The organism is Deltaproteobacteria bacterium (assembly GCA_016875395.1).
GTDB lineage: Bacteria > Myxococcota_A > UBA9160 > UBA9160 > UBA6930 > VGRF01.
Map to the genome: position 1 here is coordinate 1 of VGRF01000026.1, position 56,132 is coordinate 56,132.

57 protein-coding genes and 1 tRNA gene (1 of these 58 running past the window's edge) are annotated in these 56,132 nt (G+C 70.0%); 38 read left to right on the forward strand and 20 right to left on the reverse strand.

What is annotated here, in order from left to right; all coding sequences use genetic code 11:
• Positions 1-96: 96 nt before the first annotated feature.
• From FJ091_17135 to FJ091_17145, 3 genes are all read left to right on the forward strand, one after another.
• A complete protein-coding gene (locus tag FJ091_17135) occupies positions 97-2,385 on the forward strand; it encodes an EAL domain-containing protein (GenBank protein MBM4385079.1) in 2,289 nt (762 codons plus the stop codon).
• A gap of 444 nt (positions 2,386-2,829) precedes the next feature.
• On the forward strand, positions 2,830-4,011 hold the full coding sequence (gene nagA, locus FJ091_17140; GenBank protein MBM4385080.1) for an N-acetylglucosamine-6-phosphate deacetylase: 1,182 nt from the start codon (positions 2,830-2,832) through the stop codon (positions 4,009-4,011).
• Complete coding sequence (locus FJ091_17145) at positions 4,008-4,793, forward strand: MBL fold metallo-hydrolase (protein MBM4385081.1); 786 nt, start codon at positions 4,008-4,010, stop codon at positions 4,791-4,793. Before nagA ends, FJ091_17145 begins: the two co-directional genes overlap by 4 nt.
• Positions 4,794-4,804: 11 nt before the next feature.
• Here the strand turns inward: FJ091_17145 and FJ091_17150 are convergent, their stop codons facing one another.
• Entirely contained in the window at positions 4,805-5,428 is a 624-nt protein-coding gene (locus tag FJ091_17150) for a class I SAM-dependent methyltransferase (protein MBM4385082.1), read from the reverse strand.
• A gap of 161 nt (positions 5,429-5,589) precedes the next feature.
• Here FJ091_17150 and radA point away from each other — a divergent pair, with 161 nt between their 5' ends.
• The 10 genes from radA to FJ091_17200 all read left to right on the forward strand — a co-directional run bounded on the left by radA (position 5,590) and on the right by FJ091_17200 (position 16,111).
• Complete coding sequence (radA, locus tag FJ091_17155; protein ID MBM4385083.1) at positions 5,590-7,023, forward strand: DNA repair protein RadA; 1,434 nt, start codon at positions 5,590-5,592, stop codon at positions 7,021-7,023.
• Positions 7,024-7,103: 80 nt separating this feature from the next.
• Positions 7,104-8,153: a polyprenyl synthetase family protein gene (locus FJ091_17160; GenBank protein ID MBM4385084.1), complete on the forward strand. Its 1,050-nt coding sequence runs from the start codon at positions 7,104-7,106 to the stop codon at positions 8,151-8,153.
• Between the two features lie 86 nt (positions 8,154-8,239).
• Complete coding sequence (locus FJ091_17165) at positions 8,240-8,542, forward strand: helix-hairpin-helix domain-containing protein (protein ID MBM4385085.1); 303 nt, start codon at positions 8,240-8,242, stop codon at positions 8,540-8,542.
• 61 nt (positions 8,543-8,603) lie between these two features.
• Positions 8,604-9,428: an ABC transporter substrate-binding protein gene (locus FJ091_17170; GenBank protein MBM4385086.1), complete on the forward strand. Its 825-nt coding sequence runs from the start codon at positions 8,604-8,606 to the stop codon at positions 9,426-9,428.
• Positions 9,425-10,441, forward strand: a complete 1,017-nt coding sequence (locus FJ091_17175; GenBank protein MBM4385087.1) for an iron ABC transporter permease — start codon at positions 9,425-9,427, stop codon at positions 10,439-10,441. Before FJ091_17170 ends, FJ091_17175 begins: the two co-directional genes overlap by 4 nt.
• The gene (locus FJ091_17180) at positions 10,438-11,214 is read left to right on the forward strand and encodes an ABC transporter ATP-binding protein (GenBank protein MBM4385088.1); all 777 of its coding nucleotides are present in this window, start codon (positions 10,438-10,440) and stop codon (positions 11,212-11,214) included. The genes FJ091_17175 and FJ091_17180 overlap by 4 nt, the downstream gene beginning before the upstream one ends.
• 30 nt (positions 11,215-11,244) lie before the next feature.
• Complete coding sequence (gene eno / locus FJ091_17185; protein MBM4385089.1) at positions 11,245-12,612, forward strand: phosphopyruvate hydratase; 1,368 nt, start codon at positions 11,245-11,247, stop codon at positions 12,610-12,612.
• Positions 12,609-13,304: a hypothetical protein gene (locus FJ091_17190; protein ID MBM4385090.1), complete on the forward strand. Its 696-nt coding sequence runs from the start codon at positions 12,609-12,611 to the stop codon at positions 13,302-13,304. The genes eno and FJ091_17190 overlap by 4 nt, the downstream gene beginning before the upstream one ends.
• Before the next feature lie 109 nt (positions 13,305-13,413).
• Entirely contained in the window at positions 13,414-14,502 is a 1,089-nt protein-coding gene (locus FJ091_17195; protein ID MBM4385091.1) for a dihydrodipicolinate synthase family protein, read from the forward strand.
• Positions 14,486-16,111 (forward strand): SIS domain-containing protein, encoded by a 1,626-nt coding sequence (locus tag FJ091_17200; protein MBM4385092.1) that lies wholly within the window; start codon positions 14,486-14,488, stop codon positions 16,109-16,111. The genes FJ091_17195 and FJ091_17200 overlap by 17 nt, the downstream gene beginning before the upstream one ends.
• A 26-nt stretch (positions 16,112-16,137) precedes the next feature.
• On the opposite strand, the gene FJ091_17205 is transcribed toward FJ091_17200, so the two are convergent.
• Entirely contained in the window at positions 16,138-16,872 is a 735-nt protein-coding gene (locus FJ091_17205) for a sulfite exporter TauE/SafE family protein (protein ID MBM4385093.1), read from the reverse strand.
• A gap of 300 nt (positions 16,873-17,172) precedes the next feature.
• A complete protein-coding gene (locus tag FJ091_17210; GenBank protein ID MBM4385094.1) occupies positions 17,173-17,628 on the reverse strand; it encodes a universal stress protein in 456 nt (151 codons plus the stop codon).
• Positions 17,629-17,742: 114 nt separating this feature from the next.
• Between FJ091_17210 and FJ091_17215 the strand changes: the two genes are divergently transcribed.
• A tRNA-Ala gene (locus FJ091_17215) sits at positions 17,743-17,818 on the forward strand.
• Between the two features lie 89 nt (positions 17,819-17,907).
• Here FJ091_17215 and FJ091_17220 read toward each other — a convergent pair.
• The 3 genes from FJ091_17220 to FJ091_17230 are packed head-to-tail and all read right to left on the reverse strand — an operon-like array spanning position 17,908 to position 19,730.
• Positions 17,908-18,396: a hypothetical protein gene (locus FJ091_17220; protein ID MBM4385095.1), complete on the reverse strand. Its 489-nt coding sequence runs from the start codon at positions 18,394-18,396 to the stop codon at positions 17,908-17,910.
• Positions 18,393-18,653 (reverse strand): hypothetical protein, encoded by a 261-nt coding sequence (locus FJ091_17225; GenBank protein ID MBM4385096.1) that lies wholly within the window; start codon positions 18,651-18,653, stop codon positions 18,393-18,395. The genes FJ091_17220 and FJ091_17225 overlap by 4 nt, the downstream gene beginning before the upstream one ends.
• Before the next feature lie 57 nt (positions 18,654-18,710).
• The gene (locus FJ091_17230; protein ID MBM4385097.1) at positions 18,711-19,730 is read right to left on the reverse strand and encodes an LLM class flavin-dependent oxidoreductase; all 1,020 of its coding nucleotides are present in this window, start codon (positions 19,728-19,730) and stop codon (positions 18,711-18,713) included.
• A 64-nt stretch (positions 19,731-19,794) separates the two neighbouring features.
• On the opposite strand from FJ091_17230, the gene FJ091_17235 reads away from it, so the two are divergent.
• The 9 genes from FJ091_17235 (at position 19,795) to FJ091_17275 (ending at position 26,491) form a co-directional block, all read left to right on the forward strand.
• Positions 19,795-20,439 carry a fumarylacetoacetate hydrolase family protein gene (locus FJ091_17235; protein ID MBM4385098.1) on the forward strand — a complete coding sequence of 215 codons (645 nt, stop codon included), beginning with the start codon at positions 19,795-19,797 and terminating at the stop codon, positions 20,437-20,439.
• A complete protein-coding gene (locus FJ091_17240; GenBank protein ID MBM4385099.1) occupies positions 20,436-20,885 on the forward strand; it encodes a fumarylacetoacetate hydrolase family protein in 450 nt (149 codons plus the stop codon). The genes FJ091_17235 and FJ091_17240 overlap by 4 nt, the downstream gene beginning before the upstream one ends.
• Positions 20,886-20,941: 56 nt before the next feature.
• A complete protein-coding gene (locus FJ091_17245) occupies positions 20,942-21,988 on the forward strand; it encodes an MBL fold metallo-hydrolase (protein ID MBM4385100.1) in 1,047 nt (348 codons plus the stop codon).
• The gene (locus FJ091_17250) at positions 21,966-22,187 is read left to right on the forward strand and encodes a dodecin domain-containing protein (protein MBM4385101.1); all 222 of its coding nucleotides are present in this window, start codon (positions 21,966-21,968) and stop codon (positions 22,185-22,187) included. Before FJ091_17245 ends, FJ091_17250 begins: the two co-directional genes overlap by 23 nt.
• Before the next feature lie 21 nt (positions 22,188-22,208).
• A complete protein-coding gene (locus FJ091_17255; protein ID MBM4385102.1) occupies positions 22,209-22,415 on the forward strand; it encodes a dodecin domain-containing protein in 207 nt (68 codons plus the stop codon).
• A gap of 4 nt (positions 22,416-22,419) precedes the next feature.
• Entirely contained in the window at positions 22,420-23,451 is a 1,032-nt protein-coding gene (locus FJ091_17260; GenBank protein MBM4385103.1) for an NTP transferase domain-containing protein, read from the forward strand.
• On the forward strand, positions 23,448-24,398 hold the full coding sequence (locus tag FJ091_17265) for a folate-binding protein YgfZ (protein ID MBM4385104.1): 951 nt from the start codon (positions 23,448-23,450) through the stop codon (positions 24,396-24,398). Before FJ091_17260 ends, FJ091_17265 begins: the two co-directional genes overlap by 4 nt.
• A 28-nt stretch (positions 24,399-24,426) precedes the next feature.
• Positions 24,427-25,101: a TIGR04282 family arsenosugar biosynthesis glycosyltransferase gene (locus FJ091_17270; GenBank protein ID MBM4385105.1), complete on the forward strand. Its 675-nt coding sequence runs from the start codon at positions 24,427-24,429 to the stop codon at positions 25,099-25,101.
• 139 nt (positions 25,102-25,240) lie between these two features.
• Positions 25,241-26,491, forward strand: a complete 1,251-nt coding sequence (locus tag FJ091_17275; GenBank protein MBM4385106.1) for a porin — start codon at positions 25,241-25,243, stop codon at positions 26,489-26,491.
• 165 nt (positions 26,492-26,656) lie between these two features.
• Here the strand turns inward: FJ091_17275 and FJ091_17280 are convergent, their stop codons facing one another.
• Positions 26,657-27,013, reverse strand: a complete 357-nt coding sequence (locus FJ091_17280; protein MBM4385107.1) for a hypothetical protein — start codon at positions 27,011-27,013, stop codon at positions 26,657-26,659.
• A 202-nt stretch (positions 27,014-27,215) separates the two neighbouring features.
• On the opposite strand from FJ091_17280, the gene FJ091_17285 reads away from it, so the two are divergent.
• Positions 27,216-27,554 carry a P-II family nitrogen regulator gene (locus FJ091_17285; protein ID MBM4385108.1) on the forward strand — a complete coding sequence of 113 codons (339 nt, stop codon included), beginning with the start codon at positions 27,216-27,218 and terminating at the stop codon, positions 27,552-27,554.
• 81 nt (positions 27,555-27,635) lie between these two features.
• Positions 27,636-29,051: a type I glutamate--ammonia ligase gene (gene glnA / locus FJ091_17290; GenBank protein MBM4385109.1), complete on the forward strand. Its 1,416-nt coding sequence runs from the start codon at positions 27,636-27,638 to the stop codon at positions 29,049-29,051.
• 263 nt (positions 29,052-29,314) lie between these two features.
• On the opposite strand, the gene FJ091_17295 is transcribed toward glnA, so the two are convergent.
• The 5 genes from FJ091_17295 to argH form a co-directional block, all read right to left on the reverse strand.
• Positions 29,315-29,488: a hypothetical protein gene (locus FJ091_17295; GenBank protein ID MBM4385110.1), complete on the reverse strand. Its 174-nt coding sequence runs from the start codon at positions 29,486-29,488 to the stop codon at positions 29,315-29,317.
• Positions 29,489-29,593: 105 nt separating this feature from the next.
• On the reverse strand, positions 29,594-30,343 hold the full coding sequence (locus FJ091_17300) for a 4-hydroxy-tetrahydrodipicolinate reductase (protein MBM4385111.1): 750 nt from the start codon (positions 30,341-30,343) through the stop codon (positions 29,594-29,596).
• Positions 30,344-30,375: 32 nt separating this feature from the next.
• The gene (locus FJ091_17305; protein ID MBM4385112.1) at positions 30,376-31,251 is read right to left on the reverse strand and encodes a 4-hydroxy-tetrahydrodipicolinate synthase; all 876 of its coding nucleotides are present in this window, start codon (positions 31,249-31,251) and stop codon (positions 30,376-30,378) included.
• Positions 31,252-31,260: 9 nt separating this feature from the next.
• Entirely contained in the window at positions 31,261-32,097 is an 837-nt protein-coding gene (locus tag FJ091_17310) for a diaminopimelate epimerase (protein ID MBM4385113.1), read from the reverse strand.
• A 121-nt stretch (positions 32,098-32,218) separates the two neighbouring features.
• Complete coding sequence (gene argH, locus FJ091_17315; GenBank protein MBM4385114.1) at positions 32,219-33,622, reverse strand: argininosuccinate lyase; 1,404 nt, start codon at positions 33,620-33,622, stop codon at positions 32,219-32,221.
• A 188-nt stretch (positions 33,623-33,810) separates the two neighbouring features.
• Between argH and FJ091_17320 the strand changes: the two genes are divergently transcribed.
• The 9 genes from FJ091_17320 to FJ091_17360 all read left to right on the forward strand — a co-directional run bounded on the left by FJ091_17320 (position 33,811) and on the right by FJ091_17360 (position 46,884).
• On the forward strand, positions 33,811-36,249 hold the full coding sequence (locus FJ091_17320; GenBank protein ID MBM4385115.1) for a PBP1A family penicillin-binding protein: 2,439 nt from the start codon (positions 33,811-33,813) through the stop codon (positions 36,247-36,249).
• A gap of 36 nt (positions 36,250-36,285) precedes the next feature.
• Entirely contained in the window at positions 36,286-36,801 is a 516-nt protein-coding gene (gene lspA, locus FJ091_17325) for a signal peptidase II (GenBank protein ID MBM4385116.1), read from the forward strand.
• Between the two features lie 314 nt (positions 36,802-37,115).
• Positions 37,116-37,766 carry a fructose-6-phosphate aldolase gene (fsa, locus tag FJ091_17330; protein MBM4385117.1) on the forward strand — a complete coding sequence of 217 codons (651 nt, stop codon included), beginning with the start codon at positions 37,116-37,118 and terminating at the stop codon, positions 37,764-37,766.
• 58 nt (positions 37,767-37,824) lie between these two features.
• Complete coding sequence (locus FJ091_17335) at positions 37,825-38,625, forward strand: IclR family transcriptional regulator (GenBank protein MBM4385118.1); 801 nt, start codon at positions 37,825-37,827, stop codon at positions 38,623-38,625.
• A 110-nt stretch (positions 38,626-38,735) separates the two neighbouring features.
• Positions 38,736-39,875: an acyl-CoA dehydrogenase family protein gene (locus FJ091_17340; GenBank protein MBM4385119.1), complete on the forward strand. Its 1,140-nt coding sequence runs from the start codon at positions 38,736-38,738 to the stop codon at positions 39,873-39,875.
• 136 nt (positions 39,876-40,011) lie between these two features.
• The gene (locus FJ091_17345) at positions 40,012-41,301 is read left to right on the forward strand and encodes a hypothetical protein (protein MBM4385120.1); all 1,290 of its coding nucleotides are present in this window, start codon (positions 40,012-40,014) and stop codon (positions 41,299-41,301) included.
• A gap of 87 nt (positions 41,302-41,388) precedes the next feature.
• Positions 41,389-43,065: an acetyl-CoA carboxylase carboxyltransferase subunit gene (locus tag FJ091_17350; GenBank protein ID MBM4385121.1), complete on the forward strand. Its 1,677-nt coding sequence runs from the start codon at positions 41,389-41,391 to the stop codon at positions 43,063-43,065.
• Positions 43,065-45,803, forward strand: a complete 2,739-nt coding sequence (locus FJ091_17355; GenBank protein MBM4385122.1) for a biotin carboxylase — start codon at positions 43,065-43,067, stop codon at positions 45,801-45,803. The genes FJ091_17350 and FJ091_17355 overlap by 1 nt, the downstream gene beginning before the upstream one ends.
• 139 nt (positions 45,804-45,942) lie before the next feature.
• Positions 45,943-46,884, forward strand: coding sequence for a nucleoside hydrolase (locus FJ091_17360; GenBank protein MBM4385123.1), 942 nt, complete (start codon positions 45,943-45,945; stop codon positions 46,882-46,884).
• Between the two features lie 56 nt (positions 46,885-46,940).
• On the opposite strand, the gene FJ091_17365 is transcribed toward FJ091_17360, so the two are convergent.
• Positions 46,941-47,414 carry a hypothetical protein gene (locus FJ091_17365; GenBank protein ID MBM4385124.1) on the reverse strand — a complete coding sequence of 158 codons (474 nt, stop codon included), beginning with the start codon at positions 47,412-47,414 and terminating at the stop codon, positions 46,941-46,943.
• 52 nt (positions 47,415-47,466) lie between these two features.
• Entirely contained in the window at positions 47,467-48,279 is an 813-nt protein-coding gene (locus FJ091_17370) for a hypothetical protein (GenBank protein ID MBM4385125.1), read from the reverse strand.
• 144 nt (positions 48,280-48,423) lie between these two features.
• Between FJ091_17370 and FJ091_17375 the strand changes: the two genes are divergently transcribed.
• Positions 48,424-50,307 carry a helix-turn-helix domain-containing protein gene (locus tag FJ091_17375; protein MBM4385126.1) on the forward strand — a complete coding sequence of 628 codons (1,884 nt, stop codon included), beginning with the start codon at positions 48,424-48,426 and terminating at the stop codon, positions 50,305-50,307.
• Here FJ091_17375 and tatC read toward each other — a convergent pair.
• Together tatC and FJ091_17385 are read right to left on the reverse strand one after the other, a co-directional pair.
• Positions 50,304-51,062, reverse strand: a complete 759-nt coding sequence (gene tatC, locus FJ091_17380; protein ID MBM4385127.1) for a twin-arginine translocase subunit TatC — start codon at positions 51,060-51,062, stop codon at positions 50,304-50,306. The genes FJ091_17375 and tatC overlap by 4 nt on opposite strands.
• Positions 51,063-51,065: 3 nt before the next feature.
• Positions 51,066-51,371 (reverse strand): twin-arginine translocase TatA/TatE family subunit, encoded by a 306-nt coding sequence (locus FJ091_17385; GenBank protein MBM4385128.1) that lies wholly within the window; start codon positions 51,369-51,371, stop codon positions 51,066-51,068.
• A gap of 120 nt (positions 51,372-51,491) precedes the next feature.
• On the opposite strand from FJ091_17385, the gene FJ091_17390 reads away from it, so the two are divergent.
• Complete coding sequence (locus FJ091_17390) at positions 51,492-52,337, forward strand: TIGR02281 family clan AA aspartic protease (protein ID MBM4385129.1); 846 nt, start codon at positions 51,492-51,494, stop codon at positions 52,335-52,337.
• Positions 52,338-52,342: 5 nt separating this feature from the next.
• Positions 52,343-52,894, forward strand: coding sequence for a hypothetical protein (locus FJ091_17395; protein ID MBM4385130.1), 552 nt, complete (start codon positions 52,343-52,345; stop codon positions 52,892-52,894).
• Between the two features lie 222 nt (positions 52,895-53,116).
• Here the strand turns inward: FJ091_17395 and FJ091_17400 are convergent, their stop codons facing one another.
• The gene (locus tag FJ091_17400) at positions 53,117-53,863 is read right to left on the reverse strand and encodes an SDR family oxidoreductase (GenBank protein MBM4385131.1); all 747 of its coding nucleotides are present in this window, start codon (positions 53,861-53,863) and stop codon (positions 53,117-53,119) included.
• Between the two features lie 68 nt (positions 53,864-53,931).
• Here FJ091_17400 and FJ091_17405 point away from each other — a divergent pair, with 68 nt between their 5' ends.
• A complete protein-coding gene (locus FJ091_17405) occupies positions 53,932-54,624 on the forward strand; it encodes a CPBP family intramembrane metalloprotease (GenBank protein MBM4385132.1) in 693 nt (230 codons plus the stop codon).
• Positions 54,625-54,645: 21 nt separating this feature from the next.
• Here the strand turns inward: FJ091_17405 and FJ091_17410 are convergent, their stop codons facing one another.
• The 3 genes in view from FJ091_17410 to FJ091_17420 are tightly spaced (each overlapping or abutting the next) and all read right to left on the reverse strand, a layout consistent with a single transcriptional unit that may run on beyond the window.
• Positions 54,646-55,257, reverse strand: coding sequence for a hypothetical protein (locus FJ091_17410; protein MBM4385133.1), 612 nt, complete (start codon positions 55,255-55,257; stop codon positions 54,646-54,648).
• On the reverse strand, positions 55,254-55,643 hold the full coding sequence (locus FJ091_17415) for a VOC family protein (GenBank protein ID MBM4385134.1): 390 nt from the start codon (positions 55,641-55,643) through the stop codon (positions 55,254-55,256). Before FJ091_17415 ends, FJ091_17410 begins: the two co-directional genes overlap by 4 nt.
• Positions 55,644-56,132, reverse strand: partial view of an alpha/beta fold hydrolase gene (locus FJ091_17420; protein MBM4385135.1) — the 3' portion only. The gene runs 429 nt beyond the window's last position; the window shows 489 of its 918 coding nt (coding positions 430-918); its start codon lies beyond the right edge, outside the window — the gene reads right to left on this strand; it ends in the stop codon at positions 55,644-55,646. It abuts the gene before it with no gap.

Consider the following 56,132-nt stretch of genomic DNA (forward strand, 5'->3'; position numbering starts at 1 on the left):
GGGGGGGGGGGGGGGGGGGGGGGAGGAGGGGGGGGGGGGGGGGGGGGGGGGGGGACAGCCCTCCTGATCGTGCCCGACCCGGCGCTCGTCCGAGCGTTGTCGCGCATCGCGGAGGGCGTCGGGCTGACTGCGTTCGGGACCCTGTCCCACGAAGCGCCCGAGATGGCGGCGCTCGAAAAGCCCCGCGTCGTGCTGATCGACCTCGCTTTGCCCGGCGACGCGCTGGGGCTCTGTCGCGAGGTGAGGGCGACCGCGCCCGACACGCCGATCATCGCGATCACAGCGGACGCACTGCTCCCGCGCGGCGCGCGCGAAGCCGGCATCACGGACTTCGTGAGCAAGCCGGTCGACCGGGAGCTACTCGCCACGCGCATCGCCTTCCATCTCGAAGCGCCGCCATCGCCGCCGCGTGCGCCGAGCTACGAGATCGAGAGCCGGCTGCGCCGCATCGAGGCTTCGCAGGCGCTCGCGGGCATTGGCTACTGGGAGTGGGACGTCGACACCGACATGGTGCGCGTCAGCCCCGCTGCAGCGGCGGTGCTCGAGCTGCGCGACCCGCTTCCCGAGCGCCTCGAAGACATGATCGCGGAGTGCGTGCCCGCGCCCGATCGCCAGAAGTTCTTCCTCGGTCTGCGCGATGCAGTCGAGGGCCACCTCGCATCCGACGGGCTTCTCGCGAGCCTGCCGGGAGAGCGCAGCACACGCTTCTTGAAGCACTTCGTCTCGGTCACGGCGCGCGGCAACGCACCGCTCGTCACGATCACGGTGCGCGACGTCACGCAGGAGCGCCGCGCCGAGGAGAGCGCGCGCCGCATTGCCTTCTACGACGGCCTCACCGGGCTTCCGAACCGCCGCCTGTTCGAGAAGCGTCTCTCCGCCGCGATGCGCCGCTTCTCCGACAGCCCCGACGCCGTCGCACTCTTGTTCCTAGATCTCGACGGCTTCAAGCAGATCAACGACCGCCTCGGTCACGCCGCCGGTGATGAGTTGTTACGGGTGATCGGGCAGCGCCTGATCGAGTGCGTGCGCAGTAGCGACGAAGTGGCGCGCCCGCAGGCGAGCGCATCGCGCTTCGGCGGCGACGAGTTCGCCGTGCTGCTCACGGGGCTGCGCAGCGCGGACGACGCCGCCGACTGCGCGCGGCGCATCCACGAACGACTCAGCCAGCCGATCGACCTCGATGGCAACGAGGCGCGAGTCGGCGTGAGCGTCGGCATTGCGCTGCATCCGCGCGACGGCGCGACCACCGACGCGCTGCTCACCGCCGCCGATGCAGCGATGTACGGCGCGAAGTCCGATCGCAGCAGCATCTACTGCTTCTTCCGCGCGGACCTTCACGCCGCGACGACGCGCAGCAAGATCGTGCTCGAGCAGCTCAATACGGCCGACCAGCGCGGCGAGCTTTCGCTGGCGTTCCAGCCGAAGTTCGATCTCGCGACGGGTCACATCGCGGGCGCGGAAGTGCTCACGCGCTGGACCAACGCGCTGCTTGGGCAAGTGCATCCGATGGAGTTCATCCCCGTCGCGGAAGAGTCGGGAATCATCCACAAGCTCGGGCGCTGGGTGCTCGACAGCGCCTGCGAGGAAGCCGCGCGCTGGGCGCAGAGCCTGCTCGATCCGCCGTCGATCGCGGTGAACGTCTCGCGCGTGCAGCTCGTGCACGGCGACATCGAGCGCGTGGTGTACGACGCCCTGATGCGCAGCTCCCTCGATCCGCGCCGCCTCGAGCTCGAGATCACGGAGAGCCTGATGATCGAGGGCGAGAACGCGATCGCGCCGCTGCGCGACCTCGGCGCGATCGGACTCACGCTCTCACTCGACGACTTCGGGAGCGGCTACTCGACGCTGGCTTCGCTGGTCCGCTTCCCCGTCAACATCGTGAAGCTCGACCGCGCGCTGGTGAAGGACATCGACTCGAACCCCGACGCCGCGCGCGTGCTGCGCGCCCTGATCCGCATGGCGCACGAGCTCGGCAAACGCGTCGTCGCGGAGGGCGTGGACCGCCCCGGTGTGCTGAGCGTGCTGCGCGAGGTCGAGTGCGACGAAGCAAAGGGCTTCCTGCTCGCGAAGCTGATGACGCCGAGGAGTTCCGAGCGCTGCTGGAGGCGTGGCGCCCGGCTGACGCTTTCGCGAAGTGGCGCTGAGCGCGCGCGGAACTACTTCACCGGCGTGGCCTTGAGCTTGGCGCGGCCTTCTTCCACCACGACGCGGAAGCTCACCTTCGCGGCGCCGAACTTCGCGCGGATCGTTTCTTCCTGCTGGCGGAGCAGTGCGGAGAACTTGTCCCTGGTCAGGCCCGCTGCGCCTTGGCCGGTGCTGCTGCGCGCCTTCGCGTACTCGGTGAAGAGCGCGTCCTCACCGCTCTCCGCGCCGGTCGCGAGCTGAGCGCCAGCCGCCGCCTTGCCGGGCTTCTTGTGTTGCTTCTCCGCGCGCTCGCGCTCGTGGAGGTCGGCCTTGAACAGGTGCCGCTCGTACGTGCCCTCTTCGATCTTGCGGCACGTCTCGTCCCAGAGGCGCTTATGCGTGAAGTAGCGGGCGCGCAGGTTGTTGAAGAGAAAGCGCAGCGCGGTGTTGCGGATCGGCGCGTTGGCATAATAAGCGACGATCTTGTTGACCTCGCCGCGCAGAAGGCTCGGCTCGCGCTTGCGCGCGCCGAGGAAGTACTGCTCGTACTCCATGCGCAGCGTCTTCAGCTTCACGTCGAGCTGATGAAGGTCGGTTTCGGTGTCGGCGCCGAGCTCGGCCATCCCGGATGAATCGGCCTCGCTGCGCGGGGGCTTGATGCGCCGCCCGTTGCGCGCGGTCTGCCGGTGAACCGAGACTCGGGCGATGCTCGCGCTCGAACCCGACGTGCTGCTGGATCCCGAGGCCGCCGCCCCGAGCGGCGGCGTGCTGCTCGTCGAGAACGGGCGCATCGCCGCGCGGCTCGCGGCGGGTGTGCGGACGCCGGAGTCGGCGCGCCGCGTCGCGCTCCCCGGCCTCGCGCTCGCCCCGGGGTTTCTCGACGTGCACTACCACGGTGCGCTCATCTTCACGCTGCCACGCGCAGCACGCGCCGCGCTCGAAGCCGCGGGCCGCGAGCTCCTGGCGACCGGCGTCACCGGCTTTCTCGCAACGACGGTCACTTGGCCCGCGCGCGAGCTGAGCGCGTACGTCGAGGCGTGGGCGGCCGCGGCAGCGCAGCTCGCGAACGCAGCGGAAGCGGCCTCGGTGCTCGGGCTCCACCTCGAAGGTCCGTGGATTCGCCCCGAGGCAGCGGGCGCGCAGCCGCGTTCGGGCATCCGCCCCTATCGCGCCGAGGATGCCGCGCTGTTCGACCGCGCCGCGGGCCTCGTACCCCTCGTCACGCTGGCACCTGAAGCCGAGGGCGCGGACCTCCTCCTCGCCGAGCTCGCGCGGCGCGGCATCGCGGCGTCGCTCGGCCACACGCTGGCGAGCGCCGAGCAGTGCGAGCGCGCGATCGCACAGGGCGCGCGCCACGCGACCCACCTGTTCAACGCGATGGGCGCGTTCCACCAGCGCGCGCCCGGCCTGATCGGCACCGCGCTCGCGAGCGACGCGCTCAGCTGCGACCTCATTTGCGACGGCGTGCACGTGCACCCGAGCGCCGTGCGAGCGGCGGCACGCGCAAAGCGGGATCGGCTCGCGCTGATCACGGACAATGTGGCCGTGCCGGCCGCAGATCAGAATGCGAACGCGCTTGCGTCATTCGATGCGGGCGCCGTTCACGACGACGGCGTCGCGCTGCGCCTCGCCGACGGCACGCTCGCGGGCTCGCGCCTCAGCCTCGACCGCGCCGTCGCGAACGCCGAGGCATTCGGCGCGATGTCGCGCCTCGAAGCGGTGCGCGCCGCCACGCTCGCGCCCGCGCGGCTGCTCGGCATCGAGCGCGAGCGAGGCACGCTGCGTGAAGGTGCTCGCGCCGACTTCGCGCTGCTCGATGCGAGCGGCGCGATCGCTGAAACCTGGCTTGCGGGGCGTTGCGTCTACCGACGCGGAGACGATCGATGATCTTCCGGCAACTCTTCGATCCCGAGACCTCGACCTACACCTACTTGCTGGCGGACGAGACGACGCGGGAAGCCGTGCTGATCGACCCGGTCCGCGAGCACTCCGAGCGCGACGCAACGCTGGTACGCGAGCTCGGTCTCGCGCTGCGCTTCACGCTCGAGACGCATGTCCACGCGGACCACATCACGGGGGCCGACGCGCTGCGCGAAAAGCTCGGTTCGCGCGCCGGGGTGGGCGCCGCCGCGGGTGTCGGGTGCGCGGACCTCGCGCTCGCGGACGGCGCGGCGGTGCGCGTGGGCGGGCTCGAGCTGCGCGCGATCGCGACGCCGGGGCACACGAGCGGCTGCACCACCTACACCTGCGCCGCCGCCGGCATGGCCTTCACCGGCGACGCGCTCTTGATCCGCGGCTGCGGCCGCACCGACTTCCAGCAGGGCGACGCGCGCACGCTCTTCCGCTCCGTGCGCGAGCGCATCCTCACCCTGCCGGACGCGACGCTGCTCTACCCCGGCCACGACTACCGCGGCCGCACCGTCACGACCGTCGCCGAGGAAAAACGCTGGAACCCGCGCCTCGGCCTCGCGCGCAGCGAGGACGACTTCGTCGCGATCATGGCCGCGCTGAAGCTCGACTACCCGAGGCGCATGGACGAGTCCGTGCCTGCGAACCTGCGCTGCGGCACCGGCCCGATGCCCGCACTGCGCGCGCCCGCGGTCGCGAACCTCGTCGCTGGCCAGGCAGGCCGGCAGGACGTCGAGGTGGACTTCGGCGCGGGCATCTAGCCCGCGGCAGCTCAGCGCACGCCCACGCCTCGGTACATCTCCCCGAACATGCGCGGCGCATCGGGCGCGAGGAACCGGTCGAGCCTCGCGAGCGTGAAGCCGCCCTCGCGCACCACGGCGTCGATGCGGCGGTTCACGTTGCAGCCGCACGCGAGCACGCGGTGAATCGGGTTCCAGCGGTCCTGCCAGCGCGCGGTCTTCTCGTCGTCGCTGCGCCCATGCTCGATGAAGTGCAGCGTCGCGCCGGGCTTCAGCACGCGGTGCGCCTCGCGCAGCGCGGCCACGGGGTCCGGAATCGTGCACAGCGTCCACGTGATCGCGCACGAGTCGAAGCGCGCGTCGTCAAACGGGAGCCGCCCGTCGGCGCGCAGGTGATGCACGTCCACCGGAAACGGCGCCGCCGCGATGCGCGCCCGCACGCGCTCCGGCAGCGCGTCCATCGGGTCCACCGTGGTGACGCGCGAAACGCCCGCTGGGTAGTACCTGAGATTCAGCCCCGTGCCGAAGCCGATCTCCAGCACATCGCCGTGTGCGCCGGCGAGGGCCTCGCCGCGCATCTCGCCCATGTTCTTCATGATCGCGTCGAGCGCGCGGGGAAAGACCTTGCGCTCGTAGAAGTCGTAGATGAAGCCCACATGACCTCCGCATCCGAACGCTCGATGTAGCGCGGCTCGCCGGCGGAGCGGTTTGCGAAGTCGACAAGGAGAGAAGTGCGCCTCGATTTGATCGAAGAGCGCACCGCCGCCGCACGCCCCCGCTACGGTCGGCCCTCCCGGTCCCGCGGAAGTGAGAAAGAATGGCGCGCGCACGTTCGGTGTTCGTTTGCTCGGAGTGCGGGACGCAGCAGCCTCGAATGCTCGGGCGCTGTCCTGGCTGCGGAGCATGGGAGACGCTCGTCGAGGAGTCGGTGGGCGGCGCGGAGAGCGCGCCCGCTTCGAGCCTCGTCGCGGCGCCGGAAGCGACGTCGGGCTGCGCGCGTCCGCTTGCGGATGTGGACGCCGAAGCGGCGCCGCGAGTCGTCACGGGCATCGCGGAGCTGGATCGCGTGCTCGGCGGCGGGCTCGTGCCGGGCAGCGTCGTGTTGTTAGGCGGCGAGCCGGGGATCGGGAAGAGCACGCTGTGCCTACAGCTCGCGGCCAACGTCGCAGCGGCGCACGGCGCGGTGCTCTACGTCAGCGGCGAGGAGAGCCTCGAGCAGGTGCGGATGCGCGCGGGGCGGCTCGGCGCGGTGCCGAAGTCGCTGCTCGCGCTCGCGGAGACCCGCGTCGAGGCGCTCGCGGCGCCGTGGCAGGACGCGCGACCGAAGCTCGTGCTCGTGGATTCGGTGCAGACGCTGCGCACCGAGCGCGTGCCGTCGGCACCGGGCTCCGTCGCGCAGGTGCGCGAGAGCGCGGCGCTGCTCGCCGCCACGGCGAAGGCGCAGGGCGTGCCGCTCGTGCTCGTCGGCCACGTGACGAAAGACGGCGCGCTCGCCGGCCCGCGCGTGCTCGAGCACCTCGTCGACGTCGTGCTCACCTTCGAGGGCGATCGCGGCCACCCCTATCGAATCTTGCGGGCCACGAAGAACCGCTTCGGTGCGACCGACGAGCTCGGCGTGTTCACGCACGAGGAGAAGGGGCTCGTCGCGGTCGAGAATCCGAGCGAGCTGTTCCTCGCGGAGCGCCAAGCCGGCGCGCCGGGCTCGTGCGTCATGCCCGTGATCGAGGGCACGCGCCCGTTGTTGTTGGAAGTGCAGGCGCTCGTTGCGCCCGCGGGCTACGGCACCGCGCGCCGCACGTGTCTCGGCGTCGACGACGGCCGCGTTGCGCTGCTGCTCGCCGTGCTCGATCGCCGCACCGACGTCGACCTGCTCTCGCGCGACGTGTTCGTGAACGTGGTCGGCGGCATGCGCATCACGGAGCCCGCCGCGGATCTCGCGGTCGCGCTCGCGATCGCTTCGAGCCGCCTCGATCTGCCGCTGCCCGCCGACGTTGCCGCGTGCGGCGAGGTCGGCCTCGGCGGCGAGGTGCGCCGCGTCGGCCGCATCGAGCAGCGCCTGCGCGAGGCCGCGCGGCTCGGCTTTCGCCGCGTGCTCGTTCCCGCACAGCTCGCCGCCACGAGTGTCGGCGGCGCGGAGGCGATCGGCGTCGCGGACATCGCGGCAGCCGTGGCGTGGCTGCGCGCGCAGCCTCCGAAAGCAAGCTCCGAGCGGCCGCGTGAACGCAGCTCGTTCACGCCCCGTGACTTCTAGTTAACTACTCGTTTTTGCTCGTTTTTTCCTGCTTCTCCCATTGCGCGCCGCGAGCGGCGCAGGGTAGGCTCGAAAGCCTAATGACTGAGCGAGTTGCAACGCCCGCTGCCCTCTCCGCCGCGCTGAAGCGAAGCGCGCCCGTGCTCGAGCAAGTCGAGCGCACGATGCGCGAAGCGATCGCCGGCGATCACGCGCTGATCGGCGAGATCGGCGATCACGTGCTGTCGAGCGGCGGCAAGCGCCTACGCCCGCTGCTCGTGATGCTCGCCGCCGAGCTGTGCGGCTACGACGGCCCGCGCCGCGTGCAGATCGCCGCCGCGATCGAGCTGCTCCACACCGCGACGCTGCTGCACGACGACGTGGTCGACCTCGCGACGCTGCGCCGCGGCAAGGAGGCCGCGCGTGCGATCTGGGGCAACCGCCGCGCCGTGCTCGTGGGCGATTACTTCTATGCGCGCGCGTCTTCGATGATCGTCGAAGATGGCAACTTGGACATTCTCTCGATCTTCGCCGACACGATCCGGCGCATGTCCGAAGGCGAGCTGCTGCAGCTCGAGCGCAGCTTCGATCCCGACGTGACCGAGGCGCACTACTACGCGGTGATCGATCGCAAGAGCGCGTCGCTGATCGCCGCCGCAGCCGAGGCCGGCGCGATTCTCGCGGGCGTGACGCGCGCCGAGCGCCGCCGCCTCGCGCAGTACGGCCGCGAGTTCGGCCTCGCCTTCCAGCTGCGCGACGACGCGCTCGACTACTCGGCCAGCGAAGCCGAGCTCGGCAAGAGCCCGTACACCGACGTGCGCGAAGGCAAGGTCACCCTGCCGCTCCTGCTCACGCTGAAGCGCGCGACCGCGACCGAGCGCGATGCCGTCGCCGCGGTGCTGAAGACGGCGGCGCGCCGCGCGGCGGAGCTGCAGGCCGAGGGCATCACCGCGATCGACCAGGCGTTGGGGCGCGGCGAGCTCGCGCCGGTGGTCGAGCTGATCGAGCGCCACCACGGCATCGCCGACACGAATCGCCGCGCGCGCGAGCACATCGCGCGCGCCGCCGAAGCCATCGCGCCGTTCCCCGACGGCCCGAGCAAGAACGCCCTCCTCGCCGCGGCGGACTACGCCGTCGGCCGCGAAAGCTGAGCTCGCGCGCGCCTCGGCGCGCGTGTCCCAGGTCTCTCCCCGCGGTCCCGCGGAAGCAACACGCAATGACCCGCAACATCGGGCGCATCCGCGCCCTTCTCTCGGCCCTCGCTCTCGGACTTGTCCTCCTCACCACCTCGGCCCCCACGTTCGCCGCGGCGAAGCTCTCGGGCGTCGTCAACGTGAACACCGCCTCGCCGGAGCAGCTGTCGCTGCTGCCGGGCATCGGCGAAGCGCGCGCCCGCGAGATCGTCGCCGCGCGCGCGAAGCAAGGCGGCTTCAAGCGCGTCGAGGATCTGCTCGCGGTCAAGGGCATCGGCGAAGCGAGCCTCGCCAAGCTGCGCCCGTACGTCGCGCTGCAGGGCGAGACGACGCTGAAGCAGCAGTAGCGAGAACGGAGCGCCGGAGCGCCGCGGTGCCGCGGCGCTCCGGCGTGCTATCCGGCGCTCCGTGCCTCGACGCGCCATCACTCTCGCCGCGCTCTGCTTCTCGCTCGCGTTCGCTGCGCGCGCGGAGCCAGCGCAGCGCGTCGTCTCGCTGAATCCGTCGCTCACTGCGATGGCGCTTGCGCTCGGAGCGCGCGCGCAGCTCGTGGGCGTGGACGACTTCTCCGCGCGGCAAGAGCCCGCGGCTCGCGACCTCACACGCGTCGGCGGGCTCTATGACTCGAGCCTCGAGGCGGTCGTCGCGCTGCGGCCCGATCTCGTGATGCTCGTGCCGAGCGCCGAGCAGCGCAGCTTTCAGGAGCAGCTCGCCGCGCTGGGGATTCGCCGATTCGTCGCCGACCCCACGAGCTACGACGAAGTGCTCGCGACGATCCGCGCCGTCGGGAGTGAGCTCGGGCGCGAGCGCGAGGCCGCAGCGCGCGTGGCGCAGCTGCGCGCCGCACGCGAGCGCGCCGAGGCTGCGAGCGCGCGCCGGCCGCGTGTGCGCGCGCTGCTCGTGCTGCAACGCGACCCGCTCTTCGTCGCGGGCGCGGGCACATTCGTGGACGACATGCTGCGCGCCGCCGGCGCTGACAACATCGCCACCGAGCTGCCTGGCACCTGGCCGCGCGGCTCGCGCGAGTGGCTGCTCGCGGCCAAGCCCGAAGTGATCCTCGATTCCACCGACGAGCCCGAGCCTGCCGCCGAGTTCTGGGCGCGCTGGCCTTCGCTGCGCGCGCGCGTGGTCTCGTTGCCGGCGGGCGCCGTCACGCTGCCCGGGCCGTACCTCGATCGCGCGCTCGCGCTGATCGAGGCTGCGCTGCATCCGCAAACCGCAGCCGCGCCGTGAGCGACTCGCTGACCCTCGCGCGCCTTGCGCGCGTGCTCGCAGGTCTCGCGCTGCTGCTGTTCTTCGCGCTCGCGCTCGGCGTCGCGGTCGGCCCGTCGGGGCTCGCGCTCGGCGAGGTGCTCGCCGCGCTGCGGGGAGGCGCGGACGACGTCGCGCGCGACATCGTCGTGCGCGTGCGGCTCCCGCGCGTGCTGCTCGCCGCCGGTGTCGGCGCCTCGCTCGCGACCGCGGGCGCAGCGTTCCAAGCGCTGCTGCGCAACCCGCTCGCGGACCCGTTCATCCTCGGCGTCTCGGGCGGCGCCGCGCTCGGCTCCATTGTCGTGATTTCGCTCGGTGCGGCCCTCGGCGTCGCAGCGAGCGCCGCACCCGTCGCCGCGTTCGCCGGAGCGGTCGCCACCGTGTTGTCATTGCTCGCGACCGCCGGCCCGCGCGGCCGGCTCGATCCGACGCGTCTGCTTCTGATCGGCGTCGTGTTCAACGCGCTCGCCTCCGCCGCGATCGTGTTCCTCGCCTCGATCGCCGGGCTCGCCGAGGGCTCGAAGATCTTCCTCTACCTGATCGGCAACCTCTCCGACGCGCGGCCCGCGCTCGCGGGCTGGATCGCCGCCTTCCTCGCGCTCGGCCTCGCCGGCGCGCTGCCGTTCGCGCGCGCGCTCAATGCGCTCGCGCTGGGCGACGACACCGCCGCGCTGCTCGGCTTCGAGCCCGCGCGCGTGAAGCTCGCGCTGCTGCTGACGACCTCGCTCTTGGTGGGCGCCGCGGTTGCGGTCGCGGGCCTCGTCGGCTTCGTCGGCCTGATCGTTCCGCACGCGCTGCGGCTGCTCTTCGGCGCGGACCATCGGCTGCTGTTGCCGGCCTCCGCGCTCGGCGGCGCGGCGTTCCTCGTCGCGTGCGATGCGCTCGCGCGCACCGCGCTCGGCGGGCCCGAGCTTCCCGTGGGCGCCATCACGGCGCTGGTCGGCGGGCCGCTCTTCCTCGTGTTGTTACGGAAGCGCGCGGGGCTCAGCTCGTGACCGCGGCGCTCGCGCTCGACTCCGTCACGGCGCTGCGCGGCGCTCGGCGCGTGCTCGACGGCGCGTCGCTCGCGCTCGCGTTCGGCGAGGTGCTCGTGCTCGCGGGGCGCAACGGCGCGGGCAAGACGACGCTGCTGCGCGTGGCGACGGGTCTCGCCGTGCCGAGCGCGGGGCGCGTTGTGCTCGCTGGCCGTGCGCTCGCGGAGCTGCCCCGCGCCGAGATCGCGCGCAGCGTTGCGCTCGTGCCGCAGGACACGCACGTGCCCTTCCCGTTCAGCGCGTTCGAGATCGTGCTGATGGGCCGCGCGCCGCATCTCGGCGCGTTCGGCTTCGAGTCGCGCGAGGACCGCCGCATCGCGAGCGCGTGCCTGGAGCGCCTCGGCATCGCGGCGCTCGCAGCACGCGGCATCGACGAGCTCTCGGGCGGCGAGCGCCAGCTCGTCACGATCGCGCGCGCGCTCGCGCAGGAGCCGCGCGTGCTGCTGCTCGACGAGCCCACCGCGCACCTCGACCTCGCGCACCGCCTCGCGCTCGAAGCGCTGCTGCGCGACCTCGCGCGCGAAGGCAAGGCGGCGCTGCTCGTGTCGCACGATCTTGCCGGCGCAGCGCGCGTGGCGGACCGCATCGCGCTGCTCGCGAGCGGCCGCGTGCTCGCGAGCGGCACGGCGCGCGAGGTGCTGCGCCCCGAGCTGATGCGCGAGGCGTTCGGCGTCGAGGCGACGCTCGTGGAAACGAGCGAAGGGCCCGTAGTAGCGCCGAAGCGAGCAGGTTAGGTTGCGCGCCAAGCGGAGGGTGCGAGGTCGATGGCGAAGCGGCGGGCGGCGAAGAAGAAGGCGGCGAAGCGAACTGCGAAGGGGAAGCCGGCGGCGAATCGCAGCGCGCTCGCGATCGCGAAGATCGCCGCGTTCGAGATTCTCGACTCGCGGGGCAACCCCACGCTCTCGGTGGAAGTAACGACTTCGAGCGGACACGTGGGCCGCGCCGCGGTTCCGTCCGGCGCGTCGACCGGCTCGCGCGAAGCGCTCGAGCTGCGCGACAAAGATCCCGCGCGTTACCTCGGCAAGGGTGTGACGCGCGCCGTCGCGAACGTGAACGGCGAAGTGGCGCGCAAGCTGCGCGGCGCGGCGCTCGGCGGGCTCGCGGAGCAGCGCGCGCTCGATGCGGCGCTGTGCGCGCTCGATGGCACGGAGACGAAGTCGCGGCTCGGCGCCAACGCGCTGCTCGGCGTCTCGCTCGCGGCGGCGCACGCAGCGGCTGCGGCGGCCGGCGCGCCGCTTTATCGCTGGATCGGCGGCAGCAAGGCCACGCTCTTGCCCGCGCCGATGATGAACGTCGTGAACGGCGGCGCGCACGCCGACAACAACGTCGACCTGCAGGAGTTCATGCTCTACCCCGTCGGAGCGCCGAGCTTTCGCGAAGCGCTGCGCTGGGGCGCCGAGATCTTCCACAAGCTGCGCGCCGTGCTGCACGACAAGGGCTATTCGACGGCGGTCGGCGACGAGGGCGGCTTCGCTCCCGATCTCAAGAGCAACGTCGAGGCGATGGAGCTCGTGATGCGCGCGATCGAGGCCGCGGGCTACCGGCCCGGCGAGCAGGTCGCGATCGCGCTCGATCCCGCGACGAGTGAGCTCTACGAGGGCGGCATCTACGACCTCGCGGGCGAGGGCGCGAAGAAGTCGAGCGAGGAGATGGTCGAATTCTGGGCCGACTGGTGCGCGCGCTATCCGATCGTGTCGATCGAGGACGGCCTCGCCGAGCAGGACTGGGACGGCTGGGCGCGCCTGACGACTCGGCTCGGCGATCGCGTGCAGCTCGTGGGCGACGACCTGTTCGTGACGAATCCGAAGATCCTGCGCGAGGGCATCGAGAAGCGCGTCGCGAACGCGATCCTGATCAAGGTGAACCAGATCGGGACGCTCTCGGAGACGCTCGAGGCGATCGCGATCGCGAAGCAGGCCGGCTACGGGGCGATCTCGTCGCACCGCTCGGGCGAGACGGAAGACACCACGATCGCGGACCTCGCGGTGGCGACGGGCGTGGGTCAGATCAAGACCGGCTCGCTCTGCCGCACGGACCGCATCGCGAAGTACAACCGCTTGCTGCGCATCGAGGCCGAGCTCGGCGCGCGAGCGAAGTACGCGGGCCGCAGCACGCTCGCGGGAGCGAAGTGAGGCGCTCGCTCGCTTCGCTCCTGCTGGCGTTCACGCTCGCAGGCGTCGCAGAGGCGCGCATCCCCGCGCCCGAGACGGTGGCGCGCGCCGCAGCGGATGCATCTCGCGCGCAGGGCCGTAACAAGTCGTTCCGCTTCGACGTCGCGGTGCGCACGAATCCCGCCGCTGCGCCGATTGCGCGCGGCGAGCTGCTGGCGTCACCGAGCGGCAGCGCGCGCATCGAGCTGCGCCACGACGAGGGCTTCAGCGAGCGGCAGCTGCGCCGCGCGAGCGGCCTCGGCGCGACCCGCGACGGCGAGCCCCTGGCAGACGCGCATCCGCTCGCGCCGCCATTCTGGGCGCTGCAGGCCGCGACCGGCGGCGAGCTGCTGGCGCGCCTCGGGGAGCTCGGCGGCTCACCGGCGCTGATCGCGCTCGGCTACGACGGCGCGCGCGATTGCTACGTGCTCGGCGGGAGCGGCGGCGGCGCGGCGATCTGGGTCGACAAGGACACCTACCAAGTCGCGCGCGTCGATCTCGCCGACGGCACCAAGGTGCGCTTCCTCGCCTGGGCGAGCCGCGGCGGCGCGATCCTGCCAGGCACGATCGAGATCGAGACGTCCGCGCTCACGTTCACACTCGAGCTGACGAACGCCGCGGTCGCGACGCCCGCGGTGGACGCGTTCGCGGAGGCGTGGCTGCTCGGGCCTTGAGACGGATTCGAACGCGCGGCCGACGGCAGCCGCGAGCCGTGACGGCAACTCCATCTCGCCTGCGCTGGGCTCGACCTGCCCGCGCGGTCTCCCGCTAGCGTCGCGCCTCATGCGCTCCCTCGAGCACACGCGCCCGCGCCCAGGACTCTCGGTACCAGTTGTTACGGCGCTGTCGGCGCGCGGCGAGCTGATCGAAGCGGATCAGCGTGCGCTCGTACGCTTCGTGATTCAGAGCGGCTGGGGCGCGGACATCGTGTTCGCGAACGGCACGACGGGCGAATGGGATCGCGTCGGTCCCGAGACGGGGCGGCGCGTCGTCGCGATCTGCGCGGAGGAAGTGAAGAAGGCGAGCACGGAGCTCGCCGAGGGAGAGCGCGTCGAGTGCTGGGCGGGCGTGACCGCGGCGACGCGCGCCGAGACGCTCGCGAGCGCGAGCGCTGCAATCGCCGCCGGCGCCGATGCGCTCGTGATCGCGCCGCTCGCGATTCGCGACGTCAGCGACGCGGTGCAGTTCGTCGCACGCGACGTGGGTGATCTGCTCGACGCGAGCCCGCGGCGAGTCCCGGTCTATCTCTACGACAACGCCGCGATCGCGGCTGATCCGCACCGCACGCACATCCGCACGAAGCAGGTGAAGGCGCTCTCGCGGCTCGACTTCGTGCGCGGCATCAAGGTGAGTGCGCCGCGGAAGGTGCTCGGCAACTACACGCAGGCCGCGCGCCAGTTCCGCGAGCGCGGCGAGTTCGGCATCTACGTCGGCGACGCGATGACGATCTTCGACGTGTTCCGCCCGCGCGCCGGAATCGCCGGCGTGCTGAGTGATTACTGGCAGCGCTTCTGGCTCTCGGGCGGGCTCCCGATCGGCGTCGTGTCGGGCCCCGCGAACGCGCTGCCGCGCGAGTGGGCGCACGCGTGGCAGGCGTGCCGCGCGGGAGACGCGGAGCGCATGGCCGCAGCGGAGCGCGTGCTCAGCGAGTTTCGCGCGGCGACGAAGGCCGGCGGCGCGAGCCGCACGATCGCGTGCCTCAAGCGCGCGCTGCTCGCGCAGGGCGTGCTCACGAGCGATGCCGTCGCTTCGGGCACGCCCGCGCTCGGAGCGGAGGATGCGGCGCGCTTCGATGCCGCGTTCGCCCGCGTGCGCGCGCTCGCGCGGGAGGTCCTCGAGCCAACCTGGGTGACCCATGAGCGATCGGCCTAACAAGCGGACCGTCGGCATCGGCAGCATGGTCGCGGACCGCATTCACCGCGTGCCGCGCATTCTCGCGAGCGACCAGAAGGGCATCATGCGCGCCGGCGCGGACGGGCGCACCGCGGAGCTGCGCGTCGGCGGCGTCGTGCTGAATCACCTCGGCTGGGCCGCGGTGCTCGGGCTGCCGGTGGGCATCTTCGGCAAGCAGGCCGACGACGCGAACGGGCGCTTCCTGCGCGACGCGATGGATCGCTTCGGCATCGCGAAGGACATCGTGCTCGACGGCTCGGCCAGCTCGTTCGCCGACATTTACGTCGACGACTCCGGCGGCCGCGCGATCTACATGGCGCCCGGCGCGACGAGCGAGACGACCTACTCGCACGTGCGCCGCCACCACGAGCGCACGATCGCGAGCGCGCTGCGCGCGACGACGGAGGTCTCGCAGCTGCCGCTCGCTGCGGCGAACGAGGTGTGCCGGCTCGCGGAGGTGGCGGGCGTGCCCACGCTCGTCGACCTCGACGTCCCGCCTTCGGACGCCGTGCCGCAGCTCGGCACGCAGGCCGAGCTGGAGCAGCTGCTGCGGCGCGCGAAGATCCTGAAGCCGTCGAGCGCGGCGGCGCGCGAGCTCGTGCTCACGGCGAGCGGCGACGCGCTCGCGAGCGCAAGGAAGCTCCGCGAGCGCTACGGGAACGAAGCCGTGGTCGTTACGGACGGCGAGGCGGGCTGCGCCGTCGCCACCGCGCGCGAGGCGCTGCGCGTGCCGGCGTACGCGGTCGCGAGCGTCGTCGACACCACGGGCGCGGGCGACGCGTTTCTCGGCGGCGTACTCGTCGGGCTCGCCGCGGGTCTCGGCTGGGAAGACATCGCGCGGCTCGGCAACGCCTGCGGCGCGGCATGCGTCGAGAAGCTCGGCGCGTTCCCCGACGACGCCATCGCCGCGCGCGACGCCGTGCTCGCGCGCTACGACGGCGCCGCGCTGCCGAGCTGGGTGATACGCGGGCTCGCGGTCACGCCCGAGGCGCTGCCGGCAAACGAGGCGCTCGTCGCCTACGACGTTGCGCTCAGCGAGCTCGCCGGGCTGCGCAAGCGGCTCGACGCGGCGGCGTTCGAGCGCGTGGTCGGATTGATCGACGCGGCGCGCGCGAGCGGCGGGCGGGTGCACGTGACGGGCATCGGCAAGCCCGAGCACATCGCACGCTACGGGGCGGCGCTGCTCGCCTCGGTGGGCACCCCTGCGTCGTTCCTGCACGCGACCGAGACGATGCACGGCAGCGCCGGGCAAGTCGTGCGAGGCGACGTCGTGATCGCGATCAGCAACAGCGGCGAGACGCGCGAGCTGCTCGCGGCCGTCGGCGCGGTGAAGGCGCTCGGCGCGCAGCTCGTCGCGATCACGGGCGCCCCGCGCTCCTCGCTCGCGCAGCTCGCTGCGGTCGTGCTCGACGCGGGCGTCGCGCAGGAAGGCGGCGGCCTCGGCCTCGCTCCGCGCGCGAGCGCGGCGGCCGAGTTGTTAGTGGTCGCCGCGCTCTCCGCCGCACTCGAGCACGCGCGCGGCCTCACGCGCGCCGAGTACCACGCGCTGCACCCGGCGGGCGGGCTCGGAGCGAAGAGCGGCGGCTAGCGGATTCCGCCTGCGCGGAAGCTTCGTCACGTGAAGACCAGCTTCAGGCCCGCGATCACGAGCACCAGCGCGAGCAGCTGGCGGATCCGCGACGACGGCAAGCGCTTGCTGCCGAGGTAAGAACCGATCGCGCCGCCGGCTCCCGCGGCGCCGGCGAGCGCGAGGGCGCCGATCGGGAACTCGCGCGTCGCGGTGAGGTTGCCCGCGAGGCCGGCGATCGAGTTCACCAGGATGAAGGGCGCGCTCACGGCGGCGGCGGTGCGCAAGCTCGCCCAGCGGAAGAACAGCAGCAGCGGCGTGAGGAAGATGCCGCCGCCCGTACCTGTTAGGCCCGCGAGCACGCCGATCGCGCCGCCGCTCGCGATCGCCGCGGCGCGCGGTGGCAGGCGCGTCTCCTCGGCGTCGCGCTGCGGGATGACGAGGCGCGTAGCCGCGAAGAGCAGCACCGCGCCGACGATCAGCTTGAACGCGCGCGGCGGCAGCTCCGCGGCGCCCCCGAAGAACGCGAGCGGCGCCGCGAGCACGGCGAACGGCCAGAACAGCGCGAAGGAGAAGAAGCCCGCGCGAAAGAACTGCACGCTGCCGATGCTCGCGACGAGGATGTTCAGCGCGAGCGCGGTGGGCTTGATGAACGCCGGCGCGAGCGCGAACAGCGACATCACCGCGATGTAGCCCGACGAGCCGCCGTGCCCGACCGACGAGTACAGCACCGCCATCGCGAAGATCGCGGCGAGCAGCGCGGGCGTGATCTCGGGCGTCATTGCGCGCGGTGAATAGCGCGGACGCGGACGCGACCGGACACCAGCGCCTGCCCGCGAACACTCCGCGAGCCGAGAGGAGCGGGGACGTTCCGCAAGAAAGTAAAGCAGGACTTTCTTTACCTACTTGCGGAACGTCCCCGGCTGGCTCGTCCCCGACTGGCACTCAGCCCTTCTCTTCTGACAGCCGCACAGTCAGCAGGACGCCCGTACCCGCCCGCGAACCGAGAGGAGCAGGGACGTTCCGCAAGAAAGTAAAGCAGGACTTTCTTTACTTACTTGCGGAACGTCCCCGAATCGCGCTCAGTGCTTCCCCTCCGGCAGGCGCACAGTCAGGACCTGGCACGGCGCCTTCTGCACGACGCGCTCTGCGATCGAGCCGAGCAGCAGGTGCTTCAGCCCCGAACGCCCGCGCGTGCCGATCACGATCATGTCGGCGCGCTGCGCCACCGCCTCGTCCTCGATCACCGTGGCGGGGTAGCCCTCGCGCGCCAGCACCTCGACCGGAACCTTCGCCTCGCGCACGCGCGCCGCGAACTGCTCGAGGTTCGCCTCTGCCTCCGCCTTCACCGAGGCCCAGAACTCCTGCGGGAGATAGGCGCCCTCGAGCTGCTGGAACTCGACCGGCAGGTGGTAGGCGTGCAGCAGCACGAGGGTCGAGCCGTGCTCCTCGGCGAGATGAAGCGCCCAGCGGATCACGGGCTCGGCGTGGGCCGAGAAGTCGATCGGCACGAGGATGCGGCGGACATCGATGTGCATGGCCGCATCCTGCGCCTCGGCCCCTGCGCTTGGCAAGGACACTCATCACGCCCGAAACGGCGTTTTTCGGCGTTGCGGCCAGGGGGGTCGGTCCGTACCGTGTCGCGCCTTTCCGGGGCCGTAGCTCAACTGGGAGAGCGCCGCGTTCGCAACGCGGAGGTTGGCGGTTCGATCCCGCTCGGCTCCACCACCGCCGCCTGAGTCGGCGCGCTGCGGACTCCTTGCTCCGCGTGTCTTCGAGACGTGCGACCCGGAGCTGCCCCCTCAGCGCCCGCGGAGTCAACCCGGGGCGAGCACGTACGCGCCGAGCCCGCCGACCAGCAGCGCGCCGTCCACCGCCACCGCCCCGAAGCGCTCCCCGCTCCGGAACGCGACGACCGCGACTGACATCGCGAGCGGCAGCGCCGCGAGCGCGCGCAGCTCGCTCGGCCCGAGCAGCGCGAGCCCGAGCGCGGCGGCGCAGAACGCCCCCGCGACCCCGCGAGCTGGGCGTGCGCCGACGCGGCCCGCGATGCCCTCGGCATCGCGCAGGTTCGAGAGCACGACATTGGCCTGCACCGTGCTCGCGACGATCGCGAGCGTGAAGCCGAGCCGCGCGAGATCGAGCGGCACGCTCACGCCAGCTGCGGGCAGGCCCACGGTCACGGCGGTCCACGAGCCGGTCAGGTAGAGCGGCTTCACCCACGCGAAGCGCTTCAGCCTGCGGTGCGCGAAGCCGAGCGCCGCCGCCCCGCCCGCGACGGCGACGACACGCGCGCCGGCGATCACGCCCGCCGCGAGAGCGCAGCACGCGCACAGCGCTGCGGCGAAGTGTGCGCATCGCGCGCGAGATCGCGCACGCGGTCGACGCAGTACACGGCGACGGTGCCGCAGAACGCGAGCGCGAGAACTTCGGCCGCGGGAGCGGTGCCGAGCGCGCGGGATGAAGCCGCGGCGAGCGCGGCCGCAGCGCACGCGACGAGGGCGCTCGAGAACGCGAAGGCGTCGAGGAACGACACGCCGGGGAGATCGCGCGCGTCGCTCACGGTTCTATCGCGCGATGCACGTACGTCCCCGTTGCACGTCTGTCCCCGCTGCACGCCTCAGTGCGCGAACTTCGCCTTGAGCCGAGGCATCACGTCCTGCGCGAAGCGCTCGAGGCTCGCGTCCATCGCTTCCGGCGCGACGCCGGGCGGCGCGGCCCAAGTCACGACGTCGGTGAAGCCGAACTTCGCGATGTAGGCGGCGAGCTGTTCGAACACCGCATCCGCGTCGCCGACGATCCAGGTCTGCGGGATCGCGGTCTCCTCGCCGCTCATGAACGAGACGTTGTCGCCGCTCTCGCGAATCCAGTCGGCATAGATGCGCGCCTTGTAACGCTCGGCCTCGCGAATCGCGGGCCAGTCTCGCGCGCGGTCCGTCGTGATCAGCCACGGGCGAATGATGCCGACGCGCCTTCGGGCGGGGTCGCCGCCTAAAGTTGTTACGGCCGCGCGCCACGGATCGAGCACGAAGCGGCGGTCGCCTTGCGGGAGCAGGTTCAGCCCGAGCCGCGCGCAGCGCCTCGCGCCGGCCTCGCTCATCGCCGCGAGCCAGAGCGGCGGGCCGCCGGGCTGCACGGGGCGCGGTCGCAGGCGCGCGCCGCGGAACTGCCAATGTTTGCCGTCGAAGTCGAACGCATCGCCTGTGAACGCGCGCTGCAGCACGCGCACGCCTTCCTCGGTGCGCGATACGCGCTCTTTGCGGTCCATGCCGAACGCCGCGAACTCGTGCGGCGCGTAGCCCATGCCGATGCCGAGCTCGATGCGGCCGCCCGAGAGGTTGTCGAGCACTGCGAGGTCTTCAGCGAAGCGCAGCGGGTGCTGGAACGGCATCAGCACGATGTCGGACGAGATGCGCACGCGCTTCGTGCGCGCGGCGAGCGCGCCGGCGACGGGCGCGAACGAGGGCAGGTAGCCGTCGTCGACGAAGTGATGCTCGGTGAGCCAGATCTGATCGAAGCCGAGCGCGTCGACGCGCTCCGCTTGCGCGAGCACGCGCGCGTAGAGGTCGGCGTTCGCGATGCCGCTGCCTTCGGGATTCCTGAAGTCGTACGCAACGCCAAAGCGGAGGGCGGGCCTCATCTCATCTCCGAGCCTGAGAGAATTCGCTTCTCATCTTGGAGCAGCAGCCTCCACAATGCTGCGCATGAGAAAGCTCGTACTCGCGGCACTCCTCCTTCTCGCGAATTCGCTTCACGCCGCGCCGCCGGAGCTGCTGCCGGCAAGCGAGGCGCACACCATCGCGTTCGCGCAGCAGGGCGGCGTGCGCACCGCCTTTCTCGTGGTGAGCGCGAGCGAGGACGCGATCGAGGCGGCGCTGCTCGGCGCGGGCGATGCGTTCGCGGCGCTCGGCTCGCGCAGCGACGCGGAGCTCGCAGCGCTGCGCGAGGGGCCGCGAACGCGGCTCGCATTCGCGGAGCTGCTGCCCGTGATCGAGGGCACGCATCACGTCGCGGGCGGCGCGAACTACGCGGAGCACGGCGAGGAGGTGGACATCGCGGCGCCGTTCTTGTTTCCGAAGATCGCGGCGCCGACTCCGCCGCGCGGCTCGCTCGCGGCGCAGCCGGGCTGGCTGCTCGACTACGAAGTCGAGATCGGCCTCGTGTTCGATCGCGACCTGATGACTCCCGTCGATCTCGCGAACGCGCGCGCCGGCGTCTTTCTCGCGAACGACTTCACCGAGCGCGCACAGCTCACGCGCGAGGCCGATCTCTCGGTGCCGGGAGTGGGAGGCGGATTTCCGAACGCGAAGGGGAAGCCGGGCTTCCTGCCGACGGGCCGTTCCTCGTGATTCCGCGCGACTGGCGCGCGTTCGTGCGCGCGTGCGAGATCCGCCTGCACGTGAACGGCGGCGAGCGCCAGCGCGCGCGCGGCGGCGAGATGATCTGGGGTCCCGAGGATCTCGTGCGCCGCACGCACGCGCTCGGTGCCGAGCCCCGCTTCGCGTACGAGTCGCGGCGAGTCGGGCTCACGCCGAGCCCTGGTCTCGCGCGCGGCGTCGCAGCGATTACGGGAACGCCGGGCGGCGTCGTGTTCCGCACGCCGGGCGTGGGCTTCATGGCCGCGAACGCGGCCTGGTGGGCAGTGAGCTTCTCGTTCTTCGCGGGCGGCGTGACGGACTACGTGAAAGAGCGCTGGATCGAGGAGCTGCGCGCGAGCGGCTCGTTCCTGCGCGCGGGAGATGTCGTGGTGGCCGAATCGCACGGGCTCGGCGCGATCATCACGCGCATCGAGTAGCCGCCCGCGGCGCCGCGCTTTCGGGCCATTTGGCGCGCGTCTACTCTGGTTTCCCCATGACGCAGCCGCGCGGATACGCCGAGAAGAACCGCTTCGGGCGGGTGCTGCGCATTCCCACGCCCACGCCCGAGTGGACGGGCCTCGGCGCGATCAACAGCTACGTCGTGCTGCCGCCCGAGGGCTCGCGCCGCGGCGTCACGCTGATCGACACGGGCATGCGCATGGACGCCTCGTTCGAGGCGATGCGGCGCGGCTTCAAGGAGTTCGGCCTCGCGCTCGAGTCGATCGAGCGCATCCTCGTGACGCACGCGCACGGCGATCACTTCGGCCAGGCGAAGCGGCTGCGCGATCTCACCGGCGCGCAGGTGTTCGCGAGCGCGGGCGAGGCGGAGCGCATGCGCACGGGCTCCTCGCCCGCGGCGATGCGCGGTGGAAACGGCGCGCACTGGATGCGGCGCTTCGGGATGCCCGACGAAGTCGTGGAGGCGAAGGCGCCCAGCGGCGCGATGCCGTCCGATCTCTCCGAGCCGATCGAGGTCGACGGCGTGCTCGCCGAGGGCGACCGCATCGACCTCGGCGAGTTCACGCTCGAAGTCGTCGCGACGCCGGGCCACTGCGACGACCACATCGTCTTCATCGAGCGCGATCTCGGCCTGATCTTCTCCGGCGACCACCTGCTCACCGACATCTCGCCCGTGCCGCTCTTGCACGTGCCGCCGCCGGGCCAAGAGCGCCGCCCGAGCCTAATCACTTTCATGCGCTCGCTCGCGAAGGCGGAGGCGCTACATGCGGAGGCGACGTACCCCGCGCACGGCGACGTGATCTGGGACCACAAGAAGCTGATCGCGGGCTACCGGCTGCATCACGAGCGCCGCAAGCTCCAGATCGCACGCCGCCTCGGGCAGCGCGTGATGACGCCCTACGAGCTCGGCGCCGAGATCTTCCCGAAGTACTTCCGCGATCCGCGCCAGAGTTTCCTCGTGATGAGCGAGGTCGTCGGCCATCTCGACCTGCTCATCGAGGACGGCACCTGCGCCTGGGAGGACGACGGCGTCGCCCTTCGCGTGAGGTTGGTGAACGATGTCCATCTTCAAGACCAATGAGCTTATCGGCTCGTCGCCCGACTCGTTCGAGGACGCGGCCCGCCGCGTGATCGCGCGCGCGCACGAGACGCTGCGCGGCATCACGGGCTTCGACGTGGTGGAGAAGCGCGTGAAGGTGGAGGCGGGCGGCTTGCGGGAGTACCGCGTGCGTCTACGGCTCCACTTCGAGATGGCGCCGGAGACGGCTCTTCACTGGTAAGGAACTGTCAGGGACGAAGTCATGTCGATCGCATCGGTATCCACGATCACGTCCGCGTCGCCGCTCAGCTGGCAGGATGCGGTGGAGCGCGGCTTCGAGCGCGCGAAAAAGACGCTGCGCGGCATCACGGGGCTGCAGGTGATCGAGGAGAAGGCGCGCGTCGAGGACGGCAAGATCACCGAGTTTCTCGTGACGATGCAGGTGATCTTTTTGCTGGAAGAGAGCTGAAGCCGTGCAGCGAGTTCCCGCGATCGTCACGGCGGGCGACGGCAAGGCGTCGCGCGCCGTCTACGGCGACGCGAAGGTCTATCTCGACCTCGCGGGGCGCGCGCTCGTCTCGCGCACGGTCGGCACGCTGATGCGGGTTCCCGAGGTGAGTGAAGTCTGGGTCGTCGGCAACGCGGAGCGGCTCGAGAAGACGCTGCGCGAGGACCGCGAGCTGGTCGCATCGCTCACGAAGCCGGTCTACGTCGTTCCGCAGTTCGGCAACCTCTACGAGAACGCGTGGCAAACCTTCCGCCGCCTGCTGCCGGGCGCGCCGCCCGAAGGTCGCGATCCGCAAGGCGACGCCGAGCTCGATCAGCGCGTGCTCTATCTGTCGGCTGATCTCCCCTTCGCGACTCCGCAAGAGATCTCGGTCTTCATCCAGCGCGCGGTCGCGGCGGGCTGCGATTACGGCCTCGGCCTCGTCACCGAAGATTCGCTCGCGCCGTTCTATCCCGATCGCGGCAAGCCGGGCATCGAGCTCGCGTACTTCAACGTCGCGAACGGCCGCGTGCGGCAGAGCAACCTCCACGTTGTTAGGCCCGGTCGGCTCGGGCATCGCTGGTACATCGAGCACATGTACGAGCACCGCTACCAGAAGGAGCTGTTTCACGCGCTGGCGCTCGCGTGGCGCATCCTCACGCTCGAGGGCGGCGGCATCAGCCTCGTGCTGTATTTCGCCGTGATGCACCTCGCAGGCCTGTTCGACCGCATGCGCCTGCGCGGCATCGCCGACTCGCTGCGCCAGTTCGTCTCGTTCGAGCGAATCAACCGCGCCTGCTCGCAGCTGCTCGCGACGCGCTTCCAGCTGATCGTCACCGAGGTGGGCGGCAGCGGGCTCGACATCGACAGCGAGCGCGACATCGACATCGCGCGCGAGCGCTTCGAGGAGTGGACGACGCAGCAGGCGGAGTACGCGGCGACTCTGCACGGAGTCCCGCTGCTGCCCGCGGACGCTGGGAGCAGCGAGGCGCGCATCACGCGCCTGGAGCGCCGGTGAGCTCGCGGCTGTTTCAGCTGCCGTCGCGCGGAGTGATTACGGTGCGCGGCGACGATCGGCAGCGCTGGCTCGACGGCATGCTCACCTGCAACGTGAAGAAGCTCGCGCCAGGCGGCGGCGCGCACGGGCTGCTGCTGACGCCGCAGGGCCGAATCGTGGGCGAGATGCACGTCCTGAATCGCGGCGATGCGATCTGGCTCGAGACCGAGAGCGCCGCGATCGCGGGCGTGATCGCACGGCTCGAGAAGTTCGTGATCGCGGACGACGTGACGCTGCGCGACGAGTCCGCGAGCTGGGCGCGCATCGCGGTCGAGGGCGATGGCGCGGTCGACCTGATCACTGGACTCGGCGCGCAAGCCCCCGCGAACGACCACGCCGCGAACGACGCGCAGATCGCAGGCGCAGCGTGCGTGCTCGCGCGCTTCGGCTTCACGCACGGCGAGGCGCTGCAGCTGTTCGCGCCTCGCGCAGACGTAGCCGCCGTGGTCGCAGCGCTCATCGGCGCGGGCGCAGCGCTCGCGAGCGACGCCGACTTCGAGCTCGCTCGCATCGAGGCCGGCACGCCGTGGCTCGCGCGCGAGCTCGACGAGAGCGTGCTGCCGGCGGAAGTGCGCCTCGACGGCCTCGCAGTCGCCGTCGACAAGGGCTGCTACACGGGCCAAGAAGTCGTCGCGCGCATGCGCAGCCGCGGCCGACTCTCACATCTCCTCGTCGGCCTGCGCCTGACGACTCGCGCGCTGCCGGCGCCGCGCAGCGCACTCACGAACGATCGGGGCGAAGTCGGCAGCGTCACCAGCGCCGCGCACTCCCCGCGCTTCGGCGCGATCGCGCTCGGCTTCGTGCAGGCGCCACTCGCCGAGCCGGGCACCAAGCTGGCGCTCGCGAGCGGCGGCGAGGCCGAGGTCGTCGCGCTTCCGTTCGCGGTGAGACAATTCGGCCCGGCCTGAATGTCTCAGCGCCGAGCGGGTCGGCCGCGTGACCGGCACACTCGTCGTCTTCGCGAAGTGGCCCGAGCCCGGCGCGGTGAAGACGCGGCTCTGCCCGCCCCTCACACCGGAGCAGGCCGCGGCGTTCTACGACGCGATGCTCGGCGACGTGCTGGACGCGACGGCGCGCGAGGCGCCGCGGCGCGGGCTCGCTCTCGCTCTCGCGGTGACGCCCGCGGAGCGCGCACGTGACTTCTCCGCGCGTGCGCCTGCGTATCGCGTGTTCGCGCAGCAGGGCGCCGATCTCTCGCAGCGCATGGAGCACGCCGCTGCGAGCGAGCTCGCGCGCGGCGCGCAGCGCGTGCTGCTGCGCGGCAGCGACAGCCCCGCGCTCGCGCCCGAGGTGCTCGATGCCGCGCTCGCAGCGCTCGCGCGCGTCGACGTCGCGCTCAGCCCCGATCGCGACGGCGGCTACAACCTCGTCGCGCTGCGCCGCTTCGCGCCGGGCCTGTTTGCGCACGCGATGAGCACGAGCACCGTGCTCGACGACACGCGCACAGCAGCTGCGCGCCTCGGTCTCGCGAGCGAAGTGCTCGCGCCGGGCTTCGACATCGATACCGCCGCCGACTTCGCGCCGCTGCGCGAGGCGCGCCCGCGCGCGAGTGCGCTGTGCCCGCGCACGTACGCGTGGCTCGATGCGCATGCCGAGCTGACGCGCGCGTAGTCAGCGCGCGCTCGCGGCAAGAGCACGCGAGCGTGCAGGAATCGGCTCAATGGGCCGCGCCGCGACCGCTGTGCGCCGCAGCGCGCGCAAGGCATGCGGCTTGCTCTCGGCCTCCGCATTCACAAGGAGGCTTCTGACCATGTCCCGGTTCGTTTTCGCTGTGCTCACCGTGGTTTGTTATGCGCTCGGCGCCAAAGCCGAGACCGACGTCGACGCGCGCTTCGCCGCGATGCAGGCGCGCATCGAGCAGCTCGAAGCGAAGCTCGTCGCTCAGGGCGAGGAGCTGGCGGCGGCGAAGGCCGCAGCGCCTGCAGCTGCAGCGCTCCCCGACGTCGCCGCGGAGGGCGGATCGTTCTTCGACACGATCAACGTGAGCGGCTTCGTCGCGGCGTCGTACTTCTACAACTTCAACGACCCCGACGGAGATTCGCTCGGCGGCTCGAACGCGCCGGTCGACCTGCTCCACCCCGACAGCAACAGCTTCTCGCTCGACCAGCTGTGGCTCACGATCTCGCGCGACGCGTCTGAAGATGCGCGCGCGGGCTTCAAGGCCGACTTCGTGTACGGCAAGACCGCGTCGATTCTCTCCGGCAACAACGTCGACGGGAATGCCGGCAACGATTTCGACCTGTACCAGGGCTACGTGACGTACCTCGCGCCGATCGGCGAGGGCGTGACGATTCAGGCCGGCAAGTTCGCGACGCTGATCGGCGCGGAAGTCGCCCAGGCGAACGGCAACTGGAACATCACGCGCGGCAACGTCTACAACTTCCTGCAGCCGATCAATCACACCGGCATTCTCGCCTCGACGCCGCTCGGGCCCGTGACCGCGTCGCTCGGCTTCGTCGACGAGACGCGGAACTTACCCGCGCTGAACGTCGATCGCAATAACAACAAGGCGATCTTGTTCGGTCTGAGCGGCGGCGGCGAGACGTTCTCCGGATCGTTCGCCGGCACCTGGGGCGACTCGCCGTCCTCGTTCTCGAGCGACTCGGACGACAACGAGGTCATCCTCGACTTCATCGGGCGCTGGACGCCGAACGAGCGCTTCGCGAGCTACGTGAACTTCGACTACGTGAAGAGCGACTTCGGCGCCGGCGATCTCGTGGGCCTCGGCGTCGCCGCCGCGGCGCGCTTCGCGGTCACCGACAGCACGGGCGTGGCAGGGCGCGTCGAGTACCTGAACCTCGATCCCGACGGCGGAAGCGACTTCGGCATCTGGGGCCTCACGGGCACACTCGACCACGCCCTCGGCGGCGGCCTCACCGTGCGCGGCGAGGTCCGCTACGACGCGCTCACCGAGAGCGGCACGTTTTACTTCGGCGACGACGGCGCTTTCGACGACGACAGTCAGGTCACCGCCGGCATCGAGCTGATCTACGCGCTCTGAGGCTGGTCCCCATCAGAGCAGTGGACGGGCGCGGATCCCTCGCGGGGTCCGCGCCCGATTCGCTTTTCGGGGACGTTCCGCAAGTAAGTCAACTTGCCCGAAGTTGCTTTCCTTGCGGAACGTCCCCGACTGGAAGCTCGACGCGCGTGGCCAGTGGCGGCGCCGCTACCAGATCGAGAACTTCGGGGCGATGCCGAGCTTCTCCATCTTCGTGTAGAGCGTGCGGCGCCCGATGCCGAGGGCGCGCGCGGCGGCGGCGCGGTTGCCGCGGGCTTCGCGCAGCGCACGCACGATGCGCCAGCCCTCGGCGAGGTCGACCCACTCCGTGAGATTGGGTGCGGTCCCGCGTTTGGCGGCGGCGGTGTCGAAGAACTTCTCGAAGAACTCGTCGAGCCCTGCGGGCTCGGCACGATGCAGTGCAGGGATCGGGGCGTGTGCAGTTGCCATCGGGGTTGGCCTCCCGCCCGCGCTTAGAGCAAGCCGCGTTCCACCGCCCCCGTGCACGCACAGCACGCGGCGCATGCGCTCGTGCCCACGACTTCAGCACGCGCTGCTCACGACATGAGCACGCTTCGGCACACTCGGGCTCGCTCGCGCGCCATCGCAGCGTTTCGCGCGTGGCACGCGAGTTGCTCTCTCCGACGGTGCTCACAGCCACTTCGCCCTGCTCGCGCCGGATGATCCGTGATAGGGTCCGGCGCTTCCGGGCCACCCAGGAGACGCCATGAAGAAGATCGAGGCGGTGATCAAGCCGTTCAAGCTGGACGAGGTGAAGGAGGCCCTTCACGAGATCGGCGTCCAGGGCATGACGGTCACCGAGGTGAAGGGCTTCGGTCGCCAGAAGGGTCACACCGAGCTGTATCGCGGCGCCGAGTACGTGGTGGACTTCCTGCCCAAGGTCAAGCTCGAGATCGCGGTCTCGGACGACATGGCCGACAAGGTCGTCGAAGCGATCGCGGGCGCCGCGAACACGGGCCGCATCGGCGACGGCAAGATCTTCGTCATGCCCATCGAGCAGGCCGTGCGCATCCGCACCAACGAGCGCGGCGACGAAGCGCTCTAGCCCCGCAGAGTTTCCCGCGGCGCGGATTCGCCGCCCGCGTGCATCGCTCGCACTGCGAGCTCAAAGGAAAGACCCCGGACCATGACTCCCAAGCAGGTTCTCGAGTACGCCAAGAAGAACAACGTCGTGATGGTCGACTGCCGCATCATCGACTCGCCCGGCCTGTGGCAGCACTGCTCGCACCCGATCTCGCAGCTCGAAGAGTCGACCTTCGAGGACGGTTACGGCTTCGACGGCTCGTCGATCCGCGGTTGGAAGGCGATCAACGAGAGCGACATGCTCATGATCCCCGACCCGAACACCGCGTTCATCGATCCGTTCATGGCGCACCCGACGCTCGTGCTGATCTGCGACGTGGTCGATCCGCTCACGCGCGAGCCCTACGGCCGCGACCCGCGCCACATCGCGAAGAAGGCCGAGCTGTATCTCAAGCAGACCGGCATCGCGGACACCGCGTTCATGGGCCCAGAGGCCGAGTTCTTCGTGTTCGACAACGCGAAGTTCGGCTCGGGCGCGAACCACGGTTATTACGAGATCGACTCCGTCGAAGCGGCGTGGAACAGCGCGCGCGACGAGGACGGCGGAAACCTCGGATACAAGATCCGGCACAAGGAGGGCTACTTCCCGGTGCCGCCGCACGACACCCAGCAAGACATCCGGACCGAGATGTGTCTCGAGATGGAGAAGATGGGCATCGTGATCGAGACCCAGCACCACGAAGTGGCGACGGCGGGTCAGGCCGAGATCGACATGAAGTTCGACACGCTGACCGTCATGGCCGACAAGCTGATGAAGTACAAGTACGTGGTGAAGAACGTCGCGAAGCGGCACGGCATGACCGCGACGTTCATGCCGAAGCCGCTGTTCAAGGACAACGGCTCGGGCATGCACACGCACCAGTCGCTGTGGAAGGACGGCAAGCCGCTCTTCGCGGGCAATGGCTACGCCGGGCTCTCCGACATCGCGCTCTGGTACATCGGCGGCATCCTGAAGCACTCGCGCGCGCTGGCCGCGTTCACCAACCCGACCACGAACTCGTACAAGCGGCTCGTGCCGGGCTACGAGGCCCCGGTGAACCTCGCTTACTCCTCGCGCAACCGCTCCGCGTCGTGCCGCATCCCGACCTACTCGCAGAGCCCGAAGGCGAAGCGCGTGGAAGTCCGGTACCCGGATCCGGCCTGCAATCCGTACATCGCGTTCGCAGCGATGCTGATGGCGGGCATCGACGGCGTGATCAACAAGATCCACCCCGGCGATCCGCTCGACAAGAACATCTACGCGCTCTCCGCCGAGGAAGCGAAGGGTGTTCCGACCATGCCCGGCTCGCTCGACGAAGCCGTGCGTGAGCTCGAAGCCGATCACGACTTCCTGCTCCAGGGCGGCGTGTTCAGCATGGACCTGATCGAGTCGTGGATCGCCTACAAGCGCGACAACGACATCGACCCCGTCCGCCTGCGCCCGCATCCCCACGAGTTCGAGCTCTACTACGACTGCTGAGCAGTCGCGCTGAAGCTCGGCGCACCCAACAAGAAGGCCCCGCAGCAGGTGATGCTGCGGGGCCTTCGGAGTTGAGAACGACACGACCTTTGAGAGCATGGCCTCGCAAACGCGAAGCTCACACCGCAAAATGGGGAGCGCAGACTCCCGCGAGGCGGCGAAGCTCTTCGCGCGCGGACTTCGCACGGAGTACGCAATACGGTGTTGGGAGCTCCGGTCCGCTTTCGCAGCATCGGCCGGATGGCGCAGGTGTCCGCGCCGCTTCAGCGCACTGCGCTGCGATTGAGGCGGACCCAGTCGACGCCGCCTTCTTCCGTGCGCAGCGGACCCGCGTCTAAGACCAGTGTCGACGAGACGTGCATGTGCACGTACGGCGTTTCCCAGAGCAGGAACGAGTTGTCTTGGGGGGAGAGGCGCTCGAAGCTGTAGCTAGGCATGGGGGCTCCGCAGGTTTCGGATCATGACACGAGGGTGTGTTACTCGGGCGTGCGAAGAGGTCGCGGACGGGCTCACGCGCCGGCAACGGAGCCGCAGCTCGCGCGCTACGCGAGCCCGATCACCTGCTTCATCTCGTACAGGCCCGCGGGCTTCGCGCGCAGCCACGCGGCGGCGCGCACGGCGCCGCGCGCGAAGTGGTCGCGAGTCGCGGCGCGGTGCACGAGCTCGAGGCGCTCGCCGCGACCCACGAACATCACGGTGTGCTCGCCGGGGTTGTCGCCGCCGCGCAGCGTCTGCATCCCGATCGGGCCGCGCGGCCGCGCTCCGGTGTGGCCCTCGCGCGCGAGCACGCGGCCGTGGTCTGCGCCGCGGCCCTGCTCGATCGCGCGCGCCAGCTCGAGCGCGGTGCCGCTCGGGGCGTCGACCTTCGCGGTGTGGTGCAGCTCCACGATCTCGGCGTCGTAGTCGTCGCCGAGCAGGCGCGCAGTCTCGCGCGTCAGGTGCTGCAGCACGTTTACGGCGACGGAGAAGTTCGCGGCGAGAAGGATCGGCGCGCGCCTCGCGAGCGCGTCGATCTCGAGCCGCTCGTCTGCGCTGAAGCCCGTGGTGCCGACGACGCACGGCAGCGCGCGCTCCGCTGCCGCGCGGAGGAGCGCGAGCGTCGCACTCGGAGTCGCGAACGCGATCGCGACGTCGGCGATCCCGAGCGCTGCTGTCAGGTCCGCGCTCAGCTTCACTCCCGGCGCCAGCTCACTCCCGAGCGCGGGATGCGCGGGCGATTCGAGCGCGGCGCCGAGCGCCAGCGAAGCGTCGTCCGCGAGCGCCGCGCGTACCCGTTCTCCCATGCGCCCCATCGCGCCGAGCAAGAGAACCCGACCGCGCGAGCTCACAGCAGGCCGCCGAACTCTTTCATCGCGAGCTCGAGCCGCTTCTTGTTGGGCGCGGTCATCTTCACGAGCGGAAGGCGCAGCTCCTCCTCGAGCTTGCCGCGCATCGCGAGCGCGGCCTTGATCGGGATCGGATTCGTCTCGCAGAAGAGGGAGTCGCACAGGGGAAGCAGCCGGTAGTGCAGCTCGCGCGCGCGCGCGAGATCGCCGCGCCGGAAGGCATGCACCAGCTCGCACATCTCGCGCGGCACGAGGTTCGAGCAGGTCGAGATCACGCCCGCGCCGCCGATCGCGAGCTGCGGCAGGGTCGCCCAGTCGTCGCCCGCGAGCACCGCGAAGTCGCTCGGCACGCGCGCGATCACCTGCGAGATCTGGTGGAGATCGCCGCTGCTCTCCTTCACGCCCACCACGTGCTCGATCTCGGCGAGCCGCGCGATCGTGTCGGGCTGCACGTTCGAGCCCGTGCGGCCCGGCACGTTGTACGCGACGAGCGGGAACTGCGTCGCGTTCGCGACCGCGGCGTAGTGCGCGACGACGCCGTCGGGCGTGGGCTTGTTGTAGTACGGCGAGATCAGCAGCGCGCCGTCGGCGCCCGCCTGCTTCGCGTGCGCGGTGAGCTCGATCGCCTCGGCGGTCGCGTTCGAGCCGGTGCCGGCGATCACGCGCACGCGCCACGCGACGGTGCGCACCACGAGCTCGACCACGCGCTTGTGCTCTTCGTGCGAGAGCGTCGCGGCTTCACCCGTCGAGCCGCACGGCACGACGCCGTCGACGCCCGCCGCGATCTGGTCCTCGACGTGCTTCACCAGCGCGGCTTCGTCCACCGCGCCGCTCTTGAACGGCGTAACGAGTGCCGTGTACACGCCTCGGAACATCGGAATCTCCTAGAGCTCGATCTCGCCGGTGAACACCGTCGCCGCCGGGCCCGTCATGAACACGCTCTTGCCCGGGCCTTCCCACTCGATCGCGAGCGTGCCGCCGCGCAGCTCGATCTCGACGCGGCGACTGGCGATGCCGCGCAGCATCGACGCGACGCCGACCGCGCACGCGCCGCTGCCGCACGCGAGCGTTTCGCCGGTGCCGCGTTCCCAAGTGCGCTGCTTCAGCTTCGTGCGCGAGAGGGGCTGCACGAACTCGACGTTCACGCGATTCGGGAACGCCTCGTGGTGCTCGATCTTCGGACCGAGCGTCGTCACGGGCGCGGTCTCCACGTCGTCGACGAAGAGCACGCAGTGCGGGTTGCCCATCGAGACGCACGTGGCGCGCAGGACCTGCCCTTCCGCGCGCAGCTCGGCGTCGACGAGCGGGCCCGGGCTCGCGGCGTCGCCGAGCTTCGTCGGGATCTTCGCGGGCGCGAGGATCGGCGGGCCCATGTCGACGCGCACGAGGTCGCCATCCCAGCGCGGCGTCACGATGCCGCCGAGCGTCTCGACCGTGACCGCGTCCTTCGTGGTGTGCCCCGCATCGCGCAGGTACTTCAGCACGCAGCGGATGCCATTGCCGCACATCTCCACCTGCGAGCCGTCGGCGTCGTAGATCTCCATGCGCACGTCGGCGTTCTTCGTCGGCTTCAGCACGAGCAGCTGATCGAAGCCGATGCCGAAGCGCCGGTCGCCGAGCTTGCGGACGTGCGGCTCGAACGCGGGCAGCGCCTCGCGCAGGCCGTCGAGCACGACGAGATCGTTGCCGGCGCCATGCATCTTCGTGAATCGCAGCTTCATGGCCTCGCCTCTTCGTTCTGCGCCGGCGGCTCCGGCGCACGCCGCACCGGCGGTCCGTACTTCCCGCACGCGAGCGCGCCGCACACGAGCGCGATCCCTAACAACATGGACGCCGCGCGCCTCACGCCAGTTCCTCCAGCGCCGCGCTCTCGGCCGCGAGCCGCTGGTCCGCCGCCGCGAGCGCCTCGAGCACGCGCGCGCGCGCAGTTCCGCCCGGAAGTGCGCGCTCTTCCAGCGCGCGCTCGAGCGCGAGCAGCTCGCCGCTGCCGGACGGGAACGCGGCGTGGAATTGGCGCAGCTCGTCGCGCGAGAGCGCGCGCAGATCGCGCTTCGCGGCGACGCAGTGCGCGACGACTTTGCCCACCGCCTCGTGCGCCTCGCGGAAAGGCACGCCCTGGCGCACGAGCGCCTCGGCGAGATCCGTCGCGAGCAGCATCGGATCCTGCGCCGCCGCGAGCATCTTGTCCGCGTTGACCCGCAGCGTCGCGAGCGCGCCGGCGGTCACTTCGAGCGAGTCGCCCAGCGTGCGCGCGCTGTCGAAGAGCGGCTCCTTGTCTTCCTGCAGGTCGCGGTTGTAGGTGAGCGGCAGGCCCTTCACGGTCGTCAGCAGCGCGACGAGGTTGCCGACCGCGCGGCCGGCCTTTCCGCGCACCAGCTCCTGCACGTCCGAGTTCTTCTTCTGCGGCATCAGGCTCGAGCCGGTCGAGTACGCATCTGCGAGCTCGACGAAGCCGAACTCCGTCGTCGACCAAAGCACGAGCTCCTCCGACATGCGCGAGAGGTTCACCATCGCGATCGCGGCGGCGGCGAGGAACTCGAGCGCGTGATCGCGCGCGGCGACGGAGTCCATGCTGTTCGCACTCGGGCCATCGAAGCCGAGCTCGCGCGCAGTCATCGCGCGATCGAGCGGCAGCGTGGTGCCCGCGATCGCGCCGGCGCCGAGCGGCGAGCGCGAGATGCGCGCGCGCATGTCGGCGAAGCGCCCGGCATCGCGCGTGAGCAGCTCCTCGTACGCGAGCCAGTGATGCGCGAGGCGCACGGGCTGAGCGCGCTGGAGGTGCGTGTAGCCGGGCAGCACGGTCTCGACGTGCTCGCGCGCGCGCTCGATCAGCACGCCGCGCAGCGAAGCGATGCCGCGCCGAGCCGCGAGCGCGGCGTCGCGCAGGTACAGCGCGAGGTCGGTCGCGACCTGGTCGTTGCGACTGCGCCCCGTGTGCAGCTTGCCCGCGACGGCGCCGAGCTTGTCGCGCAGCCTCGACTCCACGTTCATGTGGATGTCTTCCAGCTTCGCGTCGAAGGGGAACTCGCCGCGCTCGATCTCGCGCAGCACGTCCTCGAGGCCCGCGATCAGCTGCGCCGACTCCGCGGCGGTGACGATGCCGACCGCGCCGAGCATGCGCGCATGCGCGATCGAGCCGCGGATGTCGTAGCGGGCGAGCGCGCGATCGAACGCGATGGACGCGCTGAAGCGCTCCACCGTCGGATCGAGGTCCTGCGAGAATCGCCCGCCCCAAAGCTTCGCCATGGCGACGGAATCTCTGCGATGCGCGGGGGAGTTGCAACGCCCGTAGCCATCGGTGCCAGGCACGGATGGCCACCGGCGATGCGCGGTTGGCCTTTCGTGCCTGGCACCGATGGCTACTCGAGGGGGCGAACTCGTCACTGACTGCGGGCGTCGCTGTGTGTCAGCCTGAATTCGGGGGACGGCGCGGCGTGGCAGCTCGCAGGAATCACGGCGGCAGCAGCCGCGGGGCGCGCTGGTGGGTGCGGCGCACGGCGGCGGTGCTGCTGTTCCTCGCGTCCGCCGCGGCGGGCGGCATCGTCGGGCGCCAGCTGCTCACGCTCGACCGCATCGTGCGCGAGCGCTTCGACGGGAAGCTGTTTCGGGTGCCGTCGCGCGTGATGTCGGCGCCGATCGTGCTGATGCCCGGCCTCGATCCCGGGCTGCTCGACCTGCGCGGCACGCTGGCGCGCCTCGGCTACCGCGAGGCCACGGGCGATTCGCTCCCGCTCGGGCGCTACCGCTGGAGCGAGCGCGAGCTCCGCATCCACCTGCGCGCCTTCGAGCACCCGAGCCGCGCGCAGCCCGCACGCCTCGTCGCGGGCGCGCTCTCGCCGCGCAGCATCGAGTCGATTCGCAACCTCCGGACGAAGCGCGAGCTCACCACGCTCGTGCTCGAGCCCGAGAGCGTCGGCGCGTACTACGGCCCCGACCGCGAGCAGCGCGAGCTGGTGCATCTCGATCAGCTCCCGGAGCAGCTCACCCTCGCGGTCATGGCCGTCGAGGATCAGCGCTTCTACGACCACTTCGGGCTCGATTTCTGGCGCATCGGCGGCGCGATGGCGGCGAACCTGCGAGCGCGCAGCCTCGTGCAGGGCGGCTCGACGCTCACGCAGCAGCTGGTGAAGAACTTCTTCCTCACGCCCGACCGGCGGCTGAAGCGCAAGCTGCAAGAAGCCGCGATGGCCCTGATCGTCGAGTACCGGTACGAGAAGGACGCGATCCTCGAGGCCTATCTCAACGAGATCTACCTCGGGCAGCGAGGTGCGACGCAGATTCACGGGGTCGGCGAGGCGGCGCGCTTCTACTTCGGGAAGCCCGTCGCGGACCTCTCGCTCGCCGAGGCCGCCACGATCGCGGGCCTGATCCAGAGCCCGAATCGCCTCTCGCCGCACCGCTCGCCCGACGCCGCGACCGCGCGTCGCGACCTCGTGCTGCGCTTGATGCTGCGACAGGGGAAGATCACGCAGGAAGCGTTCGCCGAGGCGACCGCCGAGCCGCTGCGCGTCGCCACGATCACGCCGGACCTGCGCGACGCGCGCTTCTTCCTCGACGCGCTGCGCCGCGAGCTGCCCAACTTCTATGGCGAGGAGACGCTCGCGGCCGAGGGCCTGCGCATCTACTCGACGCTCGATCTGCGCCTGCAGCGCACCGCGGCGCGCGTGATCACGGAGGAGCTCGCGCGACTCGAGAAGTCGTCGAAGGCACTCGCTCCTAAGGATGGGCGGCGGCTCGAGGCGTGCCTCGTCGCGCTGCGCCCCGAGACCGGTCAGGTGCTCGCGCTGGTTGGCGGGCGCGACTACACGGCGAGTCAATTCGATCGCTGCACGCAGGCGCGCCGCCCCGCGGGCAGCGTGTTCAAGGCGTTCGTCTACGCCGCCGCGCTCGAGCCGGCGAACGGCACGCCCGCGATCACGCTCGCGAGCACGCTCGATGACTCCGCGCTGATCGTGCCGGTATGGCGCGGCAACTGGGCGCCGCAGAACTTTGATCGCCAGTTCCACGGCACGGTGCCCGTCCGCACCGCATTCGAAAACTCCTACAACGTTGCGGCGGCGCGCCTCGCGCAGCAGCTCGGGATCGAGCGCGTGCGCGAGATGGCGCAGCGCCTCGGCGTGAGCGGCCCGTTGCCGAAGGTGCCGAGCCTCGCGCTCGGCGCCGCCGACGTGACGCCGCTCGAGCTGGCGCGCGCGTACGCGACGTTCGCGAGCGGCGGGATTCGCCCGCGCGTCCGCACGTTCGAGGACGTGATCGACGCCGAGGGCCAGACGCTCGAGCGCCAGCCGCAGTCGTTCGAGCGCGTGCTCGATCCGGGCACCGCGTACTTGATGACGAGCCTGCTACAGGGCGTCGTCGATCGCGGAACGGCGGCGGGCATTCGGAGTGCGGGCGTCACGGGCCCGATCGCGGGCAAGACCGGCACGAGCAACGACGAACGCGACGCCTGGTTCGCGGGCTACACGCCCGAAATGGTGGTCGTGCTGTGGGTCGGCTTCGACGAGCCGCGCTCGCTCGGGCAGGCGTCCGCGCGCATCGCGGTGCCGATCTGGGCCCGCTTCGTGAAAGAGGCGACTGGCGGCGAGGTGGCGGGCGTGTTCCGCGTGCCCGACGACATCGCGGAGATCGAGATCGATCCCGCGAGCGGCGCCGTCGCGCTCGAAGACTGCCCAGCCCGCCGCAGCGAGTTCTTCCTGCGCGGCACCGAGCCGCTCGAGACCTGCCCCGCCTGGCAGGGCGCTCCGCTCGCCGCGAGTGCGCGCGAGGACGAGCCGCGCCCCGAACCCACCCGCGAAACGCCTCCGCCGCGGCGCAGGCGCGCGGACGACGACGCAGGCCTACTCGAGCGCTTCCGCCGCTGGCTCGAGGATTGACGCGCGCGCACTCGCGCGGGGCTACGGTGCTCGGCGATGCAGGCGAAGCACAAGTTCTTCTTCAGCGCGCTCGCAGTCGCGTTCGCTCTCGACGTGGGCTCGAAGCAGCTCGTGATCGACCACCTCGCGCGCTACGAGCTGGCGCCCGTGATCGAGGGCTTCTTCTACCTCACGCACGTTCGCAATCCCGGCGCCGCGTTCAGCATGCTCGCGAACGCGCCCGACTGGTTCCGCACGTACTTCTTTCCCGGCATGACGATCTTCGCGCTCGGGCTCGTGATCTCGATGTTCCGTCAGCTGAAGCCGAACGAGCGCCTCGCCGCATGCGCGCTCGGCCTGCTGCTCGGAGGCGCGTCAGGAAACCTTCTCGATCGCCTCCGCCACGGCGAAGTGGTCGACTTCTTGCACGTCGTGCTGTGGGGTGGGCGCTCTTGGCCCGATTTCAACTTCGCCGATTCGTTCATCGTGATCGGCGTGGGCCTGTTGATCTTCGAGATGTTCGCGTCCGAGGGCGAAACGCTCGAGAGCGATCGCCCCGCGGGCGCGGCGTAGCGAGCAGCGCTTCGCCGCGCGGAGTGGGACCGTGGCTTCGAAGTCGGCGGCGGCGCGGTGGCGGCGATCGGGCATCCGCCGTGAAACGCGCGCTCGCGGCGTTTCGCGGCGAGCTCGCGATTCCATAATAACTTTCGCGCAGTTTTTTTCGTCGGAGCCGCACGAGATCGCTTGACACGAATTTCGCGCGCCGGTTAAATGCCGCGCGTTGCAGAGCTGAAGCAAGCGGCGCGGTTCCCCTCCACGTTCAGCCATCACCGGCGACGAACTCCCCACTTGCACGGCGGCGCGCGTTCACAGCGAGGACGTCCTTCATGAAGTTCTTCATCGACACCGCGAGCGTGAAGGAGATCCGCGAAGCCGCGGCGCTCGGCCTGCTCGACGGCGTGACGACGAACCCGAGCCTGCTCTCGAAGGAGAGCGGCGACCCGCTGGAGATCCTGCGCGACATCACCAAGATCGTGGACGGCCCGGTGAGCGCAGAGGTCACGGCGCTCGACTGCGACGGCATGCTCTCCGAGGCGGCGAAGCTGCAGCGCATCGCGCCGAACATCGTGATCAAGGTGCCGATGACGCTCGAAGGGCTGAAGGCGATCCGCCGCCTCTCGGACCAGGGCGTGCAGACGAACTGCACGCTGATCTTCAGCCCGACGCAGGCGCTGATGGCCGCGAAGGCGGGTGCGACGTACGCGTCGCCGTTCGTCGGCCGGCTCGACGACATCTCGCAAGACGGGATGGGCCTGATCCGCTCGATCTGCACGATCTACAGGAACTACGGCTTTGCGACGCAGGTGCTGGTCGCGAGCGTTCGTCATCCGATCCACGTGGTGCAGGCCGCCGAGATCGGCGCGCACGTCGTCACGATGCCGACGAAGGTGATCGAGCAGCTCGTGAAGCACCCGCTCACGAACAGCGGACTCGAACAGTTCCTCGCGGACTGGGAGAAGGTCAAGAACCGGTCCTAGCCCCATCCATCTGGCCCGGTGTCTGGGCCGCAGACCCGACGCGGAGATCCCCCCTTCCATGCGACGGTCGAAGAGCGACTACGTCATTCAGACGGTGGCGAATGCCTTCCGTCTCCTCGAAGAGTTCGGCGGAAGCACCTGTGAGCTCGGCGTAACCGAGCTCTCGGATCGGCTGAAGCTGCACAAGAACAACGTGTTCCGGCTGCTCGCGACGCTGCAGCAGCAGGGCTACGTCGAGCAGTGCGCCGAGACCGAGCAGTATCGGTTGGGCCGCAGCTGCCTCGCGCTCGGCCAGGCGTTCAGTGAGACGCGCTCGCTGCTGCGCTTCGGTCGCCCAGTGCTCGCGCGGCTCGCCGAGGACACGCACGAGTCGGCGCACATCGCCGTGCTCTCGAGCTACGAGGTCGTCCACCTCGATGGCGAGCAGCCGAAGCAGCTCGTCGCCACGTCCCTGCGCACGGGCGAGCGGCTCGCGGCGCATTGCACCGCGCTCGGCAAGGTGCTGCTCGCGTCTCGCAGCGCCGCGGCGCTCGCGCAGCTCGACAAGGAGCGCGTGAAGGCGGGCAAGCTCGTCGCCCACACGCCGGCCACGATCACGGACCGCGACAAGTTCTTCGAGCACCTGCGCGCCGTCGCCTCCCAAGGCTGGGCGCTCGACCTCGAAGAGTGCGCACCGGGCCTCTGCTGCGTCGCCGCGCCAGTGCACGACGCGACGGGCGCCGTCGTCGCCGCGATCTCCGTCTCCGCCCCGGCCTTCCGCGCGAGTGAGGCTCGCATCCACAGCGACGTGATGCCGAACGTGCTCGCAGCCGCGCGAGAGCTCTCCGCGCGCATGGGCTTCGTCGCGACGGCGGCCTGAAGCGCGCGAAACGGCCTCGCGCCCGTCGGCGAGAATCGTTACGCAGCGTCAGACACCCCCGTAACGATTCTTCGCGGTGCGCGTCCGCGCCGCGCCCGAAAGGCCCGTGCATGGACTTCGCTCTCTCCGACGAACAGCTCGCCCTCCAGGACACCGCGCGCCGCTTCGCGGAGACCGAGATGAAGCCCCTCGCCGCGGCGCACGACCAGAGCGGCGAGATGCCGATGGGGATCATGCGCAAGGCGTGGGAGCTCGGGCTCTCGCACGTCTACATCCCGGCGGAGTACGGCGGCGTCGGCCTCAGCGCGCTCGACGCCTCGATCGTGGTCGAGGAGCTGTCTTGGGCGTGCGCGGGCATGACCACATCGATCATGGCCAACGATCTCGGCCTCACGCCGATCCTCGTGGCGGGCAGCGACGCGCAGAAGCGTGAGTGGCTCGGGCGCTTCACGCAGCGCTTCGAGATGGTCGCGTTCTGCCTCTCGGAGCCCGGTGCCGGCTCCGATGTCGCGGGCCTGGCGCTCACCGCGCGCCGCGACGGCGATCACTACGTGCTGAACGGCACGAAGTGCTGGATCACGAACGGCGGCGTTGCGGACGTGTTCACCGTGTTCGCGCGGCTCGAGGGCTCGAAGCGCCACGACGGCGTGTGCGCATTCGTGATGGAGGCGAAGACGCCGGGGGTCACGGCGGGCAAGAAGGAGGACAAGATGGGGCAGCGTGCGAGCGACACGCGCGTGCTCCACTTCGACGGCGCGCGCGTGCCCGCCGCGAACCGCCTCGGCGAGGAAGGCGAGGGCTTCCGCACCGCGATGAAGACGCTCGACACCACGCGCCCGTCGATCGGCGCGCTCGCGAACGGCATCACGCGGCGCGCACTCGACGAGAGCGTCGCCTACGCCAAGGAGCGCAAAGCGTTCGGCGCCCCGATCGGCGGCTTCCAGGCCGTGCAGTTCTTGCTTGCCGACATGGCGAAGGACCTCGAGGCCGCGCGTCTGCTCACTTACCAGTCCGCCTGGGCGCTCGACCGCGGCGCCCCCGCCTCGAAGCTCAGCTCGTTCGCGAAGTGCTTCGCCACCGACACCGCGATGCGTGCGTCGACGGACGCCGTCCAGGTGTTCGGCGGCAACGGCTACACGAAGGAGTACCCCGTCGAGAAGCTGATGCGCGATGCGAAGCTGATGCAGATCTACGAAGGCACGAACCAGATCCAGCGCGTCGTGATCGCACGCGAGCTGCTGAAGGGCTGAGCCCCGTCATTCCGTGCCTGGCACGGATGGGCCCCCGCGCCCCGCTTTCGGGGCCGTTCCCCCGGGTCAGCGCGCCCTTTCTCGGGCTATGCTCGACTGCCTTCGCCTCCCCCCTTTCTGACCTGAGGTCATTGCTTTGTCGTACGAGACCGAGAAGGCGCTCCGCTACCACGAGGATGGGCGCCCGGGGAAGATCAAAGTCGTCCCCACCAAGGCCACGCGGACCGCGGCCGATCTCTCCCTCGCTTACAGCCCCGGTGTCGCCGCGCCGGTGCTCGAGATCGCGAAGAACCCCGACGACGCCTACCGCTACACCGCGCGCGCCAATCTGGTCGCGGTCATCTCCAACGGCACCGCGATCCTCGGCCTCGGGAATCTCGGCGCCCTCGCCAGCAAGCCCGTGATGGAAGGCAAGGGCGTGCTCTTCAAGCGCTTCGCCGACATCGACGTGTTCGACATCGAGGTCGACTCGCTCGATACCGACGAGATCGTGCGCTTCTGCCAGATGATCGCGCCGACCTTCGGCGGCATAAACCTCGAAGACATCCGCGCGCCCGAGTGCTTCGAGATCGAGCGCCGCCTCGTCGAGACGCTAGACATTCCCGTCTTCCACGACGACCAGCACGGCACCGCGATCATCTCGGGCGCCGCGCTGCTGAACGCGGCGCTGCTCACGAAGCGCAAGCTCGAAGACATGCGCGTCGTGTTCTCTGGCGCCGGCGCCTCCGGCATCGCGTGCGCGAAGCTCTACAGGGATCTCGGCGTGCGCGGCGAGAACATCCTGCTGCTCGATACGAAGGGCGTGATCTACAAGGGCCGCAAGGACGGCATGACCCCGCAGAAGGAAGAGTTCGCGGCGGAGACGAACAAGCGCACGCTCGCCGACGCGCTCGACGGCGCAGACGTGTTCGTCGGCCTCTCCCAGGCGGGCCTCGTGACGCAGGACATGGTGAAGAAGATGGCGCCGGAGCCGATCGTGTTCGCGATGGCGAACCCGGATCCGGAGATCACGCCGCCGGAAGTGGAAGCTGTCAGGCCCGACGCGATCACGGCGACCGGCCGCAGCGACTACCACAACCAAGTCAACAACGTGCTCGGCTTCCCCTTCATCTTCCGCGGTGCGCTCGACGTGCGCGCGCGCCGCATCAACGAGCCGATGAAGCTCGCCGCGGTGCACGCGCTGGCGGAGCTCGCGCGGCGTGGGGAGGGCGTGCCGGAAGTCGTGCGACGCGCGTATCCGGGCGAAGACCTCGCGTTCGGGCGCAAGTCGATCATCCCGAAGCCGTTCGACCCGCGCGTGCTCACGTATGTGGCGCCGGCCGTCGCGCTCGCAGCGATGGAGAGCGGTGTCGCGCGCAATCCCGTGAACATCCGGGAGTATCGCGAGGGGTTGAACGCGCGCCTCGGCGAGATCTCCGCTCTCTAACAACCCCGCCTGCCCCGGAATCAGCGCGCTGGTTCGCTCGAATGCAGCGGAAGCGCAGGGCGAGGCGCCAGCTCGAAAGAAGAAGCGATGGATGCGCCCCTCGCGAAGTTCAGCCTAGAGAACCCGCTCGCGCCGCCTGCAGCAGCGGCCGCCGACAACAGCTCGCCGCACCCGTCGGCAGCGCTCTACGAGGAGGCGCTCGCGCTCGGCCGCGAGCTCACCGTGCGGCCCTTGCGCGGCGGTGGCCTCGCGCGCGTGCGCGTGCAGCACGCGAAGAACCGCATGACCGTGTTCGAGCGCATCAAGGTGCTCACGAAGAGCGAGCCGAACCTGATGTGGCAGAACTGGGGCCGCGCGCTCGACGGCGCCTCGCTGGTGACGGGCATCCTGCGCATCGGCGAGCGCGACGTCGCGGTCTACGGCCACGACTTCACCCTGCGCGCCGGCTCGATGGACTCCACCAACGGCGCCAAGCTCGCGCGGCTGATCACCATGGCAGCCGAGCGCGGCATCCCGCTGATCGGCATGAACGACTCCGCGGGCGCCTTCGTGCCTGCGGGCGTCGGCGGGCTCGACGGCTACAGCGAGGCCTTCGCCGCGCTGCGCCGCATCTCCGGCATCGTGCCCACGATCAGCTTGATGTTCGGATACAACGCCGGCGGCGGCGCCTATCTGCCGCGCCAAGGCTCGTTCATGATCCAGTGCGCGGACACGTTCATCGGCCTGACCGGCCCGGGCGTGGTGAAGAGCTCCCTCGGCGAGGACATCACCGCCGACGCGCTCGGCGGCCCCGGCGTGCACGCGCTGAACGGCGTGTGCGATCTCGTGACCACCGACGAAGTGGGCTCGCTGCGCACGGCGCTGCGCCTGCTCTCGTACCTACCGAACAACAACCGCGAGGGCGCGCCGTTCTCGCCCACGAGCGATCCGATCGATCGCTTCACGCTCGAAGAGGACATTCTCTTCCGCAAGACGTTCGACTCGCCGGCCGGCATGAACGCGCCGCTCGACGTGACGCTGTTCCTGCAGCAGATCGTCGACCACGGCGAGTACTTCGAGCTGCAGCCGCTGCGCGCGCGCAACATGATCACCGCGTTCGGGCGCATGGGCGGCCACGTGGCCGGCTTCGTCGCGAACAACTCGGCGGTGGGCAGCGGGCAGATCGACGTCGACGCGGCGCGCAAGGCCACCCGCTTCATCCGCTTCTGCAACGTCTACAACATCCCGCTGATCTTCCTCGAGGACGTGTCGGGCTTCACGCCGGGCCGCGAGCAGGAGTCGCGCGGGATCATCCTCGAAGGCCGCCGCTTGCTCGACGCGATCGTCGACGTTCGCGTGCCCTCGATGACGCTGATCATTCGCAACGCGTTCGGCGGCGCGTACGCCGCATACAACTCGCACTTCATCGGCGCCGACGCCGTGTTCGCGATGCCGCACGCGCGCATCGCCGTGATGGGCCCCGGCGGCGGGCGCGAGTTCGTGTTCAAGGACGAGATTCGCGCCCTCGACGACGCGTACCGCAAGGCGCTCGCGAGCGGCGCGTCCGAGGCCGAGGCGAAGCGCACGCGCGACGCGGCGCTGCTGAAGATCAACGAGCGCTACGAGCGCGAGCTGATGAACCCGAAGGAAGCGCTCGCGCTCGGCAGCGTGTCGCGCATCGTGCTGCCCGGCACGACGCGCCGCGTGCTCGGCGAGCACCTCGCCTTCCTGATGCGCACCTACCAGCCGTCGCCGATGGGCGGCGTCCAGCGGGAGTTCGAATAGTGCTGGATCAGAATCTCGTCCGCGGGCGCTTCGATCAGTCGGAGAGCGAGTGGCTGCGCTCGCTTTCGCTCACGCACTTGAAGGTGCTCGTGGTGTGCCGCGGGCCCGTGCGCATGGAAGCGTTCCAGGTCTTCGACCAGATCGGCGTGCGCGAGTACGGAATGCTCCTGTCGGAGAAGGACTCGGTCGTCTACCCGCGCTGCCTCGCGCCTGAGCTGCGCGCGTTCAAGTTCCCGAACAACGTCCACCGCGTTCAGGACTACATGGGCGCGGGCCAGGAGCAGAAGCAGAAGCGCATCCGCGAGATCGTCGCGATCGCGATGGATCACGGATACACGCACATCTTCGCGGGTTACGGCTTCATGGCCGAGGACGCGGAGTTCGTGGAAGCGATCGAGGCGGCCGGCGTCGGCTTCATGGGCCCCGCGTCGAGCGTGCTGAAGCGCGCCGGCGCGAAGGACGAGGCAAAGAAGCTCGCGCGCGGCCTCGGCAACGCGGTGATCCCGGGCATCGACGACGTGTCGGCGCGCGCGCTCGTCGCGAAGGCGAAGAACCGCGCGGGGCTCGAAGCCGCTGCGAAGAAGCACCGCCTCGGGTTCAAGTACGACGCGAAGCAGTCGCTCCACGAGAACGCGGAGCAGTTACTGCAGGCGGGCTACGCGCGGACCGCTGAGCTCGTGACGATCGCGGACTTGCAGGCGCAGGCCGAGGCGCAGTGCGCCGAGATCTGGGCCGAGTTCCCGAAGCACCGCATTCGCTTCAAGTACATCGGCGGCGGCGGCGGCAAAGGCCAGCGCGTGGTCGCGAAGCCCGAAGAAGTGGCGGCGGCCGTGATGGACGTGTGCGCCGAGTCGAAGGTGATCGAGAAGGGCTCGAACCGGAACTTCTTGATCGAGCTCAACATCGAGAAGACGCGCCACAACGAGATTCAGCTGATCGGCAACGGCGAGTGGTGCCTCTCGCTCGGCGGGCGCGACTGCTCGGTGCAGATGCACGAGCAGAAGCTGGTCGAGGTGTCGCTGACCAAGGAGCTGCTCGAGCACGAGCTGAAGAGCGCGAAGGGCGCGACGAAGAAGACGCTGCAGGGCGATCTCGAGTACCTCGCGCGCATGGAGGCCGAGAGCGAGAAGTTCGGCGCCGCGACCGGCCTCAACTCGGTTTCGACCTTCGAGTGCATCATCGAAGGCTTCAATCACTTCTTCATGGAGATGAACACGCGCATCCAGGTGGAGCACGTGGTCACGGAGCTCGCGTACCGGCTCAAGTTCACGAATCCGAAGAAGAAGACCGAGTTCTTCTACGTCGACGAGCTGATCGAGGCGATGGCGCTGCTCGCCGCGCACGGCCCGCGCGTACCGAAGCCCGAGCGCGTCGTCCGCAATCTCTCGGGCCTCGAAGTGCGCATCAACGCGACGAACGCGGCGCTGCAGCCGCACGCGGGCGGCCTGATCAAGATCTGGTCGCCGCCGACGAGCGGCGAGATTCGCTTCGACCAGGGCATCGGCCTGCGCAATCCCGACACGCGCTCGTTCGTCTACTACAACGTCGCGGGCGCGTACGACTCGAACATCGCGCTGCTCCTGTGCGCCGGCGACTCGCGGCGCGAGAACTACGAGCGCATGGCCGAGATTCTGCGCCGCACCGAGCTGCGCGGCGACGACGTGCAGACGAACCTCGAGGTGCACTACGGCCTGATCCAGTGGTTCCTCGGCCGCGGCGTGATGGCCGAGCCGACCACGCGCTTCATGACCTCGTACCTCGGCGCCGTCGGCGCGCTGCGCAAGACCGTCGACGACATCGACCTCGACCTCGCCTTCGATGCGATCGCGAAGAAGTCGGACAAAGAGGCGCGCGCCGCGCTCGACGCGAAGGAGACGCTGCTGAAGCGCCCTCTCGCGCGCTTGTTCGCGAACGCGCACGTGCTCGGCGGCTTCCTCGGACGCTTCGACGGCGAGCTGTGGGCGGTCGAGAACGGTAGGCCGCGCTTCGTCGCGAACCCCGTCCGCTTCCTCGAGGAGCTCTACCACTTCCTCGATCTCGAAGCGCGTGCCGACAAGCCGCCCGCGGAGCAGATCTGGGAGCACGACGCCGAGATCCTCGACGCCGCGCGCGCGTTCTACGCCGAAGTCGAGGCGCGCACCGGCGCCGCGGGCGCCAAGGAGCTCGACGCTCTGTTCGCGGGCAAGCCCAACAAGAAGCTGTGCGGCGGCGACGAAGCGCTCTGGCGCCGCTGCATCGCTTCGCACCGCGGCTTCCAGCTCGGTAGCGAGTTGTTACTGCTCGTGCCGCGCGCCGGCGCGAAGTCCGGGTTCCTCGGCATCACGGTCGACGACCAGCTGCAGCCCGTGTTACCGCCGCAGTTCCTCGACGCGAAGCACGCGGCCGAGCTCGCGCGCGCGCTCGCGCCGCCGCCGGCGGCCGCGAGCGACGAGATCGTCACGCCGATGGGCGGCACGTTCTACGCGCGCGAGGCGCCGCACCTACCGCCGCTCGTCGAAGAGGGCGGGCACTTCGAGGCGGGCCAGCCGCTGTTCGTGATCGAGGTGATGAAGATGTTCAACAAGGTGCTCGCGCCGTTCAGCGGCACCGTGGTGAAGAGCCTGATGGCGGGCAAAGACGGCAGCGTCGTGAAGAAGGGCGAAGCGATCTTCCGCATCGAGCCCGACGAGCGCCGCGAGCCGGAGACGCCCGAAGCCACCGCCGCGCGCCGGCGAGAGGCGACGCTGGCGCTGCTCTAGGGGGCGCCCAAGCCCCAGGGGCGCCCAAGCCCGGGGACGTTCCGCAAGTAAGTAAAGAAAGCCAGCTTTACTTTCTTTCGGAACGTCCCCGCTTCGGACCGCCTCGACGCGCCGCGCCCACTCCCGCACCGTCCGTCACATGCAGCCGACCCCCGTTCTCTTCGACACCGACATCTCCGGCGACGTCGACGACGCCGTCGCGCTCACGCTGCTGCTCTCGGCGCCCGAGCGGCTGCGCGTCGTCGCGATCACCACGGTCTCCGGCGACACGCGCGCCCGCGCTTGGGGTGCGGGGCGTCTGCTCGCAGAGGCGGGCCGCAGCGAGATCGATCTGTGCGCGGGCGTCGCGCAGCCGCTCGTGCGGCGCCGCGAGTATCCGATCGACATGGAGAGCTACGGCGACGGCCCCGCGGTCGCGATCAGCGCGGAGCCCGCGCCAGAGCGCATCGTGCGCGCCGCGCGCGAGGAGCCGGGCCTCGAGCTGGTGTTCGTCGGCCCGCTCACGAACCTCGCCCACGCGCTCGCGCTCGACCCGAAGCTGCCGAAGCGCGTCGCGCGGCTCACGATCATGGGCGGCCACATCCGCCGCGTCGCGATCGGCGAGAAAGTCGTGCCGCCCGGCATCGACTACAACCTGTGCAGCGACCCCGAGTCCGCGGTGATGGTGCTCGGCGCCGGCTTCAACACGCGGCTCGTTACGGCCGACGTGACGCTTCAGGTGTGGATGACCGAGGCGCAGCGTGCCGCGTTCGCCGCCTCGCCGCGCGCGGTGCCGCGCATCCTCGCGCGCCTGATCTCACGCTGGACGCCGCGGCAGATCGAGCTGTTCACGGGAATGGGCGGCACGCTCGCGCCCGACAACGCCGCGTTCCTGCACGATCCGCTGACGGTTCTCTCGCTCGTCGACGAGAGCACGCTCGGCTTCGAGCGCCTGCACATCGTGCCCACGATTCAGCGCGGAGTGCTGCGCACGATCGAAGTGCCGCCCGCGCTAGCGCTCGGCGCCGAGATCGAGTGCGCGATGCGCGTGGATGCGGTGCGCGCGAGGGACGAGATCGTGGCGCGCGTGCTGCGATTGTAGGGACTGAGGCCGCACAGCCGGGCGGCGCGGTCGCACGCGCCGCCCGGCTCGCTAGATCAGCGCCCGCACGATGAGCTCGCAGAGGCTGCAACGAGGGCAGCCCTCTGCGTCGCCGTAATCAGTCCGCTTGTGACGAACGTCTGGGACGCCCGGGATACGCATGAGACGTACTGACCGTGGTTCTTCCACGGAAGCGTCGACCCTGATGGCCCCGCGCAAGGGCAGAGTTGCTCGAGAGGGGGTGCGGTCGAACCGAAGATCTCCGCGCTCGCGAGAGCCGAAAAAGGTGCCGAAGGGGAGGAGCCCCCGGCCACAAGTACTCGCCCATCATGCAGTGCCGCGCCGTAGAGAGCCGCTCGCGGTTCCGCCATCGAAGCCATCGATGACCACACACCCAAGCTCGAATCGAAGATCTCCACAGATGACTTCACCACTGTCCCCTCGAAGCCGCCCGCCACAAGAAGGCGTCCGTCGGGGCGCAGGACGGCCGCGTGGCCCGCGCGCGCATCTGCCATGGATGCTGCAGCCACGAACGAATTGGTGGACGGGTCGAAGAACTCGCTGCTGGACTGCGCCGCCGACTCAGCGAATCCGCTCCCCCCCAACGATCAGCACGCGCCCATCCCCGAGCCGGGTCGCGGTGTGATAGGTCCGGATCGTCGTCATCGGGCCGACAGACATCCACGAATTCGAAACCGGGTCGTAGACTGCCGCAGTATTGGTGCTGACGTAAGGAACGATCCCGCCGGTCACCAGCACGCGGCCGTCTGCGAGCAGGACGCCGAAGCCTCCAGTCTTCGCTTCCGGTGGGGATGCTGCGGGAGAGAATGCTCCGGTCGCGGGATCGAAGATCTCCGCGGAGGCGAGGTAGTTAAAGTTGCTGCTTCGGCCACCAGATATCAGCACGCGTCCGTCGGAAAGGACAACGGCCGTGTGATTCATCCGGGGAACCGACATCGACCCCGTAGATGTGAATCCCTCGACGCTCGGGTCGAAAATCTCGGCGCTTGCTGTGTGCCCTTCCGCATAACCGGACGCAGAGTTCCCACCCGCCAGCAGAATGCGCCCATCCGTGAGAAGCGTGGCTGTGTGATCCCATCGAGGGACCGACATGGAGCCTGCTGAGCTCCACGTGCCCGATGAAGGGTTGAAGATCTCGGCGGAGGCTCTTGCGATCGTCCCGTTGGGCCCGATGTCTCGTCCTCCGGCAACGAACACCCTTCCATCACTGAGCGTGACTGCGACACCGCCGTGCCAGGAGTCCAAGAGGCGCGTCTCGCTCATCGATCCGGTCGACTGCCAGCCTTCGACCGCGCTCGCAGGAACGCCAACCCAGAGGATCGCGCCGGCAATTGAGACCGACGCACTTCGTCGCCAGAAAGAGGCAGAGGTCATAGGTCATAGTCCTTCGTTGTTTGCTTCGAAGCACAGCGCTTCGCGCAGCGCCACCCTATGACGCTCTCAGGTAGAAGTTCGGGTAGTTGTCGGCGGCATCGCGATACAGTCGAAATGGGGCCGCTGTAGAGAGGCGACGACGGGGTGGCGAAGACAGATCGAGTCGCGGGCGCAATTCGCCGGCGACGTTGGGCCGAGGTGTCGGAACTTCTGACGATGGAAGCGGGGCCACTCGCCGCTCAGGGGCGATTCGATGCGATCGAACGGTGGGTCTCGACCATCCCAGAGGAAGTACTCCTCGAGGACCTCGCCTTGTCCTATTGGGGCGGTATCGCCGTTCTCACGCGAGCGCCTGCTCTGGCGAGAGATCGCTTCCGGCGAGCGTTCGATTTGTCGCGAGCACAGCACGACGACCTCGGCGCATGGAGGTCGCTCGCTGCGCTCTGCGAGGCTGAGATCTTCGTCTATCGCGATCTGCAGGGGTTGGACGAAGTGCTCTCGTGGATGACACCCGATCGCGAGCAGGGGCTCGATCGCCTTCCGAGACTCATCCGGGCTCCGATCGTGTGCGGCGTCCTGATGGGCCTCGCATTCCGACAGCCGAATCATCCTCGAATCGAAGATTGGAGAACGCGCGCCGAGAAGCTGGTCGAGGAGGATCCCACCGCGGAGATCAGCGGGCGCCTGGCGTTCGCTCTTGTTACGAACGCGACGTGGCGGGGTGACCTGGCTGGCGCTTCCCTCACGCGCGAACGGTTTCACGCAGCCCGACGAGTTGGCCCATCCTCACCACAGCTTTTGGTGCTGGAGCACTTGGTGGATGCGACGCACTACCTCCACACCGGCGAGATCGCCGCAGGCCACGGAGCCATACACGCGGGGTTGAAGGCGTCAGAGATGAACGCGGTGCACATTTGGGACGGCGTTCTGCGCTGCCATGGTGCGTCGATTGCGTGTAGCGCTGGCGATCTGGCAGGCGCTCGCGCCCATCTCGAAGCGCTGACGCCGTTGCTTGCAACTGCCCTTCCGATCGACGAGAGCTATCGGCGCGGGATGCTCGCCTGGATTCGTTTTCTCGAAGATCAGGGTGCCGGCGTGGTCAGCGACTGTGGTCAGTCGATTCAGTCTGCAGATGTGAAGGGCGTCCCCTACTTCCAGGGCGTGTGCAGGGTCGGCTGCGCGTTGATGTTGCACCACGCAGGCGAGCGCGAAGCCGCGTGGGAAGCGCTCAATCGCGGCGCCGAGTTCGCGCGCGACCTCGGGAATCGTCAACTCGAATGGGCGTCGCTGCTCTTTCGTGCGCACATGCACTATCGCGAGAGGGACGCTCTGAAGGGCGATGCGGCGCTGATCGCGGCAATGCGAATTGGCCACTCCTACCGCTACCGACACTTCTTCATGTGGCCGGGAGAGATCATCCGCGACCTCATCGACAGGTGCTTCTTACTCGACGAAGAAGTCGAAACCGCAGCGGATCTTGCTCGCTTCCATCGCATGCGGCCCCCCTCGCAGTACGCCCGATCGGACCGGTGGCCCTTCGATGTTCGCATCTTCACGTTCGGCCAGCCGCGCATTCAGCTCGCAGACGGACGCGAGATCGCACTGTCGAGCCGCGCGCCACGTCAGGCTGAGTTTCTCGCGTCGCTGATCGAGCGAGGCGGGCGTCCCGTGCGTCTACAAGAGCTGGCGGAAGAGCGAGAGGTTACGAGCCGGGCAACAGCGGCAGCGAAGACCGATGCTCGCCTGAATGCAGTCAAGCAGACGATCCATGGTTTGAGGAAAGTCCTGGGTAAGCATCTCGAGCAGAAGAACGGTGCGGTCCGATTGAACCCTGAGACCGTTTGGGTGGACGCTCTGAGTCTCCGGCAGCTGCAGCGGAGCGCGAGCGATCCGCGGGGCAGCGAGCGCTGGGCCCACCGCTACTACCACGGCACCTTCATGCAAGGCGTTCCAGGGAGCGACACGATCGATCGGCTTCGGACGGACTTCGATCAGCTCATTTCGGCGCGGCTGCGCGCCTCGCGTTAACGCGCCGCCACCGCGCTCTTCTCTTCGCTCTTCGCCCGCGGCGTCACCACCCACGCCACCGCGACACCGAGCAAGTAAAGCGCGATGAGCGGGCCCGCGAGCAGCGTCTGCGTCACGACATCGGGCGTCGGCGTCAGCACGGCCGCAATCACGAACGAGACGAGCACGGCGTACTTGGTCCAGCCGAACAGCTGCCGCGGCGTCACGATTCCGGAAAGCGCGAGGAAGAACACCACGACAGGCATCTCGAAGCACACGCCGAAGGCGAGGATCAGCTGGGTTGTCAGGGAGAACACCTCGCGCATCGCCCACGAAGGGTCGACGAAGTCGGAGCGGAAGCTCGCGAAGAACGAGAACACTTTGGGGAACACGAGCTGGTGCGCGAACAGCGCACCGCCCGCGAAGAGGGCGGTGGAGACGGCGACGAAGGGCAAGGCCGCCTTCTTCTCGGAGGGGTAGAGGCCCGGCGCGATGAAGGCCCAGATCTGCCAGAACACCACCGGCGCCGCGGCTACGAAGCCCACGAGAAGCGCGGTCTTCAGGTACGTGAAGAAGATCTCGGCGGGCGAGATCGCCTGCAGCTTGCCGCCGTCGGGACCGAGCGCGGTGATCGCGGGCTCGAGCAGCGCGCGGAAGATCTCTTCGCTGTAGAACCACGCTGCCGTGGTCGCGAGCACCCACGCGAGCAGGATCTTGCCGATGCGCCCACGCAGCTCCGCGAGGTGCTCGGTCAGCGGCAGCGCCTTGTCGTCCATGTGTTAGGCGCTCGGCCCGTTGCCCTTCTCTGGCGCGGGCGTCGTGAGCGGAGGCGTCGGGACCTCCGTGGTCGTGCTCGCCGGGAGCGGCGCCGCGGCGACTTCGTCTGCCGGGCCGCGCGGCGGCGCGGGCGGCGGCGGCGGCTGATCCGCCTCCATGATCGAGCGGCGCAGATCGTTCGAGGCGCGCCGAAACTCGCCGAGGCTCTTGCCGAGATTGCGCGCGAGCTCGGGCAGCTTGTTGGGCCCGAACACCAGCAGTGCGATCACGAGGATCAGCGCCATTTCGCCGAAGCCGAGGTTGAACACGGCGGCGAAGCTAGCCCCGCCGCTTCGGCGACGAAACCGAGCCTGCGCGCCCGTTGCGCACGGGCTGCACTCGCGCTGCGCAACCTCAAGCGCGCGCGCAACGGGGCCGATGTCGCTGCGATGCGTTTCCGTGCGCACATCGCCACTGCTGCGCTCGCCGCGAGCTTCGCGACCCTCGCGAGCGCGGAGATTTATCGCTGGGTCGACGGCGAGGGTCGGGTGCACTTCACGCAGAACCTCTCGCAGGTGCCCGCGCACGCGCGCGCCGAAGCGGAGCGCACTGCGCGCAGCGAGTCGCCGCGCCGCACGCCGGCGGCGACGGTGGCGAGCGCGCCCGGCGAGTTCGCCGCCTCGCGCACGCGCGGGTTTCGCAGCGGCGCCCAGATCAAGTTCGAGAAGCAAGGCAACGCGATGCTCGTGTACGTGCGCATCAACGACGCGGTCACCGCTCCGTTCCTGGTCGACACGGGCGCGAGCGATGTCGTCGTGCCGGCGCACGTGGCCGACGCCGCAGGCATTCACGTCACCTCCGATACGCCGCGCGAGGTCTACACGACGGCGAACGGCACGATCGAGTCGCCGGTCGTCACGCTGTCGAGCGTCGAAGTGGGCGACGTGCGCGTGGAGAACGTGCGCGGCTCGCTCAGCGACTTGATGAACGTGGGCCTGCTCGGCGGGAGCTTTTTCAACAACTTCACGTTCCAGATCAACCCCGGCGAGAGCGTGATCACGCTCTTCCCGAACGAGCACGTCCGCGCAGGCGGAAACGCCGAGGAGTGGCGCGAGCGCTTCGGTGGCCTGCGCCGCGACCTCGCCGCGCTCGATCGACACCTCTCGAACGGCGTGCTGCTCGACCAAGTGCGCGCTGCAGACCTCGCGCGGCGCCGCGCCGAGATCGCCGCCGAGCTCGAGGCGCTCGAAGACGAGGCGAATCGAGCGGGCGTGCCCGCGGCATGGAGGGAGTGATCGTGATGCGGGCCGTCCTTCTCGCGAGCTTGCTCTGGCTCCTGTACGCCGCGAGCGCCGAGGCAGAGATCTTCCGCTGCAAGGGACCCAACGGCGAAGTGCGCTTCACGAGCGATGCGTCGAAGTGTCCGCACGCAGCGCCGCACGCCGCGAAGGACGGTTCGTTCCAGAAAGTCGAAGCGGCCTCGGCGCCGCTCGCGTCTGCTCGCCCCGGCTCGATCACCGCACCGCGCCGCGCCTCTCCTGCGGCAGCCGCAACGACTGCCGCAGCCGAAGCGAGTTGGCGCAAGAAGAAGAGCGACGCCGTGCAGAGCGTCGCGGACCTCGAGATGGCGCGCGCCCACGCCCTGCAGGCCGTCAAGTGGTGCAACAGGGGCTACGGCGTCAATCGCGAGAACGAACGCACGGGGCTGCGCGAAACCGTCCCGTGCGACCAAGTCGACGAAGAGTTCGCAGAGATCGAGCGACAGCTCACCGCCGCCCGCGACTACCTAACAACCGGCCTCGAAGAAGAATGCCGCACGAGCGGCTGCCTCCCGGGGTGGATCCGGGAGTGAGCCCGGCTGCCGCGAGCGGGTGGGAATGCCAAGCAGGCCTGGCTGGCTGACGCGCCGCAGCGAATGCTGGGACGACCTCGGAGACGAACGATCCTCCAGAGCGGGTCGGCCGAGGCTGCAAGCGAAGCGCGCAGCATTCGCCGGAGTCTTCGGAGGCGAATGCGAAGTAAACAAGGGAAACCGTGAACCTCGTGGTCGCTTCACACCTGCATCTCGGCAGACCTAAGACGTCAGATTTACCCCGTTGAGCCCGATCGTTTGGCCGGTGAGCCAGCTTGCTTCGATCGATGCGAGGAAGACGCACGCGGCGCCGACGTCGTCCGGCGTGCCGAGGCGGCCGACCGGCACCGTCTTCGCGAGCGCCGCCGTCACGTCGCTGCCGCCCGCGTTCGACATCAGGCCGAGCGCGAGCGTGTTCGCGGTGATGCCGGCGCTCGCGTTCTCGAGCGCGATGTGGCGCATGAACGCGATCTGCCCGCCCTTGCCCGCGGCGTAGGCGGAGACGCCCATCGCGAGGCCCGCTTGCCCCGCGCCCGAGGCAATCGTGACGATTCGCCCGAAGCGCCGCTCGCGCATGCCGTCGAGCACGGCGCGAATGCAGTTCATCACGCCGTAGATGTTCACGTCGATGTAGGGGCGCCACGCCTCGGGCTGCGTGGTGCGGAACTGCGCGACGCCGATGCCGTCGGGGATGCCGGCATTGTTCACGAGCGTGTCGATCGCACCGATCTCGCTCGCGACGCGCGCGACGCCAGTTGTTACGGCCTCGAAGCTCGTCACGTCGAACGGCGCTGCGATCGCGCGCGCGCCCGCGGCGCGAATCTCCCCCGCCACCGCCTCGGCGCGCTCGGGGCGCAGATCGTTCACCGCAACCGCTGCGCCCTGCTTCGCGAGAGCGCGTGCGATGCCCGCGCCCTGGTTCTGCCCCGCGCCGGTGACGAGCGCGACGCGCCCCGTGAGCTCGAACATGTGAGAAGCTCCTCGCCTCGAGCGCGCGACGGTGGCACGCGCGCAATGCCGTCGCGAGGAGTTCGCGCATGGAGTCGACTGCGCCCTGGCTCGTGCTCGCGCTCGTCTACGGCGGCACGACGCTGCTCGTGAGCCCGGCGAGCCGCGTGCTCGGCGCGCCCTACGGCCTGCGCGCGGGAATTCTCGGCAACGCGCTGCTCTGGGTTCTGTGCGCCGCGGCGCTCGCGATCGCGCTCGCGTGGCAACAGCTGCCTCTCGCTGCGCTCGGTCTCTCGAACCTCGCTCCGGCCTCGCTCGTTCGAGCGGCGCTGCTCTTCGCGTTGCTGCGCTGGATCGCCGTGCCGCTCAGCCTGCGCGTCGTCTCCGCGCTCGGCCTCGGCGGCTTTGGCGCAGGCATCGAGAGGCTGCTCGCACTTCCGCTCGCCTACCGTGTCTTCGCAGTCATTACGGCGGGCGTCGTCGAAGAGACGCTGTTCCGCGCCGTCGCACTCGCCGAGCTCGCGGAGCTCGGGGCGAGTCCGCTCGTGGCCGCGGTCGTTTCGACGCTCGTGTTCGCGATTCTCCACGGGCCGTTCTGGGGAGCTGGCGCCGTCGTGTCCCTCACGCTCACGAGCGCCGTGCTCACGCTGTTCTTTCTCTGGACGAACGACCTCGCAGCAAACGCGCTCGCACATTCGCTCACCGACGCGAGTGCATTCGTGATCGCACCGCTGCAAGCGGAGCGCGCAGCGAGGCGCAGCCGAGTGAAGTCGACGCGCTAGCGGCGGCGCGGGCGAGCGGGTTCAGCCGCGCAGCTGACGCTGCCGCCAGCCCGCTGTGGTGAGCACGACCGCGATTCCCGCGAGCTCGACGAGCGAGCCGACGCGCAGGCCGAGTACTTCACGAGACGTCGCGATGTCGAAATGATGAAACGACGCGGCGCGCACGACGACGAAGGCGAGGATGGCGAGTGCGCCGGCGACGGCGAGGCGCACCGGAGGGGATGTCCGGCGCGCCGTCCAGAGCGCAGCAATCGCAGCAGCGGCGCCGGCGAGCGCGATGCAGGCGATGAACACGAACTGCACGCCGCGCCGCTCGCCGTACCACCCGCCGCTGCGCGCCGCGATGCGGCCCAGCTCGGTGAGAGCGCTCTGTAGGTCGAGCTGCTTGTTCACGCCGAGCGCCGCGAGCAGCGCGGCGAGCATCTGCCAGATGCGACTCTCGCGCCGCAGCATTTGCGCGCTCAGGAGCGCGGGCCCGATGCGCTGAGCCGCTCCGTAACAACTCCACGCCGCGGCGAAGTAGCCGAGCGTCGCGAGCCAACCCGCGGCGGTGGGGTCGCCGATGCCCGGCGACCAGCTGCCGATCCAGCCCGCGCCGTCACGCGCCATCGCGCTGAGCGCGAATCCGCTCACGCGCGGCGCCCGATCAAGTCCCAGCGGTTGCCGTACAAGTCCTCGAACACCGCCGCCGTTCCGTACGCCTCGTCGTGCGGCGCCACCACGAACTTCACGCCGCGGGCGACGAAAGCGTCGTGATCGCGCCAGAAGTCGTCGGTGTTGAGGAACAAGAACACGCGGCCGCCCGTCTGGTTGCCGATGCGGCTCGCCTGCTCGGGGTTCACCGCGCGCGCCAGTAACAAGTCTGCGCCGCCGGGGCCGGGCGGGCGCATCACCACCCAGCGCTTCTCGCCGCCGAGCGGCGTGTCCTCCACGAGCGCGAAGCCGAGCGCGCGCGAGAACCACGCGATCGCCTCGTCGTAGTCGCGCACCGCCAGCGCGAGCTGCGCGAGCGTGAGCATCTAAGCGGCCTTGCCCGCGCGCCGCAGGATCACACTCGCGAGGTCCGCGCTCGCGTCCTCCTGCACGAAGTGCCCCGCGCCCGCGATGCGATCGAGCGTGGAGCCGGGCACGAGCGAGTGCCAGCGCTCCGCCCAGCTCCACGTGAACACTTCGTCAGCATCGCCGAAGGCGAAGTGCACGGGCCGCGGATAGGCACGCAGCGCATCGAAGCAACGCTGCTGATCGCGTGCGTTTCCCGCCTCGGGCTCGCCGAAAGGGATGCAGAACGGGAAGCGCCGCGCCCCGGCTTTGCTCGCGGCGCCGCTGAACGGCGCGTCGTAGGCACGCGTGAGCGCCGCGAGATCGTGTCCGGGGCGGCGCATCGAGCCCGCGACGATGCGGCCCGTCGGCATGTCGCCGCCGAGCCGCGCGGGATCGGTCGCCGCCGCGCGCCAGCCGCGAATCCCCGGCGAGTACTCGAAGCCCTCGTGGTGCAGCCACGTATTCGC

What these genes read in the sequence shown, in the direction of transcription:
- argH (MBM4385114.1), bottom strand. Translation starts at nt 33,622, where the DNA reads ATGGCGAAGCTTTGGGGCGGGCGATTCTCGCAGGACCTCGATCCGACG.
- glnA (MBM4385109.1), top strand. Translation starts at nt 27,636, where the DNA reads ATGACTCCCAAGCAGGTTCTCGAGTACGCCAAGAAGAACAACGTCGTG.
- FJ091_17235 (MBM4385098.1), top strand. Translation starts at nt 19,795, where the DNA reads ATGAGAAAGCTCGTACTCGCGGCACTCCTCCTTCTCGCGAATTCGCTT.
- lspA (MBM4385116.1), top strand. Translation starts at nt 36,286, where the DNA reads ATGCAGGCGAAGCACAAGTTCTTCTTCAGCGCGCTCGCAGTCGCGTTC.
- FJ091_17400 (MBM4385131.1), bottom strand. Translation starts at nt 53,863, where the DNA reads ATGTTCGAGCTCACGGGGCGCGTCGCGCTCGTCACCGGCGCGGGGCAG.
- FJ091_17145 (MBM4385081.1), top strand. Translation starts at nt 4,008, where the DNA reads ATGATCTTCCGGCAACTCTTCGATCCCGAGACCTCGACCTACACCTAC.
- FJ091_17405 (MBM4385132.1), top strand. Translation starts at nt 53,932, where the DNA reads ATGGAGTCGACTGCGCCCTGGCTCGTGCTCGCGCTCGTCTACGGCGGC.
- FJ091_17335 (MBM4385118.1), top strand. Translation starts at nt 37,825, where the DNA reads ATGCGACGGTCGAAGAGCGACTACGTCATTCAGACGGTGGCGAATGCC.
- FJ091_17295 (MBM4385110.1), bottom strand. Translation starts at nt 29,488, where the DNA reads ATGCCTAGCTACAGCTTCGAGCGCCTCTCCCCCCAAGACAACTCGTTC.
- FJ091_17300 (MBM4385111.1), bottom strand. Translation starts at nt 30,343, where the DNA reads ATGGGGCGCATGGGAGAACGGGTACGCGCGGCGCTCGCGGACGACGCT.
- FJ091_17415 (MBM4385134.1), bottom strand. Translation starts at nt 55,643, where the DNA reads ATGCTCACGCTCGCGCAGCTCGCGCTGGCGGTGCGCGACTACGACGAG.
- fsa (MBM4385117.1), top strand. Translation starts at nt 37,116, where the DNA reads ATGAAGTTCTTCATCGACACCGCGAGCGTGAAGGAGATCCGCGAAGCC.
- FJ091_17250 (MBM4385101.1), top strand. Translation starts at nt 21,966, where the DNA reads ATGTCCATCTTCAAGACCAATGAGCTTATCGGCTCGTCGCCCGACTCG.
- FJ091_17280 (MBM4385107.1), bottom strand. Translation starts at nt 27,013, where the DNA reads ATGCGCCGCGTGCTGTGCGTGCACGGGGGCGGTGGAACGCGGCTTGCT.
- FJ091_17195 (MBM4385091.1), top strand. Translation starts at nt 13,414, where the DNA reads ATGCGCTCCCTCGAGCACACGCGCCCGCGCCCAGGACTCTCGGTACCA.
- FJ091_17255 (MBM4385102.1), top strand. Translation starts at nt 22,209, where the DNA reads ATGTCGATCGCATCGGTATCCACGATCACGTCCGCGTCGCCGCTCAGC.
- FJ091_17205 (MBM4385093.1), bottom strand. Translation starts at nt 16,872, where the DNA reads ATGACGCCCGAGATCACGCCCGCGCTGCTCGCCGCGATCTTCGCGATG.
- FJ091_17305 (MBM4385112.1), bottom strand. Translation starts at nt 31,251, where the DNA reads ATGTTCCGAGGCGTGTACACGGCACTCGTTACGCCGTTCAAGAGCGGC.
- radA (MBM4385083.1), top strand. Translation starts at nt 5,590, where the DNA reads ATGGCGCGCGCACGTTCGGTGTTCGTTTGCTCGGAGTGCGGGACGCAG.
- tatC (MBM4385127.1), bottom strand. Translation starts at nt 51,062, where the DNA reads ATGGACGACAAGGCGCTGCCGCTGACCGAGCACCTCGCGGAGCTGCGT.
- FJ091_17395 (MBM4385130.1), top strand. Translation starts at nt 52,343, where the DNA reads ATGCGGGCCGTCCTTCTCGCGAGCTTGCTCTGGCTCCTGTACGCCGCG.
- FJ091_17160 (MBM4385084.1), top strand. Translation starts at nt 7,104, where the DNA reads ATGACTGAGCGAGTTGCAACGCCCGCTGCCCTCTCCGCCGCGCTGAAG.
- FJ091_17370 (MBM4385125.1), bottom strand. Translation starts at nt 48,279, where the DNA reads ATGACCTCTGCCTCTTTCTGGCGACGAAGTGCGTCGGTCTCAATTGCC.
- FJ091_17230 (MBM4385097.1), bottom strand. Translation starts at nt 19,730, where the DNA reads ATGAGGCCCGCCCTCCGCTTTGGCGTTGCGTACGACTTCAGGAATCCC.
- FJ091_17340 (MBM4385119.1), top strand. Translation starts at nt 38,736, where the DNA reads ATGGACTTCGCTCTCTCCGACGAACAGCTCGCCCTCCAGGACACCGCG.
- FJ091_17350 (MBM4385121.1), top strand. Translation starts at nt 41,389, where the DNA reads ATGGATGCGCCCCTCGCGAAGTTCAGCCTAGAGAACCCGCTCGCGCCG.
- FJ091_17210 (MBM4385094.1), bottom strand. Translation starts at nt 17,628, where the DNA reads ATGCACATCGATGTCCGCCGCATCCTCGTGCCGATCGACTTCTCGGCC.
- FJ091_17285 (MBM4385108.1), top strand. Translation starts at nt 27,216, where the DNA reads ATGAAGAAGATCGAGGCGGTGATCAAGCCGTTCAAGCTGGACGAGGTG.
- FJ091_17200 (MBM4385092.1), top strand. Translation starts at nt 14,486, where the DNA reads ATGAGCGATCGGCCTAACAAGCGGACCGTCGGCATCGGCAGCATGGTC.
- FJ091_17360 (MBM4385123.1), top strand. Translation starts at nt 45,943, where the DNA reads ATGCAGCCGACCCCCGTTCTCTTCGACACCGACATCTCCGGCGACGTC.
- FJ091_17310 (MBM4385113.1), bottom strand. Translation starts at nt 32,097, where the DNA reads ATGAAGCTGCGATTCACGAAGATGCATGGCGCCGGCAACGATCTCGTC.
- eno (MBM4385089.1), top strand. Translation starts at nt 11,245, where the DNA reads ATGGCGAAGCGGCGGGCGGCGAAGAAGAAGGCGGCGAAGCGAACTGCG.
- FJ091_17275 (MBM4385106.1), top strand. Translation starts at nt 25,241, where the DNA reads ATGTCCCGGTTCGTTTTCGCTGTGCTCACCGTGGTTTGTTATGCGCTC.
- FJ091_17390 (MBM4385129.1), top strand. Translation starts at nt 51,492, where the DNA reads ATGCGTTTCCGTGCGCACATCGCCACTGCTGCGCTCGCCGCGAGCTTC.
- FJ091_17245 (MBM4385100.1), top strand. Translation starts at nt 20,942, where the DNA reads ATGACGCAGCCGCGCGGATACGCCGAGAAGAACCGCTTCGGGCGGGTG.
- nagA (MBM4385080.1), top strand. Translation starts at nt 2,830, where the DNA reads ATGCTCGCGCTCGAACCCGACGTGCTGCTGGATCCCGAGGCCGCCGCC.